At 70.6% G+C, this 56,950-nt stretch carries 51 protein-coding genes and 1 pseudogene; 23 read left to right on the plus strand and 29 right to left on the minus strand.

The window, feature by feature from the left end; translation table 11 throughout:
- Positions 1-219 precede the first annotated feature (219 nt).
- Both HLK59_RS11205 and HLK59_RS11210 read right to left on the minus strand, forming a co-directional pair.
- The gene (locus HLK59_RS11205; protein ID WP_171141200.1) at positions 220-1,143 is read right to left on the minus strand and encodes a carbohydrate ABC transporter permease; all 924 of its coding nucleotides are present in this window, start codon (positions 1,141-1,143) and stop codon (positions 220-222) included.
- A gap of 4 nt (positions 1,144-1,147) precedes the next feature.
- Positions 1,148-2,074, minus strand: coding sequence for a sugar ABC transporter permease (locus HLK59_RS11210; protein ID WP_171141201.1), 927 nt, complete (start codon positions 2,072-2,074; stop codon positions 1,148-1,150).
- A 322-nt stretch (positions 2,075-2,396) separates the two neighbouring features.
- On the opposite strand from HLK59_RS11210, the gene HLK59_RS11215 reads away from it, so the two are divergent.
- Both HLK59_RS11215 and HLK59_RS11220 read left to right on the plus strand, forming a co-directional pair.
- On the plus strand, positions 2,397-3,389 hold the full coding sequence (locus HLK59_RS11215; protein ID WP_171141254.1) for a LacI family DNA-binding transcriptional regulator: 993 nt from the start codon (positions 2,397-2,399) through the stop codon (positions 3,387-3,389).
- 265 nt (positions 3,390-3,654) lie between these two features.
- On the plus strand, positions 3,655-4,326 hold the full coding sequence (locus HLK59_RS11220; RefSeq protein ID WP_171141202.1) for a hypothetical protein: 672 nt from the start codon (positions 3,655-3,657) through the stop codon (positions 4,324-4,326).
- A gap of 83 nt (positions 4,327-4,409) precedes the next feature.
- Here the strand turns inward: HLK59_RS11220 and HLK59_RS11225 are convergent, their stop codons facing one another.
- Complete coding sequence (locus tag HLK59_RS11225; RefSeq protein WP_171141203.1) at positions 4,410-4,691, minus strand: hypothetical protein; 282 nt, start codon at positions 4,689-4,691, stop codon at positions 4,410-4,412.
- A 3-nt stretch (positions 4,692-4,694) separates the two neighbouring features.
- Here HLK59_RS11225 and HLK59_RS11230 point away from each other — a divergent pair, with 3 nt between their 5' ends.
- Together HLK59_RS11230 and HLK59_RS11235 are read left to right on the plus strand one after the other, a co-directional pair.
- The gene (locus HLK59_RS11230) at positions 4,695-5,138 is read left to right on the plus strand and encodes a hypothetical protein (RefSeq protein WP_171141204.1); all 444 of its coding nucleotides are present in this window, start codon (positions 4,695-4,697) and stop codon (positions 5,136-5,138) included.
- A 203-nt stretch (positions 5,139-5,341) separates the two neighbouring features.
- The gene (locus HLK59_RS11235) at positions 5,342-6,064 is read left to right on the plus strand and encodes an alpha/beta hydrolase (RefSeq protein WP_171141205.1); all 723 of its coding nucleotides are present in this window, start codon (positions 5,342-5,344) and stop codon (positions 6,062-6,064) included.
- A gap of 99 nt (positions 6,065-6,163) precedes the next feature.
- Here the strand turns inward: HLK59_RS11235 and HLK59_RS11240 are convergent, their stop codons facing one another.
- The 4 genes from HLK59_RS11240 to HLK59_RS11255 all read right to left on the minus strand — a co-directional run bounded on the left by HLK59_RS11240 (position 6,164) and on the right by HLK59_RS11255 (position 10,276).
- The gene (locus HLK59_RS11240; protein ID WP_171141206.1) at positions 6,164-7,384 is read right to left on the minus strand and encodes an AI-2E family transporter; all 1,221 of its coding nucleotides are present in this window, start codon (positions 7,382-7,384) and stop codon (positions 6,164-6,166) included.
- 323 nt (positions 7,385-7,707) lie between these two features.
- A complete protein-coding gene (locus HLK59_RS11245) occupies positions 7,708-8,307 on the minus strand; it encodes a hypothetical protein (protein ID WP_171141207.1) in 600 nt (199 codons plus the stop codon).
- Positions 8,308-8,385: 78 nt separating this feature from the next.
- The gene (locus HLK59_RS11250; RefSeq protein WP_171141208.1) at positions 8,386-8,961 is read right to left on the minus strand and encodes a TerD family protein; all 576 of its coding nucleotides are present in this window, start codon (positions 8,959-8,961) and stop codon (positions 8,386-8,388) included.
- Positions 8,962-9,208: 247 nt separating this feature from the next.
- A complete protein-coding gene (locus HLK59_RS11255) occupies positions 9,209-10,276 on the minus strand; it encodes a sporulation protein (protein WP_171141209.1) in 1,068 nt (355 codons plus the stop codon).
- Between the two features lie 352 nt (positions 10,277-10,628).
- Between HLK59_RS11255 and HLK59_RS11260 the strand changes: the two genes are divergently transcribed.
- Positions 10,629-10,853, plus strand: coding sequence for a twin-arginine translocase TatA/TatE family subunit (locus HLK59_RS11260; protein WP_171141210.1), 225 nt, complete (start codon positions 10,629-10,631; stop codon positions 10,851-10,853).
- Between the two features lie 45 nt (positions 10,854-10,898).
- Here the strand turns inward: HLK59_RS11260 and HLK59_RS11265 are convergent, their stop codons facing one another.
- The 3 genes from HLK59_RS11265 to HLK59_RS11275 form a co-directional block, all read right to left on the minus strand.
- A complete protein-coding gene (locus tag HLK59_RS11265; protein ID WP_171141211.1) occupies positions 10,899-12,191 on the minus strand; it encodes an MFS transporter in 1,293 nt (430 codons plus the stop codon).
- Positions 12,192-12,411: 220 nt separating this feature from the next.
- Positions 12,412-13,308, minus strand: a complete 897-nt coding sequence (locus HLK59_RS11270) for an aminoglycoside phosphotransferase family protein (protein ID WP_171141212.1) — start codon at positions 13,306-13,308, stop codon at positions 12,412-12,414.
- A 141-nt stretch (positions 13,309-13,449) separates the two neighbouring features.
- Positions 13,450-14,199, minus strand: coding sequence for a KUP/HAK/KT family potassium transporter (locus HLK59_RS11275; protein ID WP_240982342.1), 750 nt, complete (start codon positions 14,197-14,199; stop codon positions 13,450-13,452).
- On the opposite strand from HLK59_RS11275, the pseudogene HLK59_RS11280 reads away from it, so the two are divergent.
- A pseudogene (locus HLK59_RS11280) lies at positions 14,199-16,367 on the plus strand (AMP-binding protein); the annotation flags it as partial. The gene HLK59_RS11275 and the pseudogene HLK59_RS11280 sit on opposite strands and share 1 nt — an antisense overlap.
- Positions 16,368-16,587: 220 nt before the next feature.
- Here HLK59_RS11280 and HLK59_RS11285 read toward each other — a convergent pair.
- The 6 genes from HLK59_RS11285 to HLK59_RS11310 form a co-directional block, all read right to left on the minus strand.
- Positions 16,588-18,387, minus strand: a complete 1,800-nt coding sequence (locus HLK59_RS11285; protein WP_171141213.1) for an ABC transporter ATP-binding protein — start codon at positions 18,385-18,387, stop codon at positions 16,588-16,590.
- A complete protein-coding gene (locus HLK59_RS11290) occupies positions 18,384-20,093 on the minus strand; it encodes an ABC transporter ATP-binding protein (RefSeq protein WP_171141214.1) in 1,710 nt (569 codons plus the stop codon). Before HLK59_RS11290 ends, HLK59_RS11285 begins: the two co-directional genes overlap by 4 nt.
- A gap of 64 nt (positions 20,094-20,157) precedes the next feature.
- Positions 20,158-20,778 (minus strand): hypothetical protein, encoded by a 621-nt coding sequence (locus tag HLK59_RS11295; protein ID WP_171141215.1) that lies wholly within the window; start codon positions 20,776-20,778, stop codon positions 20,158-20,160.
- Between the two features lie 83 nt (positions 20,779-20,861).
- Entirely contained in the window at positions 20,862-22,928 is a 2,067-nt protein-coding gene (locus HLK59_RS11300) for an iron ABC transporter permease (protein ID WP_171141216.1), read from the minus strand.
- Positions 22,929-22,932: 4 nt separating this feature from the next.
- On the minus strand, positions 22,933-23,925 hold the full coding sequence (locus HLK59_RS11305; protein WP_171141217.1) for an iron-siderophore ABC transporter substrate-binding protein: 993 nt from the start codon (positions 23,923-23,925) through the stop codon (positions 22,933-22,935).
- The gene (locus HLK59_RS11310; protein ID WP_171141218.1) at positions 23,922-24,782 is read right to left on the minus strand and encodes an ABC transporter ATP-binding protein; all 861 of its coding nucleotides are present in this window, start codon (positions 24,780-24,782) and stop codon (positions 23,922-23,924) included. Before HLK59_RS11310 ends, HLK59_RS11305 begins: the two co-directional genes overlap by 4 nt.
- A gap of 280 nt (positions 24,783-25,062) precedes the next feature.
- Between HLK59_RS11310 and HLK59_RS11315 the strand changes: the two genes are divergently transcribed.
- On the plus strand, positions 25,063-25,854 hold the full coding sequence (locus HLK59_RS11315) for a GNAT family N-acetyltransferase (RefSeq protein ID WP_171141219.1): 792 nt from the start codon (positions 25,063-25,065) through the stop codon (positions 25,852-25,854).
- Positions 25,851-26,075: a translation initiation factor IF-1 gene (gene infA / locus HLK59_RS11320; RefSeq protein WP_171141220.1), complete on the plus strand. Its 225-nt coding sequence runs from the start codon at positions 25,851-25,853 to the stop codon at positions 26,073-26,075. The genes HLK59_RS11315 and infA overlap by 4 nt, the downstream gene beginning before the upstream one ends.
- A 42-nt stretch (positions 26,076-26,117) precedes the next feature.
- Here infA and HLK59_RS11325 read toward each other — a convergent pair whose 3' ends face one another.
- Positions 26,118-26,711, minus strand: coding sequence for an SMI1/KNR4 family protein (locus HLK59_RS11325; protein WP_171141221.1), 594 nt, complete (start codon positions 26,709-26,711; stop codon positions 26,118-26,120).
- A gap of 509 nt (positions 26,712-27,220) precedes the next feature.
- Between HLK59_RS11325 and HLK59_RS11330 the strand changes: the two genes are divergently transcribed.
- Positions 27,221-27,859: a dihydrofolate reductase family protein gene (locus HLK59_RS11330; protein WP_171141222.1), complete on the plus strand. Its 639-nt coding sequence runs from the start codon at positions 27,221-27,223 to the stop codon at positions 27,857-27,859.
- A gap of 69 nt (positions 27,860-27,928) precedes the next feature.
- Here HLK59_RS11330 and HLK59_RS11335 read toward each other — a convergent pair whose 3' ends face one another.
- The gene (locus tag HLK59_RS11335; protein ID WP_346779700.1) at positions 27,929-29,071 is read right to left on the minus strand and encodes a serine hydrolase domain-containing protein; all 1,143 of its coding nucleotides are present in this window, start codon (positions 29,069-29,071) and stop codon (positions 27,929-27,931) included.
- Positions 29,072-29,242: 171 nt separating this feature from the next.
- On the opposite strand from HLK59_RS11335, the gene HLK59_RS11340 reads away from it, so the two are divergent.
- From HLK59_RS11340 to HLK59_RS11370, 7 genes are all read left to right on the plus strand, one after another.
- A complete protein-coding gene (locus HLK59_RS11340) occupies positions 29,243-29,698 on the plus strand; it encodes a hypothetical protein (RefSeq protein ID WP_346779701.1) in 456 nt (151 codons plus the stop codon).
- Between the two features lie 215 nt (positions 29,699-29,913).
- Positions 29,914-31,173, plus strand: a complete 1,260-nt coding sequence (locus HLK59_RS11345; RefSeq protein WP_346779705.1) for a phytase — start codon at positions 29,914-29,916, stop codon at positions 31,171-31,173.
- 151 nt (positions 31,174-31,324) lie between these two features.
- Complete coding sequence (locus HLK59_RS11350) at positions 31,325-31,834, plus strand: hypothetical protein (protein WP_171141225.1); 510 nt, start codon at positions 31,325-31,327, stop codon at positions 31,832-31,834.
- Between the two features lie 80 nt (positions 31,835-31,914).
- Entirely contained in the window at positions 31,915-33,432 is a 1,518-nt protein-coding gene (locus HLK59_RS11355) for a flotillin family protein (protein WP_171141226.1), read from the plus strand.
- A gap of 496 nt (positions 33,433-33,928) precedes the next feature.
- Positions 33,929-35,149 carry a cation:proton antiporter gene (locus HLK59_RS11360; protein WP_171141227.1) on the plus strand — a complete coding sequence of 407 codons (1,221 nt, stop codon included), beginning with the start codon at positions 33,929-33,931 and terminating at the stop codon, positions 35,147-35,149.
- A 46-nt stretch (positions 35,150-35,195) separates the two neighbouring features.
- Positions 35,196-36,272: a helix-turn-helix domain-containing protein gene (locus tag HLK59_RS11365; protein WP_171141228.1), complete on the plus strand. Its 1,077-nt coding sequence runs from the start codon at positions 35,196-35,198 to the stop codon at positions 36,270-36,272.
- 176 nt (positions 36,273-36,448) lie between these two features.
- Entirely contained in the window at positions 36,449-36,892 is a 444-nt protein-coding gene (locus HLK59_RS11370) for a hypothetical protein (RefSeq protein ID WP_171141229.1), read from the plus strand.
- A 31-nt stretch (positions 36,893-36,923) separates the two neighbouring features.
- Here the strand turns inward: HLK59_RS11370 and HLK59_RS11375 are convergent, their stop codons facing one another.
- The 3 genes from HLK59_RS11375 to HLK59_RS11385 are packed head-to-tail and all read right to left on the minus strand — an operon-like array spanning position 36,924 to position 38,500.
- Complete coding sequence (locus HLK59_RS11375) at positions 36,924-37,730, minus strand: rod shape-determining protein (RefSeq protein WP_171141256.1); 807 nt, start codon at positions 37,728-37,730, stop codon at positions 36,924-36,926.
- Between the two features lie 23 nt (positions 37,731-37,753).
- Positions 37,754-38,128, minus strand: a complete 375-nt coding sequence (locus tag HLK59_RS11380; RefSeq protein ID WP_171141230.1) for a TraR/DksA C4-type zinc finger protein — start codon at positions 38,126-38,128, stop codon at positions 37,754-37,756.
- Positions 38,129-38,173: 45 nt separating this feature from the next.
- Positions 38,174-38,500 carry a TraR/DksA C4-type zinc finger protein gene (locus HLK59_RS11385; RefSeq protein WP_171141231.1) on the minus strand — a complete coding sequence of 109 codons (327 nt, stop codon included), beginning with the start codon at positions 38,498-38,500 and terminating at the stop codon, positions 38,174-38,176.
- Between the two features lie 361 nt (positions 38,501-38,861).
- Between HLK59_RS11385 and HLK59_RS11390 the strand changes: the two genes are divergently transcribed.
- The 4 genes from HLK59_RS11390 to secD all read left to right on the plus strand — a co-directional run bounded on the left by HLK59_RS11390 (position 38,862) and on the right by secD (position 43,323).
- A complete protein-coding gene (locus HLK59_RS11390; protein ID WP_171141232.1) occupies positions 38,862-39,815 on the plus strand; it encodes a sensor histidine kinase in 954 nt (317 codons plus the stop codon).
- Positions 39,812-40,477, plus strand: coding sequence for a response regulator transcription factor (locus HLK59_RS11395; protein ID WP_171141233.1), 666 nt, complete (start codon positions 39,812-39,814; stop codon positions 40,475-40,477). Before HLK59_RS11390 ends, HLK59_RS11395 begins: the two co-directional genes overlap by 4 nt.
- A 56-nt stretch (positions 40,478-40,533) precedes the next feature.
- The gene (locus HLK59_RS11400; RefSeq protein ID WP_171141234.1) at positions 40,534-40,950 is read left to right on the plus strand and encodes a hypothetical protein; all 417 of its coding nucleotides are present in this window, start codon (positions 40,534-40,536) and stop codon (positions 40,948-40,950) included.
- A gap of 69 nt (positions 40,951-41,019) precedes the next feature.
- Positions 41,020-43,323: a protein translocase subunit SecD gene (gene secD / locus HLK59_RS11405; RefSeq protein ID WP_171141257.1), complete on the plus strand. Its 2,304-nt coding sequence runs from the start codon at positions 41,020-41,022 to the stop codon at positions 43,321-43,323.
- On the opposite strand, the gene HLK59_RS11410 is transcribed toward secD, so the two are convergent.
- The 4 genes from HLK59_RS11410 to HLK59_RS11425 form a co-directional block, all read right to left on the minus strand.
- Positions 43,263-43,547 (minus strand): hypothetical protein, encoded by a 285-nt coding sequence (locus HLK59_RS11410; RefSeq protein ID WP_171141235.1) that lies wholly within the window; start codon positions 43,545-43,547, stop codon positions 43,263-43,265. The two genes, secD and HLK59_RS11410, sit on opposite strands and share 61 nt — an antisense overlap.
- Before the next feature lie 396 nt (positions 43,548-43,943).
- Positions 43,944-44,657 (minus strand): hypothetical protein, encoded by a 714-nt coding sequence (locus HLK59_RS11415; RefSeq protein ID WP_171141236.1) that lies wholly within the window; start codon positions 44,655-44,657, stop codon positions 43,944-43,946.
- Positions 44,654-46,006: an RICIN domain-containing protein gene (locus HLK59_RS11420; protein WP_171141258.1), complete on the minus strand. Its 1,353-nt coding sequence runs from the start codon at positions 46,004-46,006 to the stop codon at positions 44,654-44,656. Before HLK59_RS11420 ends, HLK59_RS11415 begins: the two co-directional genes overlap by 4 nt.
- A 191-nt stretch (positions 46,007-46,197) precedes the next feature.
- Entirely contained in the window at positions 46,198-46,695 is a 498-nt protein-coding gene (locus HLK59_RS11425) for a hemerythrin domain-containing protein (protein WP_206327021.1), read from the minus strand.
- 431 nt (positions 46,696-47,126) lie between these two features.
- On the opposite strand from HLK59_RS11425, the gene HLK59_RS11430 reads away from it, so the two are divergent.
- Both HLK59_RS11430 and HLK59_RS11435 read left to right on the plus strand, forming a co-directional pair.
- A complete protein-coding gene (locus HLK59_RS11430; protein WP_171141237.1) occupies positions 47,127-49,394 on the plus strand; it encodes a M4 family metallopeptidase in 2,268 nt (755 codons plus the stop codon).
- Positions 49,395-49,684: 290 nt separating this feature from the next.
- Positions 49,685-51,058 (plus strand): hypothetical protein, encoded by a 1,374-nt coding sequence (locus tag HLK59_RS11435; protein ID WP_240982346.1) that lies wholly within the window; start codon positions 49,685-49,687, stop codon positions 51,056-51,058.
- Positions 51,059-51,095: 37 nt separating this feature from the next.
- Here HLK59_RS11435 and HLK59_RS11440 read toward each other — a convergent pair whose 3' ends face one another.
- From HLK59_RS11440 to HLK59_RS11455, 4 genes are all read right to left on the minus strand, one after another.
- Positions 51,096-51,722, minus strand: a complete 627-nt coding sequence (locus HLK59_RS11440; RefSeq protein WP_171141239.1) for a BlaI/MecI/CopY family transcriptional regulator — start codon at positions 51,720-51,722, stop codon at positions 51,096-51,098.
- A gap of 219 nt (positions 51,723-51,941) precedes the next feature.
- A complete protein-coding gene (locus tag HLK59_RS11445) occupies positions 51,942-52,817 on the minus strand; it encodes a geranyl diphosphate 2-C-methyltransferase (protein WP_171141240.1) in 876 nt (291 codons plus the stop codon).
- 15 nt (positions 52,818-52,832) lie between these two features.
- Positions 52,833-54,308 carry a family 2 encapsulin nanocompartment cargo protein terpene cyclase gene (locus HLK59_RS11450; protein ID WP_171141241.1) on the minus strand — a complete coding sequence of 492 codons (1,476 nt, stop codon included), beginning with the start codon at positions 54,306-54,308 and terminating at the stop codon, positions 52,833-52,835.
- A gap of 77 nt (positions 54,309-54,385) precedes the next feature.
- Complete coding sequence (locus HLK59_RS11455) at positions 54,386-55,801, minus strand: family 2B encapsulin nanocompartment shell protein (RefSeq protein ID WP_171141242.1); 1,416 nt, start codon at positions 55,799-55,801, stop codon at positions 54,386-54,388.
- A gap of 412 nt (positions 55,802-56,213) precedes the next feature.
- On the opposite strand from HLK59_RS11455, the gene HLK59_RS11460 reads away from it, so the two are divergent.
- A complete protein-coding gene (locus HLK59_RS11460) occupies positions 56,214-56,654 on the plus strand; it encodes an OsmC family protein (RefSeq protein WP_171141243.1) in 441 nt (146 codons plus the stop codon).
- Positions 56,655-56,950 lie beyond the last annotated feature (296 nt).

Raw genomic sequence — 56,950 nt, forward strand, 5'->3', positions numbered from 1 at the left:
AAGGTGCGGTGTGTGTGGGGAGGTCGGTGCATGTCTGCGGCTCGTGGTGTCGGGGGTGTATGTTTTTTTTTTATCAGCTGGAGGACGCCATCCGATGGTCACGGGGGTGTCGTGGGTTCGGATATGTGTATAGGGGACGGGGGTGAGGTGGGGGGTGGTGCGGGTCGTGCCGGTGGTGCGGATGGTGCTCAATTGGGGGGCTTGTGGGCGCCTCCCGCGTCACTCCTTGACGCTTCCGGCGGCGAGGCCGGACTGCCAGTACTTCTGGAGGAACAGGAAGGCGGCGATCAGGGGGATGATCGTGAGCAGGGAGCCCGTGATCACCAGGTTGAAGATGACGTCACCGCCGATGGTCTGCGCCTGGTTGCTCCAGGCGCTCAGGCCCAGGGTCAGCGGGTACCAGTCGGGGTCCTTCAGCATGATCAGCGGAAGGAAGTAGTTGTTCCAGGTGGCGACCGTGGTGAACAGCAGCACGGTCACGATTCCCGGGGCCAGCAGCGGCAGCGCGACCTGGAAGAAGGTCCGCACCTCGCTCGCCCCGTCCATCCGGGCCGCTTCGAGGAGCTCGGTGGGGATCGCCTCGGCGGCGAACACCCACATCAGGTAGAGGCCGAACGGCGAGACCAGCGACGGGATGATCACCGCCCAGGGGGTGTCGGTGAGTCCCATCTTGCTGAACATCAGGAAGGTCGGCACCGCGAGCGCCGTACCCGGCACGGCCACCGCGCCGATCACGACGGCGAAGATCCCGCGCTTGCCGGGGAAGTCGAACTTGGCCAGCGCGTACCCGCCCAGCACCGCGAGCAGCGTCGCACCGCCCGCGCCCAGCACCACGTAGAGCAGGGTGTTCAGCAGCCAGCGGCCGAAGATGCCGTCGTGGTAGGTGAACGTGGTGCGGATGTTGTCCCAGAGGGCGAAGTCGTGCGCGAACCAGAGGCCGTTGGAGTCGCCCAGACCCGCCTGGGTCTTGGTGGCGTTGATGACCAGCCAGATCAGCGGCACCACGGTGTAGAGGACCATCAGGGCCATCAGCACCGTCATCAGCACACTGCGCTTCGGCTTGCCCGGGCTGTGCTTCTTGCGGGGGGTCCGCAGCCTGGGGGCGGTGTTCTTCGCGGGGGGAGCGGTGACAGAGGTGCTCATCGGGTCACGCTCCCTTGCGCATGCCGCGCAGCTGGACGGCGTAGGCGACGATCATCGTGATGACGCCCATGATGATGGCCACCGTCGCGGAGTAGTTGTGCTGCTGGCCGTTGAAGGACAGCGAGTACGTGTAGAAGTTCGGCGTGTAGTCCGTGGTGATGGAGTTCAGCGCCAGCGGACGCAGGATGCTCGGCTCGTTGAAGAGCTGGAAGCTGCCGATGATCGAGAAGATCGTGGCGATGACGATGGCGCCCCGGATCGCGGGCAGCTTGATCGAGCTGATGATCCGCCACTGTCCGGCACCGTCGATCTCCGCCGCCTCGTAGAGCGAGGTGGGGATGACACGCAGCGCGGAGTAGAAGATCAGCATGTTGTAGCCGACGAACTCCCAGGTCACGATGTTGCCGATGGAGGCGAGCACCCAGTCGGGGGAGAGCAGGTCGGGCAGCGAGGTGCCGAACGCCTCGTTGATGTCGCCCACCAGCCCGTACTTGGTGCCGTACATGAAGCCCCACATCAGGGTGGCGACCACGGCGGGCACGGCGTACGGCAGGAAGATCGTGATCCGGAAGAAGCTCTTGCCGTAGAGCCGGCCGCTGTCCAGTGCCAGAGCCACCAGCAGGGCGATGCCCAGCATGATCGGCACCTGGATCGCCAGGAAGAGCCCCACCCGGCCGACGGCCGCCCAGAACTGGTCGTCCTTGAGGGCCTGGGTGTAGTTGTCCAGGCCGACGAACTGGTTGCCGCCGATCAGCTGGTTGCGGAAGAGGCTCAGGTAGATCGAGTACGCGATCGGCGCGAGGAAGACGAGTGCGAACACCGCCACGAACGGGCCGATGAACCCCCACCCCGTCCAGGAGCGTCGGTCCCGTTTCGCCGGAGGCGGTGCCGGGCGCGGCTCGGCGGCGGCCGGCGGTTGCAGCGTTGTCATGATCGTTCCTCGCTCGTCCACTCATGGAACCCGCGCCCCGCACTGGTTTCCCGGTGTGGGGCGGCCGTGATGTTTACGCAAACATCAAGCAGCAAAAAAAGAGACCTGAGCTGTTATGTTTGCGTAAACATCCGATGGCGGCATGTCTACACTCCTCCGATGACGCGGGTCAAGGGTCTCCCAGGAGGATCGTGATCAAAGCGATGCAAGGAGAGGCAGGGGGTAGAAAATGGACGCGACGCACGACACGCCGACGCAGGCGGCCGCACCAGCGGTGACCGGCGGACGGCGCTCGCACGGAACGGTCCGCCCCTCGGTCTCGATGGCCGATGTGGCACGGCTGGCCGGCGTGTCGTCCCAGACCGTCTCGCGCGTGTCGAACGGTTACGCGGGCGTCAACGAGGAGACACGCCGTCAGGTCCTCACCGCCATGCGGGAGTTGGGCTACCGCCCCAACAGCGCCGCCCGCGCCCTGAAGCGCGGCGAGTTCCGCACGCTGGGCGTGATCACCTTCTCCCTCTCCACGACCGGCAACGTCCGCACCCTGGAGGCGATCGCCACCGCCGCGGCGGCCGAGGGGTACGCGGTGACGCTGCTGCCGGTCGCCGTCCCCACCCAGGACGAGGTGCGCGGCGCCTTCTCCCGCCTGGAGGAACTCGCCGTCGACGCGGTGATCGTCATCATGGAGGTGCACCTCCTGGACGCGGCCACCATCAACATGCCGCCCCGCGTCCAGGTGGTCGTCGCCGACTCCGACGCGGGGGAGCGATACACCGTCGTCGACACCGACCAGGTCGGCGGCACCCGCGCGGCCGTCCAGCACCTCCTCGGGCTCGGCCATGACACGGTCTGGCATCTGGCGGGCCCCGAGGGCTCCTACGCCGCACAGCGCCGCACCGACGCCTGGGAGGCGACGCTCACCCAGGCGGGCCGTCGGATACCGCCCCTGGTGCGCGGCGACTGGTCGGCGGAGTCCGGCTACCGGGCGGGCCTGGAGCTGGCCGCGCACGAGGACTGCTCGGCGGTCTTCACGGCCAACGACCAGATGGCCCTGGGCCTGCTGCGCGCCCTGCACGAACGCGGTCGGCGTGTCCCCGAGGACGTCAGCGTCATCGGCTTCGACGACATCGCCGAGGCGTCGTCGTTCCTGCCGCCCCTCACCACCGTCCACCAGGACTTCGCCGAGGTCGGCCGCCTCTGTGTCCAGGCGGTCCTGCGCAAGATGCGCCACGACGACGCGCCCCACGGCACGACCCTGGTGCCGACCCGCCTGATACTCCGCGAGAGCACGGCATCTCCTCCGGCAGCGCGCTGAGCGCTGGGCGGGGAGTGCCGCTCCATGTCTTCGCGGTGCGGATGCCCGCGCGGCGGGGCAGCCGCGCTGTCCCGGCGTCAAGAACTCCCGCGACGCACTCTCAAGGAGGCAGGGCCTTGGGGCGGTGGACAGGCCGGAAGTCCGAGTCCCAGGCGCTCTGGCGCGGGTCGCCGGGCGCGAGGATCATGCGGATACCGGCGGGCACCCATGGGGGCGGCCCATGGGGATCGCGGCTCAGTTGCGGCTGAGCCGGTAGGAGGCGGACATGCCCAGGGACACCCGGGATCTCAACTGGAACTCGCTGCTGCAGTTCGACCAGGAAATGATCATCAGCGGTCTGAGGACTGACGCCGACGCGGCCCGCTTGCGGGAGAACGAGGAAGAACGGGCGCTTTACCTCAAGAAGGCCGAGCAACTCGACATGCTGCCCAGGCTGTGGGAGCTCGGTGTCCGACTCACCGTTGACGAATACACGGACGCCCTACGAGTACGCAGGTGGATCCAGCACGAGCAGCAGATAGCGACCCATGAGCGATGGGTGGCACGCCGCGTGGCAAGGGGCCTGCCCGCCCAGGTCACGCAGTGGAACGCGGACGAGGTCGCGAAGCTCCGTGCGAAAATCCGGTTCTACTGGTCCGCGGATGGCCACCTGCTGTTCGTCATCCTCGGTGACGACGGCGCACTGACCGTCAACTCCGAGTACCTGACGCCCGAGTGGGTCGAACAACTCCGCCGCGCGATGCCGTCTTTCACGGAACTCCTGACCCGCTACGCGGACAACCAGGCGTCAGGCCTCGGGCACGCGGGCCTCGCCCTTGACTCCACCCCGCTCCCTGGCCCCACGCTGCCCGAGCCCGTGCGGCTCTGGTGCGAGCGCATGGAGGAGCAATTGCGCCGCAGAGGGGCGGAACAAGCCCGGACCGGGAGTGGGGCGTGATCTGACCCTGCCCGTATGAGTTCTGGGCCTCTGTATGGCTTGGTTCGTCTCGCCGCCTCCCTCCCGGAGGGGATGGTGTCGTCTCAGACCTCGCCCAGGAGTACGCGGACCGACTCCCACGCCGTCCCCGCGACCGCTCGTGGCGCCTCGGTCGTCGCGCGGTTCCGGGCCCGGTGGGACATGCCCTGGACGATCACCCCGGTGAACTCGGCGACCGCGCGGGCGTCGGTGCGGGCCGGGAGGGCGCCGGCCTCGATGTCGGCCCGGATGTGGTCCTCCAGGCGGTCGATTTCCCCACGGTCCGAGTCGTCGTGGTCCACCGCACGGAAGCCGGACGCACATGGGCCCGGACTCACGTCCCGCACGCGATGAGCGTCCTCGACACCGACCCCCTCGACCGGCATGTCACCGGCCCTGCCGCACTCCTCGTCACCACGCACCGCGGCGGAACCGTCCCCGCCGTCGAAGCCGCCGTCGCCGCACTCGGGGAACGCCTCGACGGTGTCCGCCGCGCCAACACCGGTGGCCCCTGGCCCCCGGCCACCACCACCTTCACCCGCTCTGGCCTGAGCCTCACCCTCAGCGGCAACCGCGGCGTCACCAACCCCCAACTCCTCGCCGCCGCCGAAACCCTGCGCACCGACACCACCGCCGACCCGCTCCTCACCCACGTCCTGCCTCTGGAGCCCGGCGTCCGCCACCTCGACCAGATCATCGGCGACCGCACCCGCGTCATCGACGGCGAACTCGTCATGCGCCTCGTCATCGACCTGGGGAACGTCCCCGCACACCGCGGCGACCGACTGCCGTAGACGGAGAAGTCGACCGGCAAGGTCTCGGTGAAAACCCCTTGGTGGTCCGCGGCGGGTGCTGCTAGCTTCGCGGAGGCCGTGCCGGAGACGAGGAGGTGGTACCCGTGAACGCAGTATCGACATGGGTGCTCCCCTCCGGGGTCGCGGTCGGGCGATAGGTCGTCCGGGAGCGCCGTCCACGCGCATTCCCGAAAGGCACGACCATGCGATTCACTTCCGAGCAGCGTCTCGACGACGGCGCCCTCGAACGCGAATTCACCCTCGGCGAGATCCCCGGCACCCTGTGGACTCCGGAGTCCGCTGCACCGGTCCCGCTGATCCTGATGGCCCACAACAACGGGTTGCCCAAGAGCCAGGCCCGACTGGTGGCCAGGGGCCGGGACACGGTGGCGAACGGCTACGCGGTGGCCACCATCGACGCCGTCGGATGCGGTGACCGGCCCCGCTCCGCCGCCGACGAGCGGGCTCGCGCCGATCTGCGCCGGGCGATGCAGGCAGGCGAGCCGGTCGACGAGATCTTCGAGTCCCTCGTCGGGCCACTGGTCGAGAACGCGGTCCCGGAATGGCGGACCACCCTGGACGCCCTCCTGGCGCTGCCCGAGATCGGCGGCCCGGTCGGGTACTCGGGGTGGATGGCCCTCGGTATCCGGCTGGCGGTGGTCGAACCGCGCATCGCCGCCGCCGGGTTCTTCGCCGGGGGTTTCGTGCCCCGTGCCCAGCGCGAGGAGGCCCGGCTGGTCACCAGTCCGCTACTGGTCCTGTTGCAGTGGGACGACGAGGGAAACCCCCGGCAGCGCGCCCTGGACCTGTTCGACGCCTTCGGCACCAAGGAGAAGACGCTGCACGCCAACATGGGCGGACACACCGGCACACCCTGGTTCGAGGGGGAGGACGCGAACCGGTTCTTCGGCCGGCATCTGAAGTGAGGCCGGGCCGCCCGGCGGGCAGCGGACGGTAGGCGGCAGATGGTCCCAGCCTGAATGCCGCCGTCGAGGACAGGCTCCGGCCCTCCTCGACGGCGGCGATCACGGACGGGCGCTGCCGGCGGTGGACGAAGGCTCCCCGCTCGGGAGCCTCTCGTCGGGCGCCTCGGGGGAGTGCTCTGCCGAGGCGGCGGCCGGCGCCGGTTCCCCGGTCCGCTGCCTCGGCCGTCTCCCGACGCGCCCACCGGCGCCGGTGCCGGAGACCCTGCTCCGGTGGCCCTCGACCCGGGGGTCGTCTGTGACGTCGTAGCGCTTCACATACGCCCCCAGGAACGCCTGGAGGGTGGCGACCGCGGGGATGGAGATCAGGGCGCCGGCGGCTCCGAGGAGGGCGGTGCCGGCGATGACGGAACCGAAGGCGATCGCGGGGTGGATGTCGACGGTCCTGGCGGTCAGTTTGGGTTGCAGGAGGTAGTTCTCGAACTGCTGGTAGACCACGACGAAGACCAGCACCCACAGCGCGTACCAGGGGTCGACCGTGAAGGCTATGAGCATGGGCAGGGCGCCCGCGAGATAGGTGCCGATGGTGGGGATGAACTGCGAGACCAGGCCCACCCACACGGCGAGCACCGGCGCGTAGGGAACGCCCAAGGTCTGGAGCAGGATGTAGTGCGCTATCCCGGAGACGAGCGCCATCAGGCCGCGTGAGTAGATGTAGCCGCCGGTCTTGTCGACGGCGATCTCCCAGGCGCGCAGCACTTCGGCCTGCTTGGCGGGCGGCAGGACGGAGCACAGCGCGCGGCGCAGTCGGGGGCCGTCGGCGGCGAAGTAGAACGCGAACAGGGTGATCGTCAGCAGCTGGAAGAGCCCGCCGAGGACCTGGGCGGACACGTCCAGGACACCGGTGGCGCCGTTCTGGACGTAGTTGCGCAGCCAGTCGGAGCGGAGCAGACCCTCCTGGACGTCCACCCGCCTCAGCTTGGTGTTGAAGTGTGTGTTGATCCAGTTGATGACGGAGTCGAGGTAGGCCGGGAAGTCCTCGACGATCTTGACGACCTGCTCGGCGAGCATGGAGCCGAGCAGCGTGACGAAACCGGCGCTCACGACCACGAGGCCGAGGAAGACCAGGAAGGCGGCCAGTCCTCTGCGCATGCCCCGTGCGGCCATCCGGCTCACCGCGGGCTCGATGGCGAGGGCTAGGAAGAACGCGATCAGGATGTTGATCAGCAGGCCGAGGAGTTGGTGAAAGGCCCAGTCGGCCAGTTGGAACACGGCGACGAGGGCGAGGGCGAGCACCATCGCCCGCGGCAGCCAGCGGGGCATACGGGCAACCGGCGGCCCGGGGACTTGCCCGGGCGGAGGCTGGGGGCTCGGCGCCGTGTCGGATCCGGATGCGTTCGGGGAGTCCTGAGCGGTCTCGTCTGTGCGTGCCACCGGGCAAGTCTCGCCCACGCCGGATCGCGACCCGACGCCGCCCCGGCCCTTCCCGGGATCCCGGTGAAATGCCCCTTCAGAAGCGGCAGTTGCACATCGCCGCGCGCTCGCGAGGCAGGTGGTGCGGCTGGACGGACTGCGGACGGTTCTCCGGGACCCCACGGCGGCGCACCGCATCTACAACGTCCCCGGCACACGCGCCCCCGCGCAGCTCACCGCACTGGACGCAGAGCCGGATCCTCGGCGACGTACCGGCGCAGGTGGGGTAGCAGACCGCGTTCCAGCAGGGCCCGCTGCCAGTCCAGCCGTGCCTGCTCCAGCCGGGCGGCGTGCGCGGAAGGGCCGCGCCCGAGTGCCGTGCTGCCCAGCAGCGCGAGGAGACCGACGAACGCGCTCAGGCCTGCGACGGTCCCGAGGACCCAGCCGGCGGTCACCAGCGCGCCGGGCAGCGTCCCTTGCACATCGGCCAGTTGGAGGACGTAGCCGAGCAGGAGCAGGACCGCGGCGGACGGGCCGGCCACGAGGGGGGTGAGCACGGCGAGAGTGGGCAGCGCTCCGGCCCCGGCGCCGCCCTCGGTCTCCTCCGCGGACGCGTTGAGGAAGAGGCACGTCAGATACGCGTGGTACTCGCGGTGTGCCGCCGTAGTGATCTCGTCGGCGTCCGTGAGCGCCCGGACGCGCAGACGGGCCGCGGCCCCGCCGGTCGGATCGGCCCGCAGGGCGCTGCGGATGTCCGGGGTGCTCAGTGCCAGGTGCAGCACGGCTTCGAAGTCCGCCCGCTCCTCGGGGCGGAGACCGACCGGTTCATTCACGGGGGCTCCTGACGGGTAGAGGGTCTCGGTGCGGTACGGCGGTGTGCCGGGCCCGCTCCGGGAGTGGGCCCGGCCGCGTCAGACGTTGACGCCGAAGTCGGCGGCTATGCCGGCCAGTCCGGAGGCGTAGCCCTGTCCGACGGCGCGGAACTTCCACTCCGGGCCACTGCGGTAGAGCTCGCCGAACACCATGGCCGTTTCCGTCGAGGCGTCCTCGGAGAGGTCGTAGCGGGCGATCTCGGCGCCGCCGGCCTGGTTGACGACCCGGATGAAGGCGTTGCGGACCTGGCCGAAGCTCTGGCCGCGGTTCTCGGCGTCATGGATGGACACCGGGAAGACGATCCGGTCCACCTCGGCGGGCACGGCCGCGAGGTTCACCTTGACGGACTCGTCGTCGCCCTCGCCCTCGCCGGTGAGGTTGTCGCCGGTGTGCTCGACCGAACCGTCCGGGCTCTTCAGGTTGTTGTAGAAGACGAAGTGCTGGTCGGAGCGGACCTTGCCGGATGCGTCCAGGAGCAAGGCCGAGGCGTCGAGGTCGTAGTCGGTGCCCGTCGTGGTCCGCACGTCCCAGCCCAGACCGACCAGCACCGCGGTCAGACCCGGTGCCTCCTTGCTGAGCGAGACGTTGCCGCCCTTGGACAGGGAAACTCCCACGGTGAACTCCTTCGCGATAGGTCAGGTCGAGGCCGTCGCGACCCCGACTTAAAAACTACAACACTGTAGAAAATGGTGGAGGCGGGGCCCGGTCGTGAGTTGATCGGGCGAGAGACGAGGGGGGACGCCGAAGCCTCGTGGGGATGTTCGCCGCTCCCGGGATCGAGCAGGAAGGCGCCGATCGCTTCCCGTGCGCGGTCGGCGCCTGATCGGCGGCAGTCGGCCCGCCCTGGTTCGTCAGCCCTCGTCAGCTCTCATCGCCCGCTTCCTCCTCTTCCTCGTCGCCTTCGAAGAAGTCCCCGACCTCGTCGACGACTTCCGCGGCGACCATGCCCCCGACGACCCCGACCGCGAGCCCGGCCGCGCCCGCGGCGATGGCGGTGCCCATGCCGGGGCCGGAACGGTGGCCCTCGTCGTGTCCGTAGTGCCCGCCGTGCTCGCCGTGGCCGCCCGTGTGCGCGTCCGCGTGACCGTGGGCGGAGTGTGAGCCGTAGGTGGCGCGGTGCTCCACGAGTTGCCGGATCCAGCCGTCGACCAGGGTGTTCCAGTCCAGGTGCCCGATACCGTCGTGGGAGACGCTGAAGCGGGTGAGGGAGTCGTGCCCCTCGGAGCCCTCGGAGCCCTCGGAGCCCTCGGAGCCCTCGGAGCCCTCGGAGAAGAGGCCGCCTCGTTTGTCGGCCTCCAGGACCACCTCCATACCCCCGGGGTGGGAGAGGAAGGTCAGCTCGATCTCGTTGACCTGGTGGGCGTACCGCGGGGCCGGGGTGAGCTCGATCTCCTGGTAGAAGGGCAGTTGCTGGCCGGTGCCGCCGATGCGCCCGTACTCCAGGTCGGCGGACCTGAAGCCGAAGCCGAGCTGCCCGAGAGCCTCCAGAACGGCTTCCTGGGCGGGCAGCGGACCCACCGCGAGCTGGTCGAGGTCACCCTTGTCCTTGGCGCCGGCGACCGACAGCTCGGTGCGCACGCCGAGGACGATGCCCAGGCCCTGCCCGTACAGCTCGGTGACGGGCGTCTCCCACGGCAGTGGCACGCTGAACGGGATGCTGCGCTCCTCGCCCTCGGCGAGCCGGAAGCCACCGCCGACGGTGAACCGCTCGAAGGCGACGACGCCCTCGCTCTCACCCTCTTCGTGCTCGGCCTCGACCCTGGCCACCAGCTCCAGGGTGATGTGCTCGATGTCGAAGTCGGCGCCGCCGCCCCTGAGATGGACCTGGCCGTTCAGCGCGGAGCCGGGGCGGGCGGCGCCGGGCTCCAGGACCGTGTCGACCGTGGGGCCGCCCACGCCGAGCGAGCCGAGCAGTCGTTTGAACACCATCGTGGCGTCCACTCCTTCACGTGCGTGTGTTCCGTGAGAGCGGTGCCGCACGCCGACCCGGAAGGCGTACGGCCTCCGGGAACAACCGGCACGACGAGCCCCGCATTGTCTCTACAAGCACGTAGAAGCATAGGGTCGCCCCGGTCGCTCCACGCCGTATCCCGGCCGCCGTGGCGGGAAAGTCCGAAAAGGGCCGCCGGTCGCGGCTGATCCGCTCCTCGGCCAACGAGGCTGGAAGGGGGGCTTGTTGAGCGATCGCTTTCCGAGGGGTACATCTACACTGATGTAGATTGCCGTGCCGGGTCGATGCACTGTATCGGCCTCCGCCTGTCACCGGGAGAGATGAGACCTGATGTTCGGCTTGAGTGAAATCGCCCTGATCCTCATCGTCATCATCGTGGTCGTCGGCATCAAGAAGCTGCCCGAGCTGACGCGTTCGGCGGGCAAAGCGGCCCGGATCTTCAAGAGCGAGGCCAAGGCGCTGAAGGAGCAGGACGCTTCCGACGCGCAGTCCGGGCCGGGGCGCGTCGTCCAGGACACGACCGCGGAGAAGGAAGACCCTTCCGCGCGACCGTGAACGCGCCCCGAGGACCGGCCGCCGGGCCCGGACCCTCGTTGAGGGCTACGGTCGTTCGGTGGGCCGAGGCGAGGGGGCCCTTGGGCTCGTGGACGGATCCCGCCGCGCGTCCGCTGGATTCGGAGCCGCGGTCTCCGTGGACGCGGACCGCTTCGGCGCGTTCGTCGACGAGCCCCGCAGACCGCTGAGCGCCAGGACCGTCATCGCCGACGCGGCCCCCACCGCCACACCGAAACCGGCGTGCGCACCGCCCGCGTCCACCACCCGCCCCGCGAGTGCGGCGGCGCCCGCGATTCCCGCCGCGCTCGCGGAGTTGCCCCATGTGAACGCCTGGGTGAGGACGGCGGGCGGGACCGCCGACTCGGTGAGAACGGAGGCGAGGATCAGCAGGACCGGCACCGCGAGTCCCGTCAGGGCGAGAGTGGCGCCGACCGCGAGAGGCGCGTCCAGGAAGGTCAGTGGGAGAGCCGCCAGGGCGAGACAAGCGGCGGCCGCGGCCTGGCGGCGCCGGGGCGAGCCACCGTGGCGCCCTGCTCCGTAGGCCCAACCGCCCACCAGGTTGGTGCAGTTGGAGGCGGAGTAGAGCAGCGCCGCCATGTCCGGTGTGCCGCGTCCGACGGCGTACGCGGAGATGGACACCTGCATCGCGCCGAAGAACACCCCGAGCCCCAGGCCGAGTCCGACCTGCCGCAGGAACGCGGCACGCAGCAGGGCGCGTCCGGCGTTGCGGCGTTCGGCGCGGCCGGTGAGCGGCGGCACGGTACGGCGCTGGGCGGCGAGGGCGAGTCCGCCGCCGAGGACGAGTGCGGCGGCGAGCAGCACCCCGGCGCCCGGGTGGCCCGCCGCGCCGAGGACGCCCACCAGGGCCGGGCCGGCCAGATACGACACGCCGTTGGCGAGGGCCTCCAGGGCGAAGGCGGTGGGCAGCGCGGCAGCCCGTTCGCCGGACAGCAACGCGGACCAGCGAGCGGCCGACAGAGCCCCGAGCTGGGGCAGCGTCGCCCCGACCAGCACTCCGGCCACAAGGTCCGGAACGGCGCCGGTGAGCAGCAGTGCCACGGCCCCGGCATGTGCGCCCAGAGCGCAGGGGAGCACCTGTGTCTGCCCGAACCGGTCGACCAGACGCCCGATTTGGGGCCCGGCGACGGCGTCCGCGACAGCGAACCCGCCGGTGACGAGACCGGCGGCGGCATACGACCCGGTGCGTGAGTGCACCAGCCAGACGATCCCGATCCCCGTCATGGCGATACCCACCCGCCCGACAGCGGCGGGCAGGAAGAAGGCCGCGGCACCCGAAGTGCGCAGCAACAAGCGGTAGTTCGTCGAAGCCGAAGGCACGACGCATCCCTTTCGCCGCCCGGCGGGACGCGCCACACGGGGTCGTCGGCGTCCGGAGTGCCGACCCGTGGCTGCGCCTGAAGCCGTCCAATGGCGGCGTGGAGCGGGGACGCGCACCCCACGCCGACTCCGTCACCGGGCAGATGTCATGCGGTAGTTGATGACCTCACCCGAGGATAAGGGAACGGTGGTCTCGGATTTCAAGTCCGGTGAAGCATGCTCAAATGCCCTTCAGCACACGATCGAGCGACGCCCGGCCCACAGGTCCCCAGTTCGGCTTGCCGCCGGGAAGGCCCCGATCTCCGTTCTGTCCCATGAGCATCAGGAAGAGGCTCTTCATGGCGGCCAGCCCACGGGCGCGCCGGATCGCCGCCTCGTCAGCGTGCGCGTACAGGTCGAAGAACCGTGCGGCGGTGCCCGCGGGCAGCAGCACCCATGCGGCGGCGAGGTCCCAGGCCGGGTCGCCGGCGGTCAGGGCGCCGAAGTCGACGATGCCCGAGAGCGTTCCGTCCGAGACGACGACGTTCGCGGGATGAAGGTCGCCGTGCACCCATACCGGCGGTCCTTCCCACTCGGGGGCCGCGACGGCGTCGTCCCAGACGGCCCGGACGTCGCCGGCGATGCCGTCCGGGACGACGGCTTCGAAGAAGTGGTCGAAGCCGTCCGTGCACTTCTTGGGGTGCGCGCCGAAGTCCGAGCTGACCGGGGCGTCGGCGGGCGCCGCCACGTGGAGCGCCCTGAGGAAACCCGCCAGGGTGTCGGCCGCGTGGGTGCCGCGGCTGATCGAGCCGTGGTCCAGCGGCTCACCGGGAACCCACGTCATCACGGTCCAGTGCTTGGGGAAGCGTGCGGACGGTTCGCCGAACCGCACCGGGGTCGGCACCGGGAGCGGCAGGCGCGGGGCCAGCACCGGTAGCCAGCGCCGCTCCTTGAGCTGGAGTTCCGGGGTGGGGTCCATGCGCTGCATCCGCACGGCCAGTTCGTCCCCGAGGCGCCACATCTGGTTGCCCCAGCCGCCCGGCACCTCGCGGATGGCCAGCCCCGCGAGGTCTGGGTGCTGCTCGTGCAGCAGGTCTCGGACCAGGTCCGCGGTGATCTCGATCTCGGTGTCGGTCATGCGAAGTCACAGTACCGAGGCGGCGGGCGGAACGGTTCTCGCCGCCGGAACGTCTCGCTGATCGCCCGCGTCGCTGAAACGGCGACTGGAACGGCGACTGGAACGTCGAGACCTCCTCGTCCCCGGAGCCGTTCCGCGTGCCTACACCTCGATGTGCGAGCCCATGATGACCGTGCGGTCGCGGGGGAGGCCGAAGTACTCGGCGGCGTCGGCCGTGATGTAGGAGGTGGCGATGAACAGCCGCTTGTGCCAGGGAGCCATCGTCGGTGCCTTGCCGCGCCGGAGCTCGATCTTCGACAGGAAGTAGGACGCCTGGTCGAGCCGCAACGGCCCTTCGGCGTCGGCCGGGTCGAGCATGGCCAGGGTGCCGGGTACGTCCGGAGTCTCCATGTAGCCGAAGCGGGCGGTGACATGGACGATCCCGTCGTCGCCGTAGCCGAGGTCGTCCACGACGATCCACCGCTCGGCGGGCACCCGGGGCACGGGCTCGGTGCTGATGGAGAGGATCACGACCTGCTCGTGCCGTACGTGGTTGTGCTCGACGTTCGCCCGCATGGCCAGGGGCGCGGTCTCCTTGTCCCGGTTGAGGAAGACGGCCGTGCCGGGGACCTGGCGCGTGACGGCCTCGCCGCTGCGGAGGTCGTCGACGAACTCGGGCAGCGATCCTTCGGCGCGCGCCCGTTGCTCCGTGACGAGTTCACGGCCGCGCTGCCAGGTTGTCATGAGGGTGAAGGCCGTGAGGCCGATGAGCAGCGGCAGCCATGCGCCGTGCCAGAGCTTGGTCATGTTGGCCGCCACGAACAGCAGGTCGACGAAGAGGAGCAGGCCTCCGCCGAGGGCGAGCAGCCAGGTGGGCGTCGCCCACTTGGCGTGGGCGACGTAGAAGAACAACCACCCGCGCCCTCTCCACCGCCCTGCCGGCCGGCACCAGGACCCTGATCCTCGACGAACCCACCACGGTCGAACGGATCGCCGCCGAGGACACGTCCGACCCCACCGACGCCCACCGCGACAGCCCGCTGACCCCGCGCCACGCGGCGTACGTCATCTACACCTCCGGCTCCACGGGCCGCCCCAAGGGCGTCGTCGTCACCCACGAGACCCTCGGCCACCTCTTCCACAGCCACCGAGAGACGCTCTACACCCCGGCCATCGAGGCGACGGGCCGACGACACCTGCGGGTCGGCCACGCCTGGTCCTTCTTCTTCGACGCCTCCTGGCAGCCCCAGCTGTGGCTGCTGGACGGGCACTGCGTCCACATCGTGTCCGAGGAGACCCGACGCGACCCCGAACTGCTCGCCGCGGCCGTCACCCGGCACCGCTTCGACTTCCTGGAGGTCACCCCGTCGCTCTTCGCCCAGATGGCCGACAGCGGTCTGCTCCAGGGAGAAGACTGCCCGCTCGCCGTCGTCGGCGTCGGCGGCGAGGCCGTACCGGTCGCACTGTGGCGACGGCTGGCCGCCCTGCGCGACACCGAGGTGTTCAACCTGTACGGGCCCACCGAGTCCACCGTCGACGCCCTCGTGGCCAGGGTCCGCGACAGCGAACGCCCGCTCGTGGGACGGCCGGTGGCCGGCACCCGGGCCCATGTGCTGGACGGGCTGCCGCAACCGGTGCCGCCCGGTGTCACCGGCGAGCTGTACCTGGCGGGCGGTGGCCTGGCCCGCGGCCATCTGAGCGCTCCCGGACCGACGGCCGAGCGGTTCGTGGCCGACCCGTTCGGCGCACCCGGCGCACGGCTGTACCGCACCGGCGACCTCGCCCGCCGGACGCTCGACGGCCGCCTGGACTTCCTCGGCCGGGCCGACGACCAGGTCAAGATACGCAGCTTCCGTATCGAACCCGCCGAGATCGAGTCGGCACTCACCGGACACCCGGGCGTCACCGAGGCCGTGGTGACGGTACGTCAGGAAGGTGCGCGGAAGCTGCTCGTGGCCTACGCGGTCCCCGCGCCCGGCCTCGCACCGCACCCCGCGGAGGTGCGCTCCCAGGTCGCCGCCCTGCTCCCGGACCACATGGTCCCCGCGGCCGTCGTGATCCTGGAGAGGCTCCCGCAGCTGGCGAACGGCAAACTGGACCGCGCCGCCCTGCCCGCGCCGGACTTCTCCGCCCTCTCCACCGGACGCCCGCCCGCCACGCCGTCGGAGCAGGCGCTGTGCACGGTCTTCGCCGAGGTTCTCGGGCTGGAACGGATCGGCGTCGACGACGACTTCTTCGCGCTGGGCGGGGACAGCATCGTCGCGATGCAGCTCGTCGGCCGGGCACGCCGGGCCGGGGTACGGATCACCCCGCGGCTGGCCTTCCGCCACCGCACCGTGGCCGCCCTCGCCACGGTCGCCGAAGCGGCGGACACCACCGCACCGCGCCCGCAGGACGACGGCACCGGAACCGTGCCGCTCACCCCGGTGATGCACTGGCTGCGCGAGCTGGGCGGCCCGTTCGTGACCTACCACCAGGCGGCGCTCGTCCGCACCCCCGCGGAGGTGGACCTGCCCGGCCTCACCGCCGTACTCCAGGCCCTGGCCGACCGCCACGACCTGCTGCGGGCCACGCTGGTACGGCCCTCGCGCGACGACACGGAGGACTGGTCCCTGCACGTCCCGCCCGTCGGCGCGGTCGACGCCGCCGGATGGATCGAGCGGGTCGACGTCACCGGCCTGGACGCACAGACCCTGGGCGAGACGGTACGGCAGCACGCGCACACGGCCCGTTCCCTGCTGGACCCGGACGCGGGCGCCATGGTGCGGGCGGTGTGGTTCGACGCCGGCGACGCGCCCGGCAGGCTGCTGCTGATGGCCCATCACCTGGTGGTGGACGGCGTGTCCTGGCGGGTGCTGCTGCCGGACCTGGCGGCGGCCTGGCAGGACGTCCGCACCGGACGCGCCGTGCGACTGGCCCCCGTGGAGACCTCGTCCGCCCGCTGGTCACGCTTGCTGACCAAGCTGGCCCAGGACCCGGCCCGCGAGACGGAACTGCCCCTGTGGACGGCCGTCCTCGACGCCGGCGAACCCTTCCCGCTCGCACGGGAGGCGGACCCGGACCGGGACACCACCGCGACCCAGCCGACCCACCGGAGGCGTCCGGCTTCGTGTCGGCAGCGGGTGCGCCGGAGTCCGAGTCGCCGCCGCAGGCGGTGGCCGCGCCCAGGAGCAACACGGCGGAGGCGAACGCGGAGAGGAGCCGCGCTGCTCTGCGGGAGCGGAACATCGCTGGTCCTTCGGTTCGGTTTCTGTGGAGCCGATGGTGCGGGGGGTGGTGTCACAGCAGGGGGGGCAGGTCTCACACGGGGGAGTCGCGGGTGTCCGACCACGCCCGCCAGAGAGCCGCGTACGGCCCCGCGGCAGCGCGCAGTTCGTCATGCGTCCCGGTCTCGACGATGTGTCCGGCGTCCATGACGACGATGCGGTCGGCGCCGGCGGCCTGGCTGAGACGGTGCGCGACGATCAGTGCGGTACGGCCGTCCACCGCCCGGGCGACCGCCTTCTCCAGGGCGCGCGCTCCGGCGCTGCCCGCCTCCGCGGTGGCCTCGTCGAGGATCACCAGCGGTGGATCGGCGAGGATCAGCCGGGCGAGGGCCAGGGCCTGCGTGCGGTCGCCGCTGAGCCGGTGGCCGCCGTCGCCGACGACCGTGGCGAGGCCGTCGGGCAGCGCCTCGGCCCAGGCCAGGGCATCGACGCGGTCGAGCGCGGCACGCAGTTCGTCGTCGGTGGCGTCGGGCCTGGCCAGACGGAGGTCGTCGGCGAGGGAGCCCGCGAAGACATGGGTCTCCTGGGTGATCAGCGCGACCGTGCGGCGGGCGGCTCCCGGGCTCAGCTCGGTCGGCGGGACACCGCCGACCAGGACGGTGCCGGCGGTGGGCGGCTGGATGCCGGCGACCAGTCTGGCAAGCGTGGTCTTGCCGGCTCCGCTGGCGCCCACCAGGGCCACCCGTTCACCGGGACGGATCGTCAGGTCGATGTCGTGCAGGACGAGATGGCCCGGCCGGTACGCGTGGTCGAGGTCGCGCACGGTGACCTCGACGCGGCCCGTCTCGACGCGGCGGGTCGATTCCGGGGGCGGGGGCTGGTCGGTGACACCGATGAGCCGGGCCAGACCGGCCATGGCCGACTGGGCGTCGTCGAGGAGGACGAGGGCGGCGTTGACGGGGGTGAACAGGCTGTGGAAGTACAGGGCGGCCGCGGTCGCCGTGCCGATGGACGCCGAGCCCTGGCGCACCAGCCAGTAGCCGGTGAACAGTACGGCGGCCAGGCCGATGTACTCGGCGATGTGCAGTCGGCTGTAGAAGCCCAGGACCAGCTGGATGCCGCGCATCGTCAGTGCCACGACGGACCGGGACCGCTCGGTGACCCGCCCGGCGTGCTCCCGCTCCAGGCGGAACGCCCGCACCGTGGAACTGCCCGCGACGGTGTCGAGGAGTTGCTGCTGCTGGGCGCTCGCGGCCGTGCGCTGCTCGGCGTAGAGCGGCACGGCCCGGGCGATGTACCAGCGCGCGGTGGCCGCCTGTACGGGGACCGCCAGCAGCGCGGCGAGCAGGAACCGCCAGTCGAGCAGCGCCATCGCTCCCAGGGTGAGGACGATGGTCAGCAGCGAACGGGCCAGCTCCGGCAGGGCGTTGCGCACCGCCTCGGCGATCAGGGACACGTCCGCGGTGACCCGGGCGGTGAGATCACCGGCGCCGGCCCTCTCGACCCGCTCCAGCGGCAGGCCGAGGGCGCGTTCGACGAACCGCTCGCGCAACCGGGCCAGTGTCGTCTCGCCCAGCCGGGAGATGAGCGACAGACCGAACCCCGAGCTCGCGCCCTGCGTCACGGCCACGGCCACGAGCAGCGCCGCGGTGACGGTGATGGCGTCGACGGACGCGCGGTCGGCCGCCAGGTCCACGATCCGGCCCAGCAGCGGCTGCACCAGCAGCCCGACGGCGGTGGAGGCGACCGTCACCGCGAACGCGGTCAGCGCCAACCGCCTTTGCGGGCGCAGGAGTTCCATGACTCCGGCGCGGGTGCGCGCGGGCGTGGCGACGGGCAGCAGGTCGGGCCCGGACGCGCCGCCGGTCCCCGCCTCGGCCTCGGACCGGGTCATGCGAGCACCGCCGTCCGGTAGGCCGCGTTGTCGTGGACCAGCTGCTCGTGGGTACCCGTCGCGGTGACCTGGCCGCCGTCGAGGACGACGACGCGGTCCGTCACGGCGAGGAGAGCGGGGCTGGTGGTCACCACCACGGTGGTACGTCCCTCGCGTACGTCCCTGACTCCGGCGGCGATCCGTGCCTCGGTGACGGCGTCGACGGCCGTGGCGGGTTCGTGCAGGACGAGGACCGGAGCGTCGACGGCCAGCGCGCGGGCCAGGGCGACACGTTGCCGTTGTCCCCCGGAGAGCGAATGCCCGCGCGCGGTGACGGCCGAGTCGAGGCCGTCGGGCAGGGTACGTACGACCTCGTCCGTGCCGGAGGCGGCGATCGCGGCGGTGACGGGCGCGCCGGTCCGGGAGCGGGCCGCGGCGGCGACGTTGTCGAGGAGCGTGCCTTCGAACAGGTCCGCGTCGTGCTCGGCGACCAGGAGCGCGGCCCGCAGCTCCGCGAGGTCCAGCGCGGCCAGCTCGGTGCCGTCCAGTTCGACGGCTCCGGAGTCGGGGTCGGCGTGGCGGCCGAGGCAGCGCAGCAGGGCTGTCGCGTCGGCCGGGTCGGTGGCGACGACACCGACCGACTCACCGGGCGCGATGTCGAGATCCAGGTCGCGCAGGGACCCGTACGACAGGCCGCGCAGCCGCAGCCGGCCCTCCACCCGGCGCGGCACGGTGCCGGTGGTGGCCGGCTTGTGCGCCACGGCGTGTTCGGCGCCGAGGACTTCGGCGATACGGGCGGCGGACGCGCGTCCCTGGGCCAGCTCGGCGTTGACCCAGGAGAACTCGGAGAGCGGGCCGATGAGGAACAGGGCCAGCGCGACGGAGGTGACCAGCTCGCCGAGGCCGATGTCGCCGCGTGCGGCCAGGCGTCCGCCGACGAGTACGACCAGGGCGAGGAACGAGCCGGTGAGCATGGTCACGACCCCGCTCTGCCAGGCCTCGGCACGGGCCGCGCGCAAGGTGGCGGTCAGCGAGTCCCGGCTCACCCGCCGGTAGCGGGCGACGGCCGCCTGCTCGGCGCCGATGCCCTTGAGGACACGCAGTCCGGCCACGAGGTCCGCCGCGACGCCCGAGGCCCGCGCCGCACGCTCCTGCTCGGTCTCGCTGCGCCGCTCCAGGGGCTTGCTCAGCAGGTGCACCAGCCACAGCAGCAGGGGAGTGCCCAGCAGGACGAGGAGTCCGAGGGGCAGGGACACCCGCAGCAGGACGACCGCGCCGACCGCCAGGCCCGTCGTGGCCGCGACGCCGACGATGAGGGCCATGGTGACGGCGCCGACGCGGCGGGCATCCTCGGTGGCCACATTCGCCAGTTCGCCGGGCAACCGGCCTTCGTCCGCGCCTCCTTCGGGAGCGAGGAGCCGGTCGATCAGTTCGGTTCTGAGGTGGTGCGCGGCGGTCACGGAGGCCCGTTCGCCGGCGCGGGCACCGAAGCGGAAGCTGAAGGACAGCCCGACGTAGACGACGGCCAGGACGCCGAGCCACAGCAGCAGAGCGGCGGCGTCACCGTCCACGACTCCTTGGTCGATGGCCACACCGATGAGCACCGGCACGAGTGCCTCGCCCGTCTGGTGGCCCATGGACAGCACCGCGCCGAGTGCGACGTCACGCCGCTGTCCTCGTACCGCGCGCCACAGGACGTGACGTCCCGGGAGGTCCGCTTCTCTCACGCATCCCTCCGGAGCGGAAATCACAGCAACTGAACACCAGCCGCACAAACTTAGGTAAGGCTAACTACAACTCTTCGGCTCGGCTACCCCTTTGAGGTGGCGAGGGAGTCTCCGGCGCGGTGTCGTCGACCCGGACGAGCCGGTAGCGGTGCTCGAACGCCGAGACGCCCCGTCTGTCGCCGCGCTTGGGCCGGGCGCGCCGCGCCGCGAGGATCAGCGCGTTCAGCGTCGGGTGCTGCCTGCGGAGTCCGTTGAGGGCGTTGAGGGTGACGCCGGCGGCTTCGGCCGCGGGTGCGTGCCGGGCGCCCGCGCGAACCGCCCTGAGCAGGACGCGCAACGCGGCGGGTGTCAGCGGCGCCGGCTTGCCGTTGCCGCCCGGGGTGTGCAGTCGGGCCAGGGTGCTCGCGGCTGCCATGGCCGCCGCGAACGAGGGGTTGTGCGCCTGCCAGTTGCGCAGCAGCCGTTCCGGGACCCCGGCGGCCACGGCGCAGCCGGCCGGACCGAGGCCGAGTGCCGCCGCCCGTACGGCCTCGGCCATGCGGGTCAGCGTCTCCTCGCGCAGAGTCGGGCTGCGGCCCAGGGCCGCGAGGAGATCGGCGTCGAGGTCGTCCTGCGCGACGAGCCGCTCAAGGACGCCATCGGTCCATGCCGCCGACTCGCGGGCAGGGTCGACTCCTTCATCCATCGGCACCCCCAATTAGGTTAGCCTTACCTAATCATGTGTGTGTTCTAGGTGCCAGCTGTTTGCCCGTGCGGGCCGCGCACGCCTCATCGGCGGCTGCGCATGAGGAGATGGAGGAAGTACGGCGTACCGATCACGGCCGTCATCAGGCCGGCGCCGAGCTGGGCGGGTGCGATCGCGGTCCGGCCCAACAGGTCCGCCGTACAGACGAGAACGGCCCCGAGAAGGACAGCGACCGGGACCACCCGGGCATGCTGTCGGCCCACCAGGGCGCGCGCCGCGTGGGGCGCCACCAGCCCCACGAAGCCGATCGTGCCCGCGGCCGCCACGGCGGTCCCGCTGAGCAGCACGCTCAGCGCGAGGAAGCCCAGCCGGGCGCGGGACAGACCGAGGCCCAGGAGTCTGGGGGTGTCCTCGTCGAGCGATGTCAGGTCGAGTTCGGTGCGCCGCGCCACCGCGACCAGCACACCCAGCGCGAGCACGACGGCGAGCGGAACCACGTCCGGCAGGGTGCGCCCGTAGGTGGACCCCGACAGCCAGGTCAGCGCCTTCGTCGCGTTGAACGGATCGGTCAGCACGATGAGCAGGCTGATCAGCGCGGCGGTCCCGGTGGCGACACCGAACCCGACGAGGACCAGCCGGTTCTGCCGGAACCCGCCGCGCGCGGCGAGCCCGAACACGACGACGGAACTGACGGCGGCGCCCGCGAACGCGGCACCGGCCAGACTCCACGATCCGGCGTCCGACGTCGTCGTGACGAGGAGTACGGCACCGAGCGCGGCCCCGCCGGAGACGCCCAGGATGCCGGGCTCGGCCAGCGGATTGCGGGTCACGGCCTGGACCAGCGTGCCGGCCAGCGCGAGCGCCGCACCGGCGAGGAGCGCCGCGAGGACCCGGGGCACCCGGGTGTCCAGCACGAAGCCGACGGTCCGACCCGCCCTGCCCTGGGCCCAGTTGACCACGTCCCCCAGCAGCAACTTGCTGTCACCCAGGAGTACGGCGGCGATCGTCACGCCGACGAGCACGGCCACCAGCACGGCCGTGGTGGTCAGGAAGACAGCCCTGCTCCGGATACGCAGCTTGTCGGACGCGGCGGCTCCCGCACCGTCCCGCACCCGCGTCGCCATCACGATCAGGAACACCGCGCCGACCAGACTGGTGGCCACCCCGGTCGGTACGGCGACCGCGACGTCCGCGGGCACGAAGGCCCGCAGGAGCACGTCCGAGCCGAGGACCAGCACGGCACCCACGAGCCCCGCGACGGGAAGCGCCGCCCGGGTCCGCGTGAACGGGCGGATCCTGCGCGCCAGAGGACGGACGAGGGCGGGCGCGCACAGGCCGACGAAGCCGATCGGCCCGGCCAGGGTGACGGCGGCCGCGGAGAGCAGCGCCGCGAGGACGACCGCGGTGAGCCGGGTGGCGCGGACCGGGACCCCCAGACCGCGGGCCGCGTCGTCGCCCAGGGACAGGGCGTCGATACGGCGGGCCAGCAGGAGCAGCCCGGCCAGTCCCGCGAGACCGACGGGCGCCATCTGGAGCACGCCGTCGAAACCGTTCTGGGCGATGCTGCCCTGGTTCCACTGGTAGAGGCCCTCGGTCTCCTGCGGGAACAGCAGGAGCAGCCCCTCGGTGATGGCGGTGAGCCCGAGGGCGAGGGCACTGCCGGCCAGGACGAGCCGGACGGTGCCCGCCCCCAGACCCGACAGACCGAGCACGACGGCCGCCGCCGCGAGACCACCGACGAACGCGACACCGGAGGAGGCGAGCAGCGGCAGCGAGACACCGGTGACCGCGGCCAGACCGAGCGCCAGATAGGAGCCGGCGTTCACCGCGAGGGTGTCCGGCGAGGCCAGCACATTGCGGCTGACCGCCTGGAGGGCGGCGCCCGCCACGCCGAGGACGGCCCCGACGAGCAGCCCCGCGGCCGCCCTCGGTAGCCGGGAGGCGATGACGACGGACGCGTCCGCCGGATCGGCCCGGCCGATGAGCGCCTTCCACACCTCCCCGGCGCCGACGGCGGCCGTGCCCTGCGTGATGTCGACGACCGCGAGGGCCGCGACCAGCAGGGCCAGCGCGGCCGTCACCGCGGCCGCGCCCGTCCGGGACGTGGCCGTCGACGGACGGGTGGCGGGAGTTGTCGCGGTGACGGCCACGGTGCTACTTCGTCAGCTCGCCGACGAGGGCGTCGATGTAGGCCTCCATCGACTTCTGGCCGCCGAACATCCAGATGCCGTCGGGCAGCCGGTGGACATTGCCCTTCTTCACGAACGGCAGGGTGGTCCACACCTTGTCCTCGGACAGGGAGCCGCCCTCGGTGAACGGCGTGCTGCTCTTGTCCCCGTCGTTGGCGATGAAGGCGAACCGCACGTCGTCGCCCAGCTTGGTGAGGCCCTCGACGTCGGTGGTGCCGAGCCCGTAGTCCTTGTCGCCCTCGACGGTCCAGGCGTTCTTCAGACCGAGTCGCTCGTTGACCGCGCCGATGAGCGAGCCGCTGGTGAACGGCCGGACCGAGACCTGGTTGGAGATGTCGTAGCCGTCGGCGAAGGCGACCTCCGCACCGCCGAGACCGGCGTCCGCGAGGGCCTTCTTGCCCTCGGCGACCTTCGCGTCGAACTCCTTCTTCAGCTCGTCGGCCCGGTCGGTGGTGCCCGTGGCCTTGGCGATGAGGGCGAGGTTCTCGGTCATCTGCTTGACCGGGTCGGCGGCGTTGGCGGAACGCACCTCCAGCACCGGCGCGACCTTGCGCAGCTGCTTCACGGCGGCCGGCGGCAGGTCGGTGCTGGCGACGATGAGGTCCGGCGCCAGGGCGGCGACGGTGTCCATGCTGGGCTCGCCGCGGGTGCCGATGTCCTTGGGCTCGTTCTTCAGCGGGACCACGGAGTCCCAGGTCTTGTAGCCCTTGACGTCGGCGACGCCGACCGGGTCCACGCCCAGCGATATCAGCAGCTCGACCTCGTGCCACTCGGTCCCGATGACCTTCTTGGCCGGCCCGTCGAGCTCGACCTTCGTGCCGGAGGCGTCGGTGAGCGTGATCGGCTCGGCGCTCTTGGGCGCCTCGGAGCTGTCGGCGGCGGGCTCCGTCGTGCCGCATGCGGTCAGGGCGAGGGCCGCGACGGTGGCGGCCGCCGCGGTCATCAACAGGCGTCTCATGAGGGTGTACTGAGCCTTTCGCTTCGCGTGTGGTGTCGGCCGACCGCGCGGGTGCGCAGCCGGCCCGTGACGGGGTCGGTGTCGACTTCGACGCGGATGCCGTACGTGTCGGTCAGCCGCCGCGGTGTCAGGACGTCCTCGGGCAGGCCCTCGGCGATGACCCGCCCCTCGTGCAGCAGGACGATCCGGTCGCCGACGGCCGCGGCCTGGTCCAGGTCGTGCAGAACGGCGCCGACGGCGATCCCGTGCTCGTCCGCCAGATCGCGGATGAGGTCGAGAAGCTCGATCTGGTAGCGCAGGTCGAGGTAGGTCGTCGGCTCGTCCAGCAGGAGCACGCCGGTCTCCTGGGCCAGGCAGGAGGCCAGCCATACGCGCTGGAGCTGCCCTCCGGACAGGTGCTCGACGCCTCGCCCTTCGAGTTCCGTGACGCCGGTCATGGCGAGCGCGCGGTCCACCGCCGCCCGGCCGTCCGGATCCGTCCTGCCCCAGCGGCCCCGGTACGGGTAGCGGCCGAACTCGACCACGTCCCGCACGGTCAGCCCACTGGGCGTGGGACGCCCCTGCGTCAACAGGGCGACATGACGCGAGAACTCACGGGAGGTCAGCGCGAGGCCGTCGACATCCGCGTCGATGACGAGCGTGGCGGACCGAGGCCGCTGAAGCCGCGCGAGGGTGCGCAGCAACGTCGACTTCCCGCTCCCGTTCGGTCCCACCAGAACGGTCACTTCGCCGGGCCGCAGCGCCAACGCCGCGCCATGCACGACATCCACGCCCTCGTACGCCACGGTGACATCCGTGGCCGACAGTTCATGACCGCGGGCACGGCCGGCCGCGGAGCTCTCTTCACCGACATTCACACGGCGAAGGTTAGCCTAACCTAACAGCTTCCTGTGAAGGCCTTGTGCTGCCCATACGCAAGCCGAAAACCCGCCAGTCGTCGCGAGCTCCCGAAAAAGGCTTTGAGCGAGTCCGAGCCCCGCTGCTACCTTCGCGCTGGACCGTGAAGTCGTCGTAGGGAGGTGAGCCCCGTGAACACAGTTACCCGTGGGTGCTCCCTCATCCCGTCACGGTCCGGCGGCTGACGTTCGGTGTCGCCAGGAGCGCCTGAGATCGAGGCACTCCTGGAGGGAGACTCCGATGAACACAACACCTTTCACTTCTGGCCTGAGCGACCACGCGGTGACGATCACACGCGTCGCGGACACGCAATGGCACGCACTCGACGACGACCTGGTGGTCGGCCGCGGGCATGCCCAGCACCGTCCGGACGGACGTCTGTTCGTCAGCATCGACGCCTGGCACGACACCGCCTTCGACCGGCTCGCCGAGGCGATGCTGGCGCAACTGCCGACGCCGCTGTACACGGTGGTCGACGAAGCCGACGTCGAGCTGACGGCCGGCTGGCGGCGGGCCGGATTCACGACCCTGCGCCGCGAGTGGGAGTACGTCGTACCGACCGACCCCCAGGTCACAGGGCTCGAAGCACTCCTGCCACCACCGGGCGTGACGATCGTGCCCGCCGGTCAGACGCACGAGGGCCCGCTGCGAGCGGTGGACCGCGCGATCCGTGACGAAGTCGAGGCGACCGCCGGATGGCAGTCGATGCCCGCGGAGGTGATCCCGCGTCCCGTAGGGGACACCATCGTCGACCCGTCGAAGTACGCGGTGGCCGCGGCACCGGACCGCTACCTGGGCCTGATCCGCGTGGTGACGGTGATCCGGCCGCGCATCGGGCTGGTCGCGGTCCGGGCCGGCGAGCAGCGCCGCGGCATCGCACGGGCACTGCTGGCCCACGCCCTGGGGAGGCTGCACGACTCCGGGTTCACCGAGGCGTGGACCGAGGTCCACGAGTCCAACCGAGCGGCCTCCGCGCTGTTCGAGGGCGTCGGCGCCCGGCCGATGAGCAGCAACCTGGAGCTGGTTCGATGACGAAGCACAAGAACGTCATCGAAGTCGAGGGCAAGGTCGTGGAGTGCCTGCGCAGCGCCATGTTCACCGTGGAGCTCGGCAACGGCCACCAGGTGCTCGCGCACATCAGCGGGAAGATCCGCAAGAACTACATCAAGATCATGCTGGAGGACCGAGTACTGGTGGAGCTTCCGCCGTACGACCTGACGCGCGGCCGGATCGTGTTCCGGTACCGGAACTGACGGCGGTCGGCCCCTTCCGCGTCACCTGATCCCGGGGTCCGGTCACAGGGTTTCCGTGACCGGACCCCGCCAGGGTGCGTTCGCCACGGTCGCCGGGGAGGTGAGTCCCAGAGCGCGGTTGTCCTTGCCGTCCCGCAGGTGGTCCAGCCAACGTTCGTACCAGGAAAGGAAGTCCGGGGCCGAGGAGACGTTCGGGGGCCAGAAGCCGTCGGCGTTGCCGATGAGCATGCGGCCGGTGAGGGGACCGGTCACGCCGATGAGGCACAGATCGGTGCAGCCCATCTCGACGATGTGGAGGAACAGGTCTCCTCGCAGCGCGTCCGGGTGGTCCACGTGGTGGAATCCCCGCGGAGTGCCGTCCGGCGGCTGCCGGTCCATGGTGTACAGCCTGCACTCCGCCAGCGGAAGCAGACCGTAGAAAGGGCCGGCACCGCTGCCCCCGAGTTCGACAAGGAACGTGCGGTACGCCGCAGGCAGTTCGATGTGGTGCTCGCCCTCGAAGGCGTCCGCCCGCGCGGAACTGATGCGCGGGCCGACACGAAACGCGTGACGCTCGGCGCCCTCCGAGTGGCTGCGCCCCACCTGGTACGGGACCTTCGCCAGCTTCGAGCGGATACGCGATGTACGGGAGTCCATCGGAGGATCTCTTCTCTCGTCCGGCGCCACGGCGAGAGCGTGGTCCGCCCTCCCCGGTGCCGTCGGCAAAGCCTACGAGATCTTCGCGGGCCGGGTCAGTTCCTGAAGGGCGACCGGCATCTGTGGGCTTTCGAGGGGATGCCAGGACGAAGGAGCCCTCGACGACGGCGGGAGCCGCCGCTCCGAGGGCGTGGGAGCACAGGGCCACGCCTTGGGGTGTGGTACTCAGGTGGCCGGGCCGTGGGTGAAGAGGTCGTTGAGATGGGCCCGGACGGCAGCCCGGAATCCGGGCGCGCGTCGGTCGAGCACAACGGTTCGGCGGCGCCCAGCAGTTCAGCGTCGTAGGCATCGATACCCGGACCCGGCCAGGCCCGCACCTGCCGGACCATCCCGCATCCACCGACCGCCGCCACAGCCCGGCCGAGAGAATGTGCGCGTGGATGTCGATCCAGGCAGGCTGTGTTCGACGCAAGGGTGAGAGAAGGCCATCAACACGAGAGGTGAAGGCCATGCCCAAGGTCCGGGTGCACAACGTGACGATCTCCCTCGACGGCTTCGTCGCCGGCACGAACCAGCGACTGGACGCCCCCTTCGGTGACGGCGTCGGCTGGGGCGACGAGCTGCACAGCTGGTTCGTCTCCGCGTCGGAGGACGCCGCCGCCGGCAAGACCGGAATCGACGTCGACCACTTCGTCCGCGGCGATCAGAACATCGGCGCCACGATCATGGGCCGGAACATGTTCGGGCCGCAGCGCGGGCCGTGGCAGGACGAGTCCTGGAAGGGCTGGTGGGGCGACAATCCGCCCTACCACCACGACGTTTTCGTGCACACCCACCATCTGCGCCCGACGCTGGAGATGGCCGGCGGAACGGCCTTTCACTTCACCGACGAACCGGTGGAGACGGTGCTGCGGCGTGCGTTCGACGCCGCGGACGGCAAAGACGTCCGGATCGGCGGCGGCGCCGCGGTCATCCAGCAGTACCTGCGCGCCAGGCTGATCGACGAGCTCCACCTGGTGATCGCGCCGATGCTCATCGGGCGAGGGGAGCGGCTGCTGGAGAACCTGGGCGAGGGGACCGACGGCTACCGCGTGGCCGAGCTGGTCGGCTCCCCGACCGTCACCCACGCGCTCCTGGTCCGCCGCTGACACCCCCGGCGACGGGCGGCGGCGCCCACTCTGTCCGTTCCCGTGCCGGTGAACCGCCACCGGGTCCGGTCAGGCAGGACGCCGCACCCGGTCGGCGATGTCCTGTGTCAGCTCCAGATGATCGTCCTCGAGATTCCACTTCCCTTCCCGGTAGGCGTGGTTGGTCACCCAGAACACCATCGTCCCGTCGCGGCGGAACTCCGCGACGGTCGCCAGCGACCAGTCGTTGCCCCCGTCGTGCCAAGCGAACCGGTCGTCGTCGGAGCCGACGACGACCCAGCCGTACCCGTAGGAGCCGTCGACCTCGGGTACCCGCACATGCGGGGCGAACAGCTTCAGCTTCGCGGCGGGGGACAGGACGGCATCCCCGGTGAGGGCGCGGTGCCAGCGGAACATGTCCCGGGCGGTGGAGAGCATCCCGCCGTTGCCGCGCAGATTCCAGTACGGCCCGTCAGGAGCCCATGGGTGGTCCATCGGCCGTCCCTGTGCGCGCCCGTGCTCGTCGTACTCGACGGCGACCTGCGCGCGCCTCCAGTCGGGCAGCACATAGCCGGTGCGGGTCATCCCGGCGGGTCGGAACAGGTGCCGGGCGAGGAAGTGTTCGTAGCTCTCCCCGGAGACCTTCTCGATGACCGCGGCGAGCAGGCTGTAGCCGAGGTTCGAGTAGTGGAACTCCTTGCCGGGACCCGATTGCAGGGGGGCCTTCATCGCCTGGGCCAGCATCTGTGCGCGCGTCAGCGGGTCGTAGTCGTCGCCGAGCGACTGGGGCAGGCCCGCCGTGTGGGTGAGGAGCTGGTGCAGGGTGATGGTCCTCTTGTCGTCGGGCACCCGTCCGAGATGCCTACCGATCGGGTCGCTGACCTGGAGCTTGCCGGCCATCTCCAGTTTGAGGATCGCTGCGGCGGTGAACTGTTTCGTGATCGACATGACGTCGTACACGGTGTCGCAGGTCGCGGGGGCCTTTGCCGCACGGTCGGACAGTCCACGCCCCGCACAGTGCGTGAGCCTGTCCCCTCGGGCGGTGGCCACGGTGATGCCGGGCCCCTCGGGGAGCGCCCCGTCGAGGAAGCGTTCGACGGCCGGGTCGATGGGGTCCCGTACCGAGGCCGCCTGTTTCCCGTCGCCGGTCCCCGTTCCGGCCACGGTGTGGACATCCGAGCACCCGACGAGTGCGAGCGCGAGCAACAGCGCGAGGGAACCGAGGCGGGCCACGCGTACCTCCAAGACAAAGACAAAGACAAAGACAACGAGAACGACGACGACAGATGTGAGGCCGAGGCTGACCGCCGCTCCCCGAACCCTTCAACACCGGGTCTGTGCGAGCTTGTGCGAGTTCCTGTACGCGCAGGTCAGCGCCGCACACCGAATCGGAGGGACACCCCTGTGACGCCACCGCCCGTGCCGCCCCGCACCGCTGAACAGGCCGCTTTCATGGCCGAGTTGCGCCGTCTCAAGGCCTGGTCGGGCCTCAGCTACCGGGAGTTGGAGCGTGCGGCGGCCGCGGCGGGCGAAGTGCTGCCGTACTCGACGGCCGCGACCATGCTCCGCCGGGACCGCCTGCCCCGCGAGGCCGTTCTCGTCGCCTTCCTCGTCGCCTGCGGACTCGGCGCCGAGGACACCCGGCGGTGGGTGGCCGCCCGCCGCGAACTCGCCATGGGCGCACGGCCTTTGCCCGCCCCGGCCCCGCAGCCGTCCGTGCGGCGACGCCCGCCGCGCCTGCTGCTCGCGGTCGTCGGCGCCGCAGCGGCCCTCTCGTTCCTGGCCGGCGTCGGCGTGACAGCGATCGGCACGTTGACCGTGCAGGAGGAACAGACGGTGGAGGACATGCACCGGCCCTGAAGCCCCACGTGCGATGGGCGCCCCGAGGTACCGGGTGGCCTTCCGGCCAACTTCAGCCGGCCGGCCGCCGTACCGCCTGTGACGGATGGACAGCCGGCGGTCTTCTGTGCGCAAGCTTCCGCCCGCAGGATCTGCATGTCCATGGCACTCTCGACGGTAAGGAAGCGCCTGTGAGAACGACGCACCGCACCGCACGAAGAGCGGCGGCCACCGCCGTGCTGGCCACCCTCCTCGCCACGTCCCCCGTCACCGCGGCGGACCTGCCGACGGTGACCGCCACGAGCGAGACCGCCGCACTCTACGACGACGCGGCCGGCGGCAACTCCGACGCCGACGACCCCGCGATCTGGCGCGACCCCGCGCACCCCGGACGCAGCCTCGTCGTGGCCACCGCCAAGGAAGGCGGCCTACGGGTCTACGACCTGGACGCCCGCCTCGTGCAGTCCCTGAAGGCCCCGAAGCTGCCCGCCGAGGACGACGCCCCGGGGCGCTTCAACAACGTCGACCTAGTCTCCGGTCTGCGCACCTCGACCGGGCGGGCCGACGTGGCGGTCGTGAGCGACCGCGGCAACGACCGCCTGCGGATCTACCGCATCGCACCCTCCCGCCCCGGCGGCCCCCTCACCGACATCACCGACCCGGCGGCAGCGCCCGTCTTCTCCACCGACCAGGCCGAGATCAACGAACAGCGCACCGCATACGGCCTGGCCACTTGGAAGGACACGACCACAGGACGGTCGTATGCCCTGGTCAGCCAACGTGAACGCACCCGCCTGGCGCTGCTCGAACTCGTCCCGGCCGCAGCCGGCACGGTGGGCTACCGCAAGGTCCGCACCCTCGACCTCCCGTCCTCCTTCCGGCTGCCGAACGGCACCTCCTGGACCCCCTGCCTGGAACCCGGCGAACTTCCGCAGGTCGAGGGCATGGTCGTCGACCCGGCCACCGGCACGCTCTACGCCGGCCAGGAGGACGTGGGCATCTGGCGGCTGCGCGCGGACCTCACCGGCAGGCCCGTCCTGGTGGACAGGGTCAAGGAGTACGGCGTGCCGGGGACGTACGACGAGGAGAGCGAGGAGTGCGCGCCGGGTGCCGACCCCGGATACGGCGGCACCCGCCTGTCGGCCGACGTCGAAGGCCTGACGCTCTATCAAGAGCGGGACGGGGACGGCTACTTGCTCGCCTCCGGTCAGGGCGACAACACCTTCGCCCTGTACGACCGCGAGGTGAGCGAGGGCAACGAGTACGAGGGCGGCTTCCGGATCGCCGCGGCCTCACCGGACCTCGACAGCGTGGAGGAGTGCGACGGAGCGGCCGTCCTGAACGCCCCGCTGGGCGACCGTTATCCGCGCGGCCTGCTCGTGGTCCAGGACGGCCAGGAGACACCCGAGGTGCCGGACGGCGAGGGCGGCACGCGTACGGCGACCGGCTTCAAGTTCATCGACCTCGGCGCGGTCGTGGACGCCACCGACATGTGATCCTTCCGCGGTGTTCGAGCACATCGGGCTGGCGGGTCCGGCATGGAGAGTGCGTGAAGACTGCCGGAACGTGGCAATGAAGTGCCCCGTCGCTCTGTGTGAGGCTCTGACCAAGCCGGAGATCAGCGACGGGGTGAGAGGGGGACGGCACATGGCCTGGTTCCTCGGACTCGGCATCACGGGGGTAGTGCTGCTCGCCCTGTCGCTGGTCTTCGACGGCGTACTGGACAGCGCTCTCGACGGTTCGCTGGACGGCGTTCTCGACGGGTGGTTGTCGTTGCCGGTCGTCGCCGCGTTCGTGGCGATGACCGGCTTCGGCGGGGCCATCGCCCTGGGCGCGGCGGGCGCCGGTCCCGGGGGCGCCACGATCGTGGGCGCCGCGTGCGGGGCGGGAACGGCCTGGCTGACCTACCGTTTCAGCCGTGTCCTGATGCGTGATCAGACAGCCTCCACCCCGACCGGGAACGACCTCGTGGGTACGTCGGGCAGCGTGGTCACGGCCATCCCGGTGGACGGTTACGGCGAGGTGCTGCTCCGACTCGCCGGTCAGCCGGTCAAGTTCGCCGCCCGCAGCGCGGGTCCGGTGGCGCGGGGCGCCGAGGTGTGGGTGGAGGCGGCGCTGTCCGCCACGTCGGTCGCGGTCCGTCCCGTGGACCGCTGATTCCTCTTCGATTCCCTTTCTTCTTCGATTCCCTTCTCTTCTCTCTTTTCTTCTTTCGTACGTGATTCGGGGGCGTTGTAATGAGTCCTGTCGTCTTTGCCGTGGTGGGAGTGGTCGTACTCCTCGTGTTGCTGGCACTGGTCGTGGTCACCCGCTACAAGGTCGCGGGTCCGAGTGAGGCGTTCATCGTCACCGGCCGGCGGGGCAAGAAGGCTACCGACCCGGACACCGGCCGGGTGTTCACCGACAACAGCGGGCAGAAGGTCGTGGTCGGCGGCGGGGTGTTCGTCGTGCCGTTCGTGCAGCAGAAGTTCACCCTCGACCTGTCCTCCCGGCACATCCCGGTCGCGGTGCGTGCCGCGGTGACCCTGCGCGGGGTGAAGGCCAATCTGGACGGCGTCGCGATCGTCAAGGTCGGTGGCACGGAGGACTCCATCCGGGCCGCCGCACAGCGGTTCCTGATGCAGCAGGACGGCATCGTCGGCTTCACCCAGGAAGTGCTGTCCGGTGCGCTGCGGGCCATCGTGGGGCGGATGTCGGTGGAGGACGTCATCCGTGACCGGGCGGCGTTCGCCGGGCAGGTCGCGGAGGAGGCGGAGGCGAGCCTGTCCGGGCAGGGCCTGGTGCTGGACGCCTTCCAGATCCAGGACATCACCACCGAGGGCTCCTACCTGGAGGATCTGGGCCGGCCGGAGGCCGCCCGCGTCAAGCAGGAGGCGGACATCGCCGAGGCCGTCGCCCGGCGGATCGCCGAACAGGCGCGGTTGAAGGCCGAGGAGGAGATCGCGGTCGCTCAGCGGACCTTCTACCTCAGGCAGGCCGAGATCAAGGCCGAGACCGACGAGGCCGCGGCTCGCGCCGCTGCTGCCGGGCCGCTGGCCGAGGCGGCCCGGGAGCAGGAGATCCTCACCCAGCAGGAGAAGGTCGCCGAGCGGCAGGCCGCGCTGACCGACCGTCAGCTCGACACCCAGGTCCGCAAGCCGGCCGATGCCCAGAGGTACGCCGCCGAACAGGAGGCCGAGGCCAAGCGGGTGGCCCGGGTCAAGCAGGCCGAGGCGGAGAAGGCGGCGGGCATCGCGGCCGCGCAGGCCGAGGCCGAGCGGGCCCGGCTGACGGGCGAGGGCGAGAAGCAGCGCCGTAGCGCGCTGGCCGAGGCGGGGGCCGTCGAGGGTCTGAAGCAGGGTGAGGCGGAGCGGTCGCGGCGTGCGGCGATCGCGGAGGCGGTACGGCTGGAGGGCGAGGCCGACGCGGCGGCCATCGGCGCGAAGGGCGCGGCAGAGGCCGAGGCGATGCACAAGAAGGCCGAAGCGTTCCAGCGGTACGGCGACGCGGCGATCCTCCAGATGCTGGTCGAGGTGCTGCCTGAGGTCGTGGCCAAGGCGTCCGAGCCGCTCAGCGCGGTGCAGAAGATGACGGTCATCTCCACCGACGGCGCCGGCCGCATTCCCCGCGCGGTCGCCGACAATGTCGCCCAGGGCCTTGAACTCCTCGGCTCCACCACGGGCGTCGACCTTGCGGAGCTCCTGAAGGGCGTCACCCAGCGGGCCTCGGCGAAGGCCGGGGAACAGCTCAACGGGAAGGTCGAGATCACCCACTGAATCTCGCCAGGACCCGTTCACCGTGCGCGTGGTGGGCGGGTTCTCGTCCGTTGTCGAGCTCTCGTGAACTCGATGTCGATCTTTGCCTTTTGGCGTGCGCTAAACTCCTGATCCGAGCGCTATCGCTCTGGTGAGCGAATTCTCGCTCAGTCGTGAAGTCATGGTCGGCGGTTGGGCCGCTGACGTGAGCCGGGGGGTGTGACATGGGCCGGGTCGTTCGCGTACGCGTCCACAACTCCGCCCGTGACAGCGTCCCTGATACGGGCGGCAGCGCCGACCCGAGCCACGTCCTCGCAGGCTGACGCTCCCCGCCACCGAAACAGCCGTTCCCGGCTTGCCGTTGACCCAGCGGCAAGGGCGCCTTCGCCCTTCTCCGAGCTGAGCCGCCTCGTCGGCCTTGCGGGCAATCCGCACGGCTGTCACCCCTGCCCTGCCCCGGCACCCGCAACAGGCACAGACGCCGCCACCCAATCCCCTCGACGGAGGAGTGACGCCCGTGCACGACACCACCGCCATGCTCATCGAACTCGGAGCCATCATCCTGGCCCTGGGCCTGCTGGGCCGCCTTGCCGGGAAGGTCGGCTTCTCGCCGATACCCCTGTACCTGCTCGCCGGACTCGCCTTCGGCCACGGCGGCATCCTGCCGTTGCAGGCCAGCGAGGAGTTCGTCGCCACCGGAGCCGAGATAGGTGTCATCCTCCTGTTGCTGCTGCTCGGCCTGGAGTACAGCGCCTCCGAACTCGTCGCCAACCTCAAGACCCAATACCCTTCCGGCGCAGTCGACTTCGCCCTCAACGCCACCCCGGGAGCGGTGATGGCGTTCCTGCTCGGCTGGGGGCCGGTGGCCGCCGTCGCGCTGGCGGGTGTCACCTGGATCTCGTCCTCCGGCGTCATCGCGAAAGTACTGGGGGACCTGCGAAGGCTCGGCAATCGCGAGACCCCGGTCGTCCTGAGCATCCTTGTCCTGGAAGACCTCTCCATGGCCCTCTACCTGCCTGTCCTCACCGCCCTGCTGGCCGGCGTGAGCCTGGCGGGGGGCGCGGTCACCCTGCTGATCGCCCTGGGCACGGTCGGCGCGGTCCTGTATGTCGCCCTGCGCCATGGCCGGTTGGTGAGCCGGGCGGTCTCCTCCGACAGCGCCGAGATGCTTCTGCTGGTCGTCTTCGGCCTGGCCCTGCTCGTCTCCGGGGTCGCCCAGCAGATGCAGGTCTCCGCGGCGGTGGGCGCGTTTCTGGTCGGCATCGCCCTGTCCGGCGAGGTCGCCGAAGGCGCAGGCAGCCTTCTCACCCCGCTGCGGGACCTGTTCGCCGCGGTGTTCTTCGTCTTCTTCGGCCTGCACACGGACCCCGCGGACATCCCGCCGGTCCTCGTTCCGGCACTCGCGCTGGCCGCCGTCACCACCTTGACGAAGATCGCCACCGGCTACTGGGCGGCGCGACGAGCCGGGATATCGGTGAAGGGCCGGTGGCGGGCCGGCGGCACGCTGGTCGCACGCGGTGAGTTCTCCATCGTCATCGCCGGACTGGCCGTCGGCGTCGAACCCGGGATCGGCCCGCTGGCCACCGCCTACGTCCTGATCCTGCTCGTACTCGGACCGCTGGCGGCCCGATGGACCGAACCCCTCGCCCGCCGCCTCACCACCCGCCCCGGGAACGGCGGTTCGCTCGACACGATCGTGCCGGCCGAGCCCGGCGAAGTGGTGCCCGCGAACGGCTGAACGCGGCAGCATGCGGACGACGACACCCGAACCGAACAGGGATGACATGAACAACCAGAGCACAGTGGAGATGTTCCTCGACGGATTCGAGACGATCCTCACGGACGCCACGAGCACCGGGCGCCGCCTGACCCGTGACGAGATCGAGTCCCGCCGGGTCCTGGGCGCACGGGCGGCCCAGGCCGGACTCGGCTGGCGCACCCTCGTACGGGCCCACCTCGTGGCCAGCCGCGCCGGCCGGCCACGAGCGGCCGATCCGGACAGCGTCCTGACCGTCGTCGAACAGGCGGTGGACGCCTTCGCCGACGGATACGAGCACGCACAGCGCCTCGTCATCCGCAAAGAAGAGGCCGCCCGCCGGGAGTTCATCGACGACCTGCTCCACGGCCGCGGCGACCCGGGCCGGCTCGCCGCGCGTTCCGAACGGTTCGGGCTGCGGCTGTCCCGCGCCCACGCGGTGGCCGTGGTCGAAGGTCCGGAGAAGTACGACGAGACCGACCCCGTCCCCCGGCAGGTGGCCGACGAACTGTTCGCACGCTTCGAGAACCGCCGGATCCTGTTCACCACCAAGGACGGCCGCATGGTGTGCATCGCCCCCGCCGACCAGGACGACGTCCTCACCCATTTCGCCAAGCTCGCCTACGCCGCGACCGGCCAGGCCCAAGCCGCCATCGGCCGGCCAAGACCGGGCACGATCGGCATCGGACACAGCTACGAAGAGGCCCTCAACGCGCTGGACGTGGCCCAGCGCATGGGCCTCGACGAGCCGGTGCTGCGCGCCGCCGAGCTGCTGGTCTTCCCCGTCCTGGCCCGGGACCGGCAGGCACTCGTGGACCTGGTACGCAACACCGTGGGACCACTGGAACAGGCACGTGGCGGAGCGCGGCCCCTGCTCGACACGCTCACCGCCTACTTCGACAGCGGCTGCGTGGCCGCGGTCACGGCCCGGCGGTTGTCCCTCAGCGTCCGCGCGCTCACCTACCGGCTGGACCGCATCCACACCCTGACCGGTAGCGACCCGACCGACCCCGGCCACCGCTACACCCTCCAGACCGCGGTGATCGGCGCCCGCCTCCTCGACTGGCCGACCAGACCCCTGCACACGGCCGGCACATCTCCCTAGACGTACGGGAGACACAGGGGACGCGGGCCCGGCAAGCAGGCACAGCGGGACGGGAATCGGCCCGAGGGGAAGTACGGCCGACACTCGGGTGGGAGAATCTGCGCCCAGGGGTCCGTACGGCCGGAGCGGCCGGCGTCCCGCGGGCGCGGGGGAGGACCGGAAGGGGAACCGTCAGCATGATCGAGTGGGTGGCCCTCAGCGCCGGAGTACGACCCGTCCCCAGACCGGTCGCCACCCCGTTGGTGTGGGCCACAGCCTTCGGCGGTGCCCTGGTCTTGGTGACGCTGCACAACACCTTCGTGGGCACGGACCGCCCCGGTCTCGCCCTGGCCGGGCTCTCCGTGCTGGCCGTCGTGCTGGGTCTGTGCGCCCGCTTCACCGCCGCCCCCGGCACGGCGGTGCTGTGCTGGCTGTTCCTCAACGGCTTCGCGATCCCACCCGTGGGCACCCTCACCTGGGCCGCGCCGCGCGACACCTTCTGGCTCGCCAGTCTGTGCGCGGCAGCCCTCGTCGGCACGGTGCTCGCCCGGATCGTCCATGCCCGAGCCGCCTACCGCCGTATCACCATCGGATCGGCGCCCGTCCCGGCAGAGCCCGAGGACTGGCGCGCCGGCGACTGACCTGACGGAGAGGCCGACTTGCCCCGGCCTGTCAGTGCGGACGCCCCGGCGACGGAGGGCCGTCCACGGCGGTCGACGGGTGGACACGAGTGGATGCCAGGAGCGCGGCCGCACCCCGCACGGCGGCGGTGTGCGGGGCGGGTACGGGCCGGACCGGATGGCGCAGCCGCTCGGAGAGGCGGTAGGTGATGTCGGCGCGCAGCGCGCCTCCGCCCGCCAGCAGAACACCTCGCCGGAGGGCGTCGAACGTCTGCGGGGTGTGGTCCTGTTCCAGCATCAGCTTCACCATCTCCGTGACCGCGTCCGCGATCCGCGTGGCCGGGGTCCGAGCGCCCAGGTCACTGGTGCCGAGCACGGTCCGGCGGGCGTCGGTCACGCTGCCGTCGACGAGCAGGACGGCCTCGGTGACATGGGCACCGATGTCCACCACGAGCAGAGGGCGGGTCAGATCGGCACCGTCGGCCGTGGCCACGGCCCGGGCGGAGGGGACGGTCAGCACGGTGTCAGGCCGCAGCGTTCGCAGCGCCGTACGGGCTTCCGCACGGAAGGCGACCCCGCCCAGGACGGGCGTGGTCAGGACGATCAGACGACTGCCGAAGCGGGGCAGGCGGTGTCGGAGCAGCCGGTCGAGCATCCGCGCGGTCGCCGGGGTGTCGACGATGGCGCCGCGCCGGACGGGGTGGACGTCACCGTCGCCGTCGCCGGGGAGGGCCACCGTGGGGACGTCGAGGATCGTGCCGCGCACGGACACCCAGGCGCGGGTGCGGGCGCTGCCGAGGTCGAGGGCGATGCCGGAGCAGGGGCGGTACAACGGCCAGGGCCGGTTCGGGGCGGCCATGCCACTGGGCGGCGGTGTCGTCGTCACGGTCCGGCCTCCCTGACGTGTTGGCAGCGGGCGCAGTAGCGGGCTTGCGGCACGATCGTCAGGAGCGCGTGGTCGATGGGCCCGCGGCACAGATGGCAGGCACCGTAAGTGCCTTGATCCATGCGTGTCAGGGCTGCTTCCACGTCGGCCAGGACCATGCGGGCGGCGTCCGCGAGCTTGACGTGGACCTCACGGTGGGAGGCGGCCTGCCGGTCGAGGCGCGCCTCGGCGCGAGGCACGGTGGCACCGGCGAGCTGCCGGAGCTGCCCCTGGCGGAACAGGCGCTGCTCCAGCAACTGCTCGCGGAGTGCGGCCAGGTCGTCGATCGGCAGGACCGTCTCGCGGTCGCCGGTGATCTGTCGGTTCACCACTTCACCCCTCGGGTCGGGCGGGAGACGAGGCTGTACGGGCGGCGGTCAGGCGGCGTCGCGCAGACAGGGGACGCAGTACCGCGTGTAGGGCAGGATCTCCAGGCGCTCGACCGGTATCGCCGTGGAGCAGCCCCCGCAGATGCCGTAACTGCCGTCCTGGACGCGGGTGAAGGCGGCCTCGATCTCCGCGAGCACCCGCTTGATGGTGTCCCTCTGTGCCGACACCAACGGTTCCGTCGCGTCCGGGCCGGTCTCGTCGACGGCCCGGAGCTGTGTCAGCCGGGTGTTGCGCTCGTGTTCGAGTCGTTGGCGTGCCTCGTGCGGTGTCAGACGTTCGAGCCAGGGTTCGGTGCGGCGGGTGTCGAGTGACATGTCAGGTCCTTCCTGCGACGGGAGGGGTGGCGTACGGAACCGGGCCTGCGGAGGGGCAGGCCCGGTTCCTGGCTGGCCCGGGGGTCACGGGGGTGGGCCATGCCTCCACCGTGGCCGACGCGCCGCCCGAATCCCATCGGGCGCGATACCCATCTCCGGTCGCCCGGGGCGCCGCCACGGGCGGAGAACAGCGGCCGCAGAACAGAGCACGGAAATGGGTATCGGAGCCCATCGACGAACGCGCCGGGCCCGGGCAGGCTGGCCACAAGACGGTCCGGAGCAATGGCTTCGACGCATGCCGGGTACGCGGCGACCGATACGAGAGACCAAGCCGTGTCACGGAGAGGAAGGCGTCATCGCGGTGTCGCTGTTCTGGCGGATCTTCGCTTTCAATGCCGTGGTGCTGGGGGCCGCGACCGCACTGCTGCTGTGGGCTCCGGTGACCGTCTCCGTCCCGGTCCTGCTGACCGAGGCGGTCATCCTGGTGTCCGGCCTGGTGGTCATGCTGATCGCCAACGCGGCCCTGCTGCGGATCGGACTCGGCCCTCTGGACCGGCTCACCAGGATGATGACCACCGTCGACCTGCTGCGCCCGGGGCACCGGCTGCCCGAACACGGCCGAGGGGGGATCCCCGAACTGATCCGCACGTTCAACGCCATGCTGGAGAGGCTGGAACTCGAACGGGCCGCCAGCAGTGCCCGCGCCCTCCTCGCACAGGAGGCCGAACGGCGCCGCATCGCCCAGGAGCTCCACGACGAGGTCGGCCAGAGCATGACGGCCATCCTGCTGGGGCTGAAGCGGGCGGCGGACGAGGCGGACGGGCCCTTGCGCGGTGAGCTGCGGCAGGCCCAGGAGATCACCCGGGCGAGCCTGGACGAGGTCCGCCGCCTGGTGCGCCGACTGCGGCCGGGCGTCCTGGAGGACCTCGGCCTGGTCAGCGCACTCACCTCGCTGACCACGGAGTTCGCCACCCACACCGGGCTACGGGTGGTGCGCCGCTTCGATCCGGGCCTGCCGGTGCTGGACCAGGAGACCGAACTGGTGCTGTACCGCGTCGCCCAGGAGGCCCTGACCAACGCGGCCCGCCATGCCGACGCCGACCGGGTCGAGGTGACCCTGCGCCACACCGACGGAACCGTGGTGCTCGCCGTCACGGACGACGGCAGCGGCACCGGCATGGCACGCGAGGGCGCGGGGATCCGGGGGATGCGTGAGCGCGCCCTGCTCATCGGGGCCGCCCTGGACGTCACCTCCGGGCCGCGGGCCGGTACGCGGGTGCGGCTGAGCACTCCCGTTTCGAGGAAGCAGTCATGACCACGACCGACACACCCGTGATCCGTATCCTCCTCGTCGACGACCACGCCCTGGTGCGGCGCGGCGTACGGCTCATCCTCGACCGGGAGCCCGACCTCCAGGTCGTCGTCGAGGCCGGAGACGGTGCCGAGGCCATCGCCCTGGCCCGCACCCACGAGATCGACCTGGCCGTCCTCGACATCGCCATTCCCCGGATGACCGGCCTCCAGGCCACCCGTGAACTGCTCGCGCTGAAGCCGGACCTGCGCGTGCTGATGCTGACCATGCACGACAACGAGCAGTACTTCTTCCAGTCCTTGAAGGCCGGAGCCAGCGGATACGTACTGAAGTCGGTGGCCGACCGCGACCTGGTCGCCGCCTGCCGGGCCGCCATGCGCGACGAGCCCTTCCTCTACCCGGGCGCGGTGAGCGCCCTCATCCGCACCTACCTCGACCGCGTGCGCCACGGCGACGAACCACCCGAGCAGATCCTCACCCGCCGGGAGGAGGAGGTGCTCAAGCTCGTCGCCGAGGGCTACTCCTCCAAGGAGATCGCCGACATGCTCTTCATCAGCATCAAGACCGTCCACCGGCACCGGGCGAACCTGCTGCACAAACTCGGCATGCGTGACCGCCTGGAACTCACCCGGTACGCCATCCGTTCCGGACTCATCGAACCCTGACGCCGGACAGCCCCGCTCGCGACCAGCCGCCACCGACACGACGGAAGGGACGGCGCATGGCACGCACTGTGCACACCGTCCCTCGCAAGGGCGGCCCGGGACCGGCATCGGCAGCGGTCCTCATCGCTGTCCTGCTTGTCGTTCTCACCGCCTGCCTGTACCCGCTCTCGTACGCCGACCCGAGCCCGCACGGACCGGATCGCGCCGTGGCGGTCTCCGGGGCCGTGCAGGCCGACGGCCCGAGAGCGGACGACGGCCACTCCGCCGTCTGCCCCACCCCGGTCCGTACGTCCCGCGATGTCCCGGTCGACCGGCTGACGGCGCCGCTCACCGCGGTCCTGGCCTCCCACCCGCGGCCCGTGCCCCCGCCATGGTCCGCGTACGGCGACACGCGGGCGCCGCGCCTGCCCTGCCACCTGCACGAGGTGACCCGGCATCAGGACCGGGCCCCACCCGCGCTCCCAGGCACCTGAAGCTCCCTCTTCCTTTCCGTCGACCGCGGCCGGGTTCCCTGGCCGCGGTGTGCCTGCCGGAGGCCCATGTTGACCCGCGCCCTGCGCCTGCGAGGGCTGCTCGCCCTCGCCGCCGTCGCCCTGTCCCTGTTCGTCGCCCTCACCGTCCCCGTCCACCTCGGACTCGATCTACGCGGAGGTACGCAGATCGTCCTGGAAACCCGCCCGACCGCCGACGCCGACGCCGACAGCGAGGCCACCGACCGCACCCTGGAGGTGCTGCGCGGGCGTATCGACGCGCTCGGCGTCGCCGAACCCACGCTCGCGCGCTCCGGCGACAACCGGATCATCGTCGAACTGCCCGGCGTACAGGACCCGGCCACGGCCGCGGACGTACTCGGCCGCACCGCTCAGCTCACCTTCCACCAAGTCCTCGGCACGGCCGACCACACCGACGACAAGGACAAGCCGCTGCCCAAGCGGCAGCGCCAGCAGGTTCTGCCCGACGAGTCCGGCCTCCTCCTGCGCCTCGCGACCGCTTCCCTGACCGGCAAGGACGTCGAAGAGGCCGCCGCCCGGTTCGACCAGCAGGGAGGCGCCGGATGGCAGGTCACCGTCGACTTCAAGGGGGCCGGCCAAGACGGCTGGACCCGCCTGACCGGCCAGGCCGCCTGCCATCCGGCGGGGGACCCGTCCCGCAGGGTCGCCATCGTCCTCGACGACAAGATCATTTCTTCACCGCAGGTGGACCCTTCCGTCCGCTGCGCGTCGGGCATCGGCGGCGGCTCCACACAGATCACCGGATCCTTCGGCGCCGACGAGGCCAAGGAACTGGCTCTGCTCATCAACGGCGGCGCGCTGCCCGTACCCGTCGAGACGGTCGAGCAGCGCACCGTCGGCCCCACCCTGGGCGCACAGGCCATCACCGCCAGCGCCTGGGCCGCCGTCGTCGGCACCGCGCTGACCGCCCTGTTCATCACCGCCGTCTACCGGCTCATGGGAGCCTTGGCCACCGTCGCGCTGGCCTGCTACGGCCTGATCTCCTACGCCGCCCTGGCAGCCCTCGGAGCCACCCTCACCCTCCCGGGCCTCGCGGGGTTCGTACTGGCCATCGGCATGGCCGTCGACGCCAACGTCCTCGTCTTCGAGCGCGCCCGCGAAGAGTACGCCGCCCGCAACCGGCCCAGCCCGCGCTCCTCGCTGACCGCCGGTTTCCGCGGCGCCTTCAGCGCGATCGCCGACTCCAACATCACCACCTTGATCGCCGCGGGCCTGCTGTTCTTCCTCGCTTCCGGCCCCGTACGCGGCTTCGGCGTCACCCTGGGCATCGGCGTCCTCGTCTCCATGTTCAGCGCCTTGGTGATCACCCGTGCCCTCGCCGACCACGCCGCCTCCAGGCCCTGGCTCCGACGCCGCCCCGGCCTGACAGGCATCGCCCACCCCGGAACCGTCCGTGACCGCCTCACCCGCGCCGACCCCCAGCTGATGCGCCGACCCCGGCGGTGGTTGGCCGCCTCCGGCGCACTCCTGGTCCTGGCCGGTTCCGGAATCGCCGTGCGGGGACTGGACTTCGGTATCGAGTTCACCGGAGGCCGCCTCATCGAGTACACCACCGCCACGCCTGTCGACCCGGACCGGGCCCGCGGCGCACTCGCCGACGCGGGGTTCCCCCGCGCCGTCGTCCAGACCTCGGGCGACCACCAGCTCACCGTCCGCACCGACCAGTTGACGAACGCGCAAGCGGCCACCGTCACCGAGACCATCGGCACCCTGACCGACGGCGTCGACACACTCCGCGACGAGACCATCGGCCCCAGCCTCGGCAAAGAACTGCGCCAAGGCGCACTCATCGCTCTCGCCGTCGCCCTCGGCGCCCAACTGCTCTACCTCGCGGCCCGTTTCCGCTGGCTGTTCGGCACCTCCGCGGTCGCCGCCCTCGCCCACGACGTGATCATCCTCACCGGCGTCTTCGCCTGGCTCGGCAAACCCGTCGACGGTGTCTTCCTCGCCGCGCTGCTCACCGTGATCGGCTACTCCGTCAACGACTCCGTCGTCGTCTTCGACCGCGTCAGGGATCTGAGCCGACGTGACCGCGAAGCGCCCTTCGCGGCGGTCGCCAACCGTGCGCTCGTACAGACCCTGCCGCGCACGATCAACACCGGAATGGGCGCCGCCTTCATCCTGACCACCCTGGCCGTCCTCGGCGGCGACTCCCTCACCGACTTCGCCCTCGCCCTGCTCATCGGCCTGGCCGTGGGCACCTACTCCTCGATGTTCACCGCCACACCCCTCGCCATCGAGCTCCACGAACGCACCTGGCGCCGCCCTCGGCCCTACTCGCCCGGCGGAACGCGCACGAAGCCCTCGGTCCACCCGTCCTCGTCGAGCTCGTAGGCGTCGAAGTGGAAGCACTCCGGTTCATCGCGGAAACCCGGCAGCAGCCGAGCCCGACGCACACGCTCCTCAGCCCGTTCACGGGTCGAGTAGATGCCGAGCAGCTTGACGTCGTCACCGTCCGACTCGTCACAGAACACGCCGCTCTCGTCGACGTGCACGGTCGAGCCGTCGGCGCCGGCCTCGTTCTGGTGGCCGACATGCCACAGCGGATACACGATCACGGGCGCGAAGCTATCAGCACTCGAGTTCGACGAGCGGGTTTCACCTTGCGGCACCGGTACCCCCGGGGCCGACCGAAGGCTTCCGCCTGCCGTGATTCTCTTCCGCACGCATGATCGCCCGCCCACTGGGCACGATGTCCTTCACCATCGCGTCGGCGAGGGTGAACGAGCCCGGTGCGGGGGTCGGATTCCGTAGCGGACGCGCAGCACGCGGAGGTGTCATGAATCGTCAGGCCCGGGTTCGCGTCCGTGTCAGCCGCCGGCCCAGCGCGCCACGGAACCTCGAGATCGACCGCCGGACACCTTCGGGGCGCATCCTGCCCTACTGAGCCCAGCGAGCCGCAGGGGACGGGTGGCTCCCGCTGAGGACCTCCCGGACGTTGTCGCCCTTGTACGTCACCGCACAGGCCGCGGCAGCCTGCTCACCGCCGGTTGACCTCCGTTCGACGGCGCACACGCAACCGGCTCCTGGAGGTCGTCGTTTGGGGCCGCCCGCGAGTGAACCAGCCGGAGGGTCGGGCGGTGAGACGTCCGCTTGGCGCGCCCAGAAGCGGTGGTGCTGCTTGCGGGAGTCCTTCTCTCGCCGTAGCCGGTGACAGCCGAGCAGGTGGTCCATGCCCGGCGGGCGGCCGCCGGACAGTGGTCGGCGTAGGTCGTGTCGTACAGGCCGAAGACGCACGCACTGGGCGCCGCGGCGAACGGGCGGTGCGGCGCGCGCTGTTGGGCGTCATGCTCCCAGTGCGCCTCGTCCAGGACGCGCGGCGTCGAGTCGCCCCGGGTGCCGGCGATGCGGCTGCGCCGGTGGTAGAAGAACGCCAACGGGTCGGAGCGCGGCCCGTCGTAGGGGTTCGTGCGGATGTCGAACGGGTCGCTGTCGCTGCCGTCCGTGGGCAGGACGTAGGCCGAGCCCGTGGCCTGGTACGAGGAGAAGCCGGTCACCCTCACCCGGCGGCTGTGCAACTCCTCCGGTTCCACGACTCCGCGCGGCGCGGACACACCCTCCGTCCGGGCCCCGTCGCCGTGCCCGACGGGGCCGAGCGTGTCACCGTCGTCACCACGGCGGGGGGCCGGGCGTCCCGCCCCGCGCTCGGCGGGGCGGGGGCCGGTCACTGGCCTGGCGTGAGGATGTAGGTGTTGAGGGTGTTGACCGTGCTGAGCGGGGTGGGGGAGCCCAGGTCGTAGCGGTCCACCGCCATGTAGGTGGGCTTCTTGCGGGCCGCGGGTGTGCAGAAGTTCTGGGCGCGGTTGAGGAGTTTGCCGTTGTCGGTCGTGGTGGTGGCGGAGATGGTGTAGTCGCGGAAGTGGTTCATGACGAACAGGGGGTGGAAGGCGGACGAGTCGGTGGTCAGCGGTCTGCCGGTGCCCCAGCGGCTGTAGCAGGACCAGTCGGAGTCGCCGATCCCGCCGCCCATGGACCAGTAGTTCTCCACCGTCCACTCGCGCTGGTACATCACTCCGAAGGTGTCCCGGGTGCTCCAGCCGCTCGAGGTGTCGCTCGCGCGCGTGCGGTCGCTGAAGATCAGCAGCTGCTTGCCGCGGGCGGCGAGGTCGGCCATGGTGGGCCAGCCGTTGGTGGCCACGCCCTCCTGGTCGGGCCGGTACAGCACGTCGTACAGTCCGCTGACCGAGGCCAGCGAGGACTTCAGCACGTCGGAGGAGGCGTAGTCCTCCAGGAACACGGTGACGAACTGACCAGGGTTCGCCTTGAGGAAGTCGACCATGCGCTGGAGATCGGTGGCGAGCGGCACGGGACTGCTGACACCGCTGCAACTGTTGTGGCACAGCACGGCCTGGCCCGAGACGGTGTAGTCGTCCAGCATGAAACCGCGTACGCCGTCGCTGAGTTGTCGGCTGATGCCGTAGTTCTGGTTGGGGAACAGGCTGACCGGGAACGAGGCGAAGTTGCCGTCGGCTCCGTTGGCGAAGGCGTTGTGCGAGGTCAGGAAGGTGACCTGGTCCAGGGTGCGGGTGTCCCCTGACGCCGCCGTGGTGGCATAGGCGGTCGGGGTCAGATACCAGCGGGCCAGGTCGCCCGACGAGCCGAGCTGTACGGCGGCGGAGTCCGAGGACGAGGTGGTGAGGTACTGCGAGGTGCCCGGGACGGAGACGGTGTACGTACTGCCCGTGCCCGCGGTGATCGTCCAGGTGGTGCCGTCCGCGCCGCAGGCCGCCGTCACCGCGGAGGTGCCGCTGCGGCCGAGACAGATGCCGGACTCGTCGGTGTTCTGCAGCCGGTAGCCGCCGCTGACCGCGACCGGGGTCCACTGCTGGTGGTCCTCGGTGCCCTTGGGATTGTGCGCGACGACCGTGCCGCCGCTGTCGGCCGCGTTCAGGCCGGTGGCGTAGTTCTGGAGGTACACCGAGGTGGTGGGGACGGCTGCCGCGGCCTGACCAGGAGACAGGACGGGCAGGGTGAGGGCGAGCGCGGCGGTGCCGCACAGGGCGCGCAGGGGGCGCATGTGCACGGTGGTTCCTCTCACTCCGGCACTGCGGATGTTGTGGCAGAGACATGACATACCTGATGAGGCGGGTGTGGTGCCAGGCCTGACACGTGAACTGTTTCGGCGAGCCCGGCTTGTGACGGACCTTCAGGACATGATCAACACACCTACAGTGTGCGCGAGTTGATGTCGATCGGAACCGCGGCCGGTCAGCTCTCCTCCTCGTCGGTGCGCAGGAACGCGGGCCGGGTGTGGTCCCAGCCCGGCACCTTCAGTGAGTTGAGCGCCGAGACGATCCGCTTCTCCTCGTAGGTGAAGTGGGTTTCGATGAGCGCGGCAAGGCTGTCCAGCTCGCGCCGGAACTCGGTGGGGTCCGACTCCCGGTCCAGTGCGCCGACGAGCCTCTCGAGTCGTTGCAAGGAGTCGTCCACCAGCCGGTGGTCGCGCCGCAACTCCGCCAGTACGGGGCTCAGTTCGGGGAACTGTTCGGCGATCTCGGTGAACGCGATGTCGTTCTCGCCGTTGTGGTGCCGGTCCAGCGCCGAGCAGAAGGTCAGGCAGTGGGTCCGCAGGTCGCGGACCCGTGTACCGCCGGCGAGATAGGCGTCGACGTCCTGACGCAGTGCCGCGAGCTCTTCGCGGAGCCAGAGGTGCACTTCGATCAACTGGTTGCCGAAAGCCGTCAGGCGTCCGTGTGATGTGGTCAAGGCTGTTCCGTTGCTTCGACGCCTCCATGCCCTCGACGGTCTCTTCGCCGGATGCACGCGACGCTGATCCAAGGTTCTACCGACGGCGCAAACGATCTGTCAATCGCGTCAACGCGAGACCGGCGCAGGCCAGTTGGTCTCCGACGGAGAGGCTGAAAACCGGCGCTGTCTGTGCTGATATGCCTGAACGTCATGGTCATTTCCGGCCGTTGCTTTGGCATTCCCATGACAAAGCTGTGCACGCGGTGCCACTCTTCTGCGGAAGTTCACCGTTCCTTGACGAAATCCCCACAAGGAACAACCGCACCACCTCCACCCCCCGCCTCCTTCCACCCGCCTGCCGTGCAGCGCTCCGGACCGGCACACCCCGCCGTTCCGTCTCGTCCGCGGCCCCCCACCACGGGTTGGCCGTCGTATCGAAGGAGAACTCGTTGCCCCTGCGACACCGCGCTTTCGTCCGGCGCAGACGTGCCACCGCCCTCGCCCTCACGGCCGTAGGCTCCCTGCTCGCCCTGGCCGCCCCCGGCCTCGCCGCCGCGGCCCCCGCGGACCCGGGCCCCGCGAAGATCACCGCCACCCCCAGGGCCGGCGCCGCCCAGCCTTCCCTGACACCCGCCCGCCGCACCGCCCTGATCGAGAGCGCCCGGTCCGCGGCGGCCGGCACCGCGCAGAAGATCGGCCTCGGCGGCAAGGAGAAGCTCGTCGTCAAGGACGTCATCAAGGACGCCGACGGCACCCTGCACACCCGCTACGACCGCACCTACGCCGGGTTGCCCGTTCTCGGCGGCGACCTGGTCGTCCATGACAAGAGCGGCCGTACGACCGTCACCAAGGCGAACACGGCTCGCCTCCGGGTGCCCTCGCTCAGCCCGAAGGTGACGGCCGCCGGCGCCGCCGCGAAGGCCCTCACCGCCTCGAAGAAGGCCGAGGTGAAGGGCTCCGAGACCGAGCAGGCACCCCGCTTGGTGGTCTGGGCCGGCAGCGGCAGGCCCGTGCTGGCCTGGGAGACCCTCGTCGAGGGCGTCCAGGAGGACGGCACGCCCAGCGAACTCCAGGTCGTCTCCGACGCCACCACCGGCAAGCAGCTCCAGGCCGCCGAGCACGTGCACACCGGCTCCGGCACCGGCCAGTACGCCGGCGAAGTCCCGCTCGGCAGCACCCTGACCGGATCGACGTACCAACTCGTCGACCCTGACCGCGCCGGGCAGCGGACGTACGACCTCAACCAGGGCACCTCGGGCACCGGCACCCTGTTCTCGGACGACAACGATGTCTGGGGCAACGGCCTGCCGTCCAACCGCCAGACCGCCGGCGTCGACGTGGCCTTCGGCGCCGCGGCCACCTGGGACTTCTACAAGGAGAACTACGGCCGCAACGGCATCCGCAACGACGGTGTCGCCGCCTACAGCCGCGCCCACTACGGCAACAACTACGTCAACGCCTTCTGGCAGGACTCCTGCTTCTGCATGACGTACGGCGACGGTTCGGGCAACACACACCCGCTGACCGCGCTCGACGTCGCCGCGCACGAGATGAGCCACGGCGTCACCGCCGCCACCGCGGGCCTGGTCTACTCGGGCGAGTCCGGCGGCCTCAACGAGGCGACCTCCGACATCTTCGCCGCCGCCGTCGAGTTCTACGAGAACCTCCCGGCCGACCCCGGCGACTACCTCGTCGGCGAGAAGATCGACATCAACGGTGACGGTACCCCGCTGCGCTACATGGACAAGCCCTCCAAGGACGGCGACTCCCGCGACTACTGGAGCTCCACCCTGGGCGGCATCGACGTCCACTACTCCTCCGGCCCCGCGAACCACTTCTTCTACCTGCTCTCCGAGGGCAGCGGCGCCAAGACCGTCAACGGAGTCGACTACGACAGCCCGACGTACGACGGCCAGGCCGTCACCGGCATCGGCATCCAGAACGCCGCCGCGATCTGGTACCGCGCGCTGACGACGTACATGACCTCGACGACCAACTACGCCGGCGCCCGCACCGCCACCCTGTCGGCCACCGCCGACCTGTTCGGCGCCTACAGCCCCACCTACCTCGCCGTCGCCGACGCCTGGGCCGCGATAAACGTCGGCAACCGCATCGCCCTCGGCGTCAACCTCGCCCCGACCGCCGACCAGATCAGCGGTGTCAACCAGACCGTCAGCATCCAGCTGGACGCCTACACCACCAACACCGGCGCCTCCCTGACCTACGAGGCCTCCGGACTGCCCGACGGCCTCAGCATCAGCCCGAGCGGCCTGATCACCGGCACGCCCACCACCCTCGGCACCAGCGACGTGACCATCGCCGTCACCGACAGCACGGGGGCCACCGCCTCGGACACCTTCAGCTGGCAGATCGCCTACGTCTACGCCAACGCCACCCGCGTGGACATCCCCGACAACGGGGCCGCCGTCGAGTCCCCGGTGACCATCACCGGCCGCGACGGCAACGCCTCCGCGACCACCACGGTCTACGTCAACATCGTCCACACCTACCGCGGTGACCTCACCGTCGACCTCGTCGGCCCCAACGGCACCGTCTACTCCCTGCTCAACCGCACCGGCGGCTCCGCCGACAACGTCGACCAGACCTTCACGGTCAACGCCTCCGCGCAACCGCTCAACGGCACCTGGAAGCTACGCGTGCAGGACCGGGCGTCCATCGACGTCGGGTACATCGCACGCTGGCAACTGACCCCCTGACACACTCCGCCGGCACCAACGGCACACCGCCGCCCAGTCCCTCGGGACCCGGGCGGCGGTGTCTCCGTGCTCCTCCCGACCCTCGTCCTGTGCGCACACTATGAACAGAATCGAGCGACTCGTGGTGCACCCGGCGCGTGCGTTCCTAACATCGCACCGCTCGGCGCGATGGTGCGCCACTGAGTCTCGGGAGCATCGCTGTGAATCGCTCGGGTCGGACCACGTCTCCCCCTCCTCGCCTCTGGTCCCGCGCACGACGCGGAGTGACGCTGACCGCCGGTCTCGCAGGGATGATCGCCGGGTCGCTCAGCGCCATCGGCCCGGTCCAGGCGGCCAGTGAGCAGCCGCCCGCTCCGATCTCGTGCCCGGTGAACCTGGCGGAGAAGGCCACCTGCTACACCGGCCAGGACGCCGACGGAGCGTTCTACGCGATCGCCGTGCCCAAGCGGTGGAACGGCTCGCTCGTCGTGCACGCGCACGGCGGTCCCGACCTGGGTGAGGCGTCGGACCCCGAGCGAAGCCTCGGCGACCTGGAACGCTGGTCGGTGATGGTGGACCAGGGATATGCCTGGGCGGGCTCGTCCTATCGGCGCGGCGGCTACGGAACCCGTATGGCCGCCGCCGACACGGAGAACGTGCGCCGGCTCTTCGTGGACGAGTTCGGCCGCCCCGGGCGGACCTTCGTACACGGACAGTCCTGGGGCGGGAACGTCGCCGCCAAGACCGTGGAGGTGTACGGCAAGCACGGCTCCTACGACGGTGCCCTGCTCACCAACGGAGTGCTGGGCGGCGGCTCACGCGGCTATGACTACCGCGTCGACCTGCGGGTCGTCTATCAGTACTACTGCCAGAACCTTCCTCGCCCCAGTGAACCCCAGTACCCGTTGTGGCAGGGACTGCGTCCCACTTCGACCCTGACCACGACGGGGTTGCGGGCCCGCTTGCAGGAGTGCACGGGATTCGCGTCGGCACCGCAGGACCGCACCTCCGTGCAGCAACGCAACCTTGACGACATCCTCGCCGTCACCCGTATCCCGGAGCGGACGCTGGAATCACACCTGCGCTTCGCCGTGTTCACGTTCCGCGACATCGTGCACAACCGGCTCGGCGATCGGAATCCCTTCAGCAACGAGGGGGTGCTGTACTCCGGTTCACACGACGACAAGGCATTGAACGAAGGAGTCGCACGCTTCTCCGCCGATCCCACGGCCCGGCGCGACCTGTCCTACGACAGCGACCTCACCGGTCGGGTTCCGATCCCCGTACTCACTCTGCACGCCATCGACGACCCCACCGCCTTCGTCGAACACGAGGCCGCCTACCGGGCGAGCCTCGAAGGCGCCCACCGGGACAAGAACCTCGTGCAGACCTTCACCACGGAGCACGAGCACAGCGAGCTGAGCGACGCCGAGTACGCCAACTCCATTGCCGCACTCGCCGCCTGGGCCCGCACAGGAAAGAGACCCACCGCACGGTCCGTCGCATCCTCGTGTGCCTCCTACGATCACACCTACGGCACAGGATGCTTCTACGACGCCGACTTCCGCCCACTGCCCTACGCCTCCCGCGTTCAGCCCCGACCGGCAGGGCTGTCATGGCCGGCCATGACAGCTCAGCAGGAGAAGCGGTGGAGCAGGATCGACGGTGTCGGCATCGCTCCGTAGGGGTGTGGGACCCGAGTCACGAGGGGTCCGCAGCGGGCTATGCGGCGCCGTCGGTCTCCGCGTCCGTCGACGGCTGCTCAGGGGCGGGGTCCGTCGTGTCGGAGGTGGTGTAGTAGACGGAATTGCCCTGCTTGACGCGCTGGACCGTGCCCTTGGCCACGAGGGCTTCGAGAGTGGTCCGCACCACGGTGGCCTTGATGCCACGGTCAGGGTGGGCCTGGCCCATCGCGCTGGCGATCTCGGCTGTGGAGCGGGGTTCGGTCTGTGCGGTGAGGTGGTCGTGGATCAGGCTGACCAGCGTGGGCTCCGCTGACTTCGCGTCGGCCTTCGGAGCGGCCTTCGCGTCGGCCTTCGGAGCGGCCGACTTCGCGGCCTTGGGAGTGCTGGCCTTCTTGGGCTGGGCGGGCTTACGGGTGGCGGCCTTCTTACGAGGAGCCGGCGCAGGGGAGTGTTCGGGCTCGGCGGTGGGCAGAGTCAGGCCGAGCGCCTGATGCATGTTCACGAGCACCGAGTGGTCATGTTCCAGGGTGGCCAACTGCTGTTGCAGGGCGGCTATTTCCTGGTGGACGCGTTCTTGCTCCTTGAGGTTGTGCTCAAGGTCGCCGGTTACCTGGGCCGTGTACTGAGACGTCAGTTCCGTCGCGGTGGTGGTGTTCTCGGACATGTTGTCGACCTCTCCTTGAACGCTCGGTCCAAGTACCTGTGGCACGGGTTCCTGGGCGGACCGCGTACATGGCGGGCGGACGATGGGCCATGTAGGTGCACAGATGCTTGGTGTGGAGATAGTACGCATCGGCCCGGGTGCGGTCAGGTGGTGTCCGAGAACCAGATGTGGCGGCCCTTGCCGGGCCGCCACCCGCACCGACCGGATTGGTCCGTCAGGTCAGACGCGGTCGGCCGCGATCAGTACGTACTGGAAAGAGCCGTCCCGGTACGACTCGATGAAGGCCTCCTCGATTCCGGTGACCAGTGAGGAGGTGGCCCGCAACTCCCAGTACGGGAGCGTGTCGGGGGTCAGGTCGATCACGGTCTGCGGCACGAGCCGGTTGTCGGCCATGGCCCGCAGGTATTCGCGGCGGGAGTGGATGTTGCACTCGAAGTGGGCGTTGATCTGGGAGACCCACTTCGAGGGCTGGCCGTAGCGGGGATTCCAGCAGCCGGTGATGGTCACGTACCGGCCGCCCACCTTGAGGAAGCGGGAGTGCTCGGCGAACAGGTCGTGCAGGTCGACGTACATGCTCGACTCGTTGTTCCAGGAGGCGGTGACGCTGCCCTTCTCGAAGGGCGTGTCGAGCATGTTGCACACGCGGGAGCGCACGTGGTCCTGGATACGCAGTTCCTGTGCTCGCCCGTTGCCGAAGTCGGCCTGCGCGGAGGACAGGGTGACGCCCTGGACCTTGCAGCCGAAGCGTTGGTGGGCCATGACCATGGATCCGCCGCGTCCGCAGCCCGCGTCGACGAGAGTGTCCTCGGGTGTGATGGCGCCGAGGTGGTCCAGGAGGACCTCGGCCTGGGCGGACTCGAGCCGGTGGAGCTCGGCGATCAGCTTCTTCTCGTATGCGCTGTGCTCCGGGTCGCCGAGCGCCGAGTGGTCGACGGCACCGATGCCGTAGTGGTGGTGGTAGAGCCCGTCCACGTCACCGAGGCGCAGGTTCACCGGCCGTGCCTCGTTGTTCCAGTACCGGGCGATGTCCCCCTGGTAGGGGGTCGCGGGGGCCGGGATCGTCACGGAGACGGTGGGGGTGATTTCTGTGGTCACAGAGGTGTCCGTTCCTTACCAGAAGGCGGGCAGGCTGTAGCGGTAGGTGTTGGTGCGGTGCCAGTCGTGGTTGCCGTCGACCCACGCGGCCACGCCCTTGAGGAAGCGCACCACGCTGGGTAGGGGGCAGTCCGCGGCGAGGTCGGCCGCTGCCGCCTCGAAGGCGCGCATGAGTTCGTTGTGGACCTCGACCGCCTTGAGATAGCCGTCGCGATCCGAGATCTGCTCGCGTTCGGCGATCACCACCGGCAGGTTCAGATGCCGGCCGGGACTGGCGAGTTCCTTGGTGTACGAGTACAGGTCGTTGACGATGGTGGTCGCGTTCCCGGCCAGGGCGATGACCCGCTGCATCTCGGGTCGCGCGTGCAGGTCCGCTGGGAGTTCGTAGCCTCCGATGGTGTCGGTGATGGTGGGGCAGGGGCGGAAGTTGTTGAACTGGCGCATCGCCAGGTACTCCCACACCTCCGGGACGTGATCGGTCTCGGCCCAGGCGGCCTCGGCCAGGTAGCCCAGGTGCAGTCGCGCCATGTCGTGGCGGTAGCGGTCGATCTGCGAGGGCGAGGCCATGCGGACGAAGTGGTCCATCGCGCTGCGGTAGGCGCGCCGCGGGGGGTCCGAGCCGAGCGACTCCTGCCACGCCGGCGCGTACTCAGGTGTGGTGTGCAGAGGGTCGAGCGCGGTGTGAGCCAGGAGGAGGCGCCCGCCGAGGCCGACGGGCGAGCCGCCGTGGTCCTCGCAGTAGCAGTCGTCCACGGCGTTCTCCGCGACCATCAGCCGGGTGGCGATCATCAGGTGATCGACCGTGGGAGCGTCGGGGTGGCAGCCGACCATGTACCGCCCGACGGAGAAGCCGTCGAACTGGCCTTCCCACTCCTCGGGGTAGAGCTGGACCTCGTCCTCGGCCCAGCGCTTGATCCGGCGGCTCACCTCCTCGACACGTACCGGGTCGGGCTCCGGGACCGGGTGGTGGTACAGGCCGGGCACGGCCTGGCCCTCGGCGGGCGGCGCGGGGACCGGGAGCACGGGGACGGCTTCGGGCAGCAGCCGATGCGGCGTGTGCGCCAGGGACAGTGAAGCCGTGCCCAGACCGCTCGGCCCGCCCAGGACCCGCTGGAGAAGCGGGTCGATGGCAGGAGGCGCGGTTGCTTCGGCGGAAGCGACGGGTGGGTGCTGAGTTGGCGGCGACGGTGTGCTCGGCGGATGCGGACCGCCCGCCAGGGACAGCGAGGTTGTGCCCAGGCCGGTCGGTCCGCCGAGGACCCGTTGAAGGGCGGGTTCGGTGGCGGGCACGGGAGGCGTGGCGGGCGGCGTGCCGCTGGTCGGCGGGGGAGCGACCGGTGGATGCGGTGCCGCCGCGAGGCCGAACGCGGCCGCCGCGATCGGCGGATTCGGAAGACCGGGGATCGCCGGTGTGGGGACGTCCGGCACGGTCGTGGTCGGCTTGGACCGCTGCTCAGGGATGGACGGCCCAGGGGGCCCGGGATCGGGCATCTGCTGCTCCTTGCTGCGGTGGGGTGAGGGCTCGTGCGGCGTGGACGGGATGGCGGCCCGTTCCGCGTGGCATGACCTCAGCCGCGCCCGCGGGCGATCTGCACGTTCTCCATCACACCGAGCGCGTCGGGTAGCAGCACCGCGGCGGAGTAGTAGGTGCTGACGAGGTAGGAGATGACCGCCTGCTCGTTGATGCCCATGAAACGTGCGGAGAGTCCGGGCTCCACCTCGTCCGGCAGCCCTGTCTGCCACAGGCCGATGACTCCTTGGTTCTTCTCGCCCGTGCGCATGGCGATGATGGAGCTGGTCTGTTCCTTGCTGATGGGGATCTTGTTGCAGGGCAGGATCGGGACCCCGCGCCAGGCCGGCACGGACTGCCCGCCGAGATCGACGTGGTCCGGGTAGAGACCGCAGGCGTTGAACCCGCGTCCGATCGCGGCGATCGTCCTGGGGTGGGCGAGGAAGAACTTGGTGCCGCGGCGGCGGCAGAGCAGATCGTCCATGTCGTCCGGGGTCGGCGGGCCGGAGTGGGTCTGGATGCGCTGCTTGAAGTCGGCGTTGTGCAGCAGCCCGAACTCACGGTTGTTGACGAGCTCGTGCTCCTGGCGCTCGCGCAACGCCTCGATGGTCAGCCGGAGTTGCTCCTCGGTCTGGTTCATCGGCCCGTTGTAGAGGTCGCCGACCCGGGTGTGGATCCGCAGAATGGTCTGCGCGACGGAGAGTTCGTACTCACGTGGCTTGAGCTCGTAGTCGACGAAGGCGCTCGGCACATCGGCCTCGCCGACATGGCCGGCCGACATGGCGATCTCGGCCTCACCGTGCTTGTTCTGCCGTCGCCGGGTGGCGGAGCCGAAGTCGGTGATGTGGGCTCGAAGACTGGGCGCGGAGTCCCGCACGGCGGCGAAGTCGGCGCGGGAGAGGGTGAGAAGGGTGCCGGACGTCTCGGCGGTGGCCGTGTAGGCGTAGCGGGCGTCGGAGTCCAGGAGCGCGTTCTCGCCGAAGTGGTCGCCGTCCGCGAGCACCGCGACGGCGATCTCTCCGCCGTACTTGCCCTCGGCGCACTGGCTGACACGTCCGTGGGCGATCAGGTGGATCCGGTCCGCCGGGCTGCCGCGCTCGACGATGACCTCGCCGGGAGCGAAGTCGCGCTGTGTACAGCGCTCGGCGAGGGCCGTGAGGGCGTCCAGGTCCTCGAAGTCCCGCAGCAGGGCCAGTTCACCGAGTTCGCGGGGGATCACACGGACCGTGGAGCCCTCCTGCACGAACTCGACGCGTCCGTCGCCGACGGTGTGACGCAGCCGCCGGTTGACCCGGTAGGCGCCGCCGTTGGTCTCGACCCAGGGCAGCATCCGCAGCAACCAGCGGGAGGTGATCTCCTGCATCTGCGGAGCGGACTTCGTGGTGGTGGTGAGGTTGCGGGCGGCGGAGGTGCTCAGGGACTGCTGTGGCACGGCTGGTGCGGCCTGGGTTTCCGGGCTGCTGTCCACGGTCATCGGGGTGGGCTACTCCTTGCGTGGCCGGGCGGCGGCGCACAGGTGTGCGTCGGTGGAGAGACAGGGAGGACTCGCCAACGGGGAGGGAGCACCTCGGTGATCCACCCACCTCCAGGACGGTAAGGGCCGGTTGAGCCGCCTCGCCCGGAGATCCCAGCCGCTTCCTTCGAAGCGGTGACAATCGATCGAATCCGGTTTATCGGACCATTGAGCGGCATTGCGCCACCCTCATCGGACAGCGACGGTCCACACAGGCCGATCACCATGCCCGACGGCGCCTCACACCGATCGCGGTATGCACGATCAAGCCATCAGGGCGCCGTGGGCGTGCTCGACGGCAGATCAACCGGGAGGCTTCGACTCGCGTCACCGCCTCCTTGGAGCCTTCCGTCATCCGGATAGTCTCGACGGCATGACCGACAACTCCCTGCGCTCCGTCAACGTCGAGCGAACCGGCAGCGGCCACTTCACCGCGACGAACGCGCGTGGCGCCACGATCAGCTTCGGTACCGGCTCCGGTACCGATGGGGAAGCCGTGTTCACGCCGGTGGAGCTGCTGCTCGCCGCGCTCGGAGGCTGCACGGCGGTGGACGTCGATGTGGCGACCAGCCGTCACGCCGAGCCGGTCAGGTTCTCTGTCGAGGTGACGGGGAACAAGGTCGGCGACGAGCTCGGTAACCGGATGACGGATCTGGTGGTCACGTTCTCCGTCGACTTCCCGGAAGGCGAGGGGGCGGACCGGGCCCGGACCATTCTTCCCCGGGCCGTCAAGGCCTCCCACGACCGGCTCTGCACGGTGAGCCGCACCGTCGAGATCGGCACCCCCGTCAAGGCGACCGTCGAAGGAGCCTGACTTCTCACCGGGCCATCGGCGGGCCTGGTCTGTACCAGAAACCTGTGCGCGACCTCTTTCGTGGACATGGGGAGCGTGGCATGCTCACCGCTCGACACAGACCTGAACCTCGTTCACATCCATGAAAAATCGCATGGAAGGGCGGACGGACATGGGGAATGCGAGAGCGGGCACCGAGAGCTCCTGGCATGTCATGAACCTGACACGACGAACTCTGCTGGGCGGCGCCGTCGCGGTGGCGGCAGGTGCCGGGACCGTGACAGCCGGCGCCCCGCCACAGCGGCGACCGGCGCGGG

Origin of the sequence: Streptomyces sp. S3(2020), assembly GCF_013044505.1 — a bacterium.
In the GTDB taxonomy this organism is placed as follows: Bacteria; Actinomycetota; Actinomycetes; order Streptomycetales; family Streptomycetaceae; genus Streptomyces.

Coding starts and splice junctions, on each gene's coding strand:
- HLK59_RS11205 (WP_171141200.1), bottom strand. CDS start 1,143: ATGAGCACCTCTGTCACCGCTCCCCCCGCGAAGAACACCGCCCCCAGG.
- HLK59_RS11210 (WP_171141201.1), bottom strand. CDS start 2,074: ATGACAACGCTGCAACCGCCGGCCGCCGCCGAGCCGCGCCCGGCACCG.
- HLK59_RS11215 (WP_171141254.1), top strand. CDS start 2,397: ATGGCCGATGTGGCACGGCTGGCCGGCGTGTCGTCCCAGACCGTCTCG.
- HLK59_RS11220 (WP_171141202.1), top strand. CDS start 3,655: ATGCCCAGGGACACCCGGGATCTCAACTGGAACTCGCTGCTGCAGTTC.
- HLK59_RS11230 (WP_171141204.1), top strand. CDS start 4,695: ATGAGCGTCCTCGACACCGACCCCCTCGACCGGCATGTCACCGGCCCT.
- HLK59_RS11235 (WP_171141205.1), top strand. CDS start 5,342: ATGCGATTCACTTCCGAGCAGCGTCTCGACGACGGCGCCCTCGAACGC.
- HLK59_RS11240 (WP_171141206.1), bottom strand. CDS start 7,384: ATGCCCCGCTGGCTGCCGCGGGCGATGGTGCTCGCCCTCGCCCTCGTC.
- HLK59_RS11255 (WP_171141209.1), bottom strand. CDS start 10,276: ATGGTGTTCAAACGACTGCTCGGCTCGCTCGGCGTGGGCGGCCCCACG.
- HLK59_RS11260 (WP_171141210.1), top strand. CDS start 10,629: ATGTTCGGCTTGAGTGAAATCGCCCTGATCCTCATCGTCATCATCGTG.
- HLK59_RS11270 (WP_171141212.1), bottom strand. CDS start 13,308: ATGACCGACACCGAGATCGAGATCACCGCGGACCTGGTCCGAGACCTG.
- HLK59_RS11285 (WP_171141213.1), bottom strand. CDS start 18,387: ATGACCCGGTCCGAGGCCGAGGCGGGGACCGGCGGCGCGTCCGGGCCC.
- HLK59_RS11295 (WP_171141215.1), bottom strand. CDS start 20,778: ATGGATGAAGGAGTCGACCCTGCCCGCGAGTCGGCGGCATGGACCGAT.
- HLK59_RS11305 (WP_171141217.1), bottom strand. CDS start 23,925: ATGAGACGCCTGTTGATGACCGCGGCGGCCGCCACCGTCGCGGCCCTC.
- HLK59_RS11315 (WP_171141219.1), top strand. CDS start 25,063: ATGAACACAACACCTTTCACTTCTGGCCTGAGCGACCACGCGGTGACG.
- infA (WP_171141220.1), top strand. CDS start 25,851: ATGACGAAGCACAAGAACGTCATCGAAGTCGAGGGCAAGGTCGTGGAG.
- HLK59_RS11325 (WP_171141221.1), bottom strand. CDS start 26,711: ATGGACTCCCGTACATCGCGTATCCGCTCGAAGCTGGCGAAGGTCCCG.
- HLK59_RS11330 (WP_171141222.1), top strand. CDS start 27,221: ATGCCCAAGGTCCGGGTGCACAACGTGACGATCTCCCTCGACGGCTTC.
- HLK59_RS11350 (WP_171141225.1), top strand. CDS start 31,325: ATGGCCTGGTTCCTCGGACTCGGCATCACGGGGGTAGTGCTGCTCGCC.
- HLK59_RS11355 (WP_171141226.1), top strand. CDS start 31,915: ATGAGTCCTGTCGTCTTTGCCGTGGTGGGAGTGGTCGTACTCCTCGTG.
- HLK59_RS11365 (WP_171141228.1), top strand. CDS start 35,196: ATGAACAACCAGAGCACAGTGGAGATGTTCCTCGACGGATTCGAGACG.
- HLK59_RS11370 (WP_171141229.1), top strand. CDS start 36,449: ATGATCGAGTGGGTGGCCCTCAGCGCCGGAGTACGACCCGTCCCCAGA.
- HLK59_RS11375 (WP_171141256.1), bottom strand. CDS start 37,730: ATGGCCGCCCCGAACCGGCCCTGGCCGTTGTACCGCCCCTGCTCCGGC.
- HLK59_RS11385 (WP_171141231.1), bottom strand. CDS start 38,500: ATGTCACTCGACACCCGCCGCACCGAACCCTGGCTCGAACGTCTGACA.
- HLK59_RS11395 (WP_171141233.1), top strand. CDS start 39,812: ATGACCACGACCGACACACCCGTGATCCGTATCCTCCTCGTCGACGAC.
- HLK59_RS11400 (WP_171141234.1), top strand. CDS start 40,534: ATGGCACGCACTGTGCACACCGTCCCTCGCAAGGGCGGCCCGGGACCG.
- HLK59_RS11420 (WP_171141258.1), bottom strand. CDS start 46,006: ATGCGCCCCCTGCGCGCCCTGTGCGGCACCGCCGCGCTCGCCCTCACC.
- HLK59_RS11435 (WP_240982346.1), top strand. CDS start 49,685: ATGATCGCCGGGTCGCTCAGCGCCATCGGCCCGGTCCAGGCGGCCAGT.
- HLK59_RS11440 (WP_171141239.1), bottom strand. CDS start 51,722: ATGTCCGAGAACACCACCACCGCGACGGAACTGACGTCTCAGTACACG.
- HLK59_RS11450 (WP_171141241.1), bottom strand. CDS start 54,308: ATGCCCGATCCCGGGCCCCCTGGGCCGTCCATCCCTGAGCAGCGGTCC.
- HLK59_RS11455 (WP_171141242.1), bottom strand. CDS start 55,801: ATGACCGTGGACAGCAGCCCGGAAACCCAGGCCGCACCAGCCGTGCCA.
- HLK59_RS11460 (WP_171141243.1), top strand. CDS start 56,214: ATGACCGACAACTCCCTGCGCTCCGTCAACGTCGAGCGAACCGGCAGC.